A 55,961-nucleotide genomic window follows, 5' to 3' on the forward strand; every position below is an offset into this window, starting at 1 on the left:
GGCTTCGGCCTGGCGCTCTGGGGGGCCGAGCTCGCGTCGGGTGCGGCCGCGGTCGGCGACGCCGCCGGGCTGCCACGGCTGGCGGACGACGCCGACGTGGTGGTGACCGGGGAGGGCCGCTTCGACGACCAGACGGCCGCCGGGAAGGCGCCGTCCCACCTGCTCTCGCTGGCGCGGGAGCGGGACCTGCCGGTCCTGCTCGTGGCGGGCAGCGCGACGACCTCGACGGCCGCGTTCGCCGGCGCCGTCACCCTGGTCGGGCTGGCGGGCTCGGTCGAGGCGGCCCTGGCCGAGCCGGAGCGCTGGCTGCGCCGGGCCGGGGCCGAGCTGGCCCGCACGCTGGCGAGGTGAGCCGTCGGCCGGAGCGCCGGAACTGTCGTACCGCCGCGGCACCCTCGACTACATGGACGCACCCTTCTCCGGACACGTCTTCCTCGGCATGAGCGTCGACGGGTTCATCGCCCGGCTCGACGGCACCCTCTCCTTCCTGGACGCCGACGGCGGCGGCCCGCCCGACGACGGGAACGCACCCCTGCCCGACGACGGCGCGGGCGGCGACTTCGGCTTCGGCGAGTTCGTCTCCGGCGTCGACGCGCTCGTGATGGGCCGCAGCACGTACGAGTTCATCGCCCCGTTCGCCGAGTGGCCCTACCAGGGCAGGCCGGTGCACGTGCTGAGCACGACGCTCGAACCTGGCGCCGATCCGCGCACCACCGTGCACCGCTCGCTGGACGAGGCCGTGGCCGCGCTCGCCGCGGCCGGTGCCCGCCGGGTGTACGTCGACGGCGGCCGGACGGTGCACGCGTTCCTGCGGGCCGGGCTGATCACCGACCTCACCCTGTCGCGGGTACCGGTCCTCATCGGGACGGGGCTGACGCCGTTCGGGGAGCTGGCCGCCGACATCCCGCTCGAGCACGTGCGCACGCAGTCCTTCCCCGGCGGCATGGTCCAGTCGACCTACCGGGTGCGCCGCTGAGTCAGGCGGAGGGCCCGCCCACCGGGATCTCCTCGCCCAGCTTCGCGCCCTGGAGCAGCCCGAGGTCGTCGCCGGACCAGAACTTGCCCGGGTCGTACCAGTTCTGCGGGCGGGAGGCGGGTAGCAGCCCCATCGCGGTGTAGGTCGCCGCGACCAGCTCGGCGCAGTAGACCGCCTCCGCCGAGGTGCGCCGGCGCAGCCGCCCGTTGATCCACCCCGACGCCAGGCCACGGGTGGTCGGGAACGGCTTGCCGTCGAGCCGGGCCACGGTGCGCAGGACCGCGTCCTCCATCTCGTAGGTGACCCCGCCGTCGTCGGCGGGGCCGACGAGCTGCCGCAGGAAGGCCTGCTGCCCGTACTTCAGCCGCCAGGTGGTGACGGCGTCGCGCAGGTCGTGCAGTTGCACGCCCCGCTGGTGCTCGCCGGTCCAGACGTCGGGCAGCGAGCGCCCCAGCTCGGCGTGCCACAGCAGCGGCGGCAGGTCCTCGATCACGACCGCCATCCCGACGTGGTTGACCGGCGCGTTGGTGACCACGCGGATCGCGGTGTCGGCAACCGAGACCCCGCGGAAGATCCAGACGTCCCCGGTCCGGGTCAGGTCGACCGCCTCGTCGAGTGGAAGCGCAGGCACGGGGCGCTACGTTACGGACGTGCGCCCCTGGAAGCTGCTCGGACTGGCCGGCCTCGCCGGTGTCGCCGCCACCGGTGCGGTGCTCGCCCGCAACGAGCGCCAGCGCCGGGCCCTCACGCCCGACGACGTCCGCGCGCGTCTGCACGAGCGGCACGCCGCCCTCGCGGTCGTCCCCGACCCGGAGCCGACGCCGACGATCGCCGAGCTGCGCGCCGGCCGAGGCCACCGGGTCGCCCGGCTGCTGCGCAGGCGCTGAGCCGGGCGTTCCTCAGATGCTGCGCCAGGGCCCCTCGGTGGCGTTGCCCGCCGGCTGGGACTCCAGGACGTTGCCGGTGGTGGGTGGCACCTCGTCCTTGGAGACGGCCAGCTGCTGCAGCAGCGGTCCCACCAGGGCGTCGTAGACGCCGGGCAGCATGCGGAAGCCCGCCGTGATCAGCGGGTTGAACACGCCCGCCTGCACGACCCGCCGCGGCCGGTCCAGCGTCGACAGCACGCTACGGGCCACCCGGACCGGCGAGTAGACCGGCGGGGGCGGGCGGCCGGTGTTCCCGGTCCACGACGCGGCCTGGCTGTAGATGGGGGTGTTGACCCCACCGGGCTGGATGATCGAGATCGAGATCCCCGGCTCGTCCCGCGTCTCCTGCTGCAGAGTGCGCACGAGCCCGAGCTGCCCCCACTTGGCGGCCACGTAGCTGCCCATCAGCGGGGTGGCGACGTTGCCCAGCAGCGAGTTGACCACCGCGAGGTGCCCGGCGTGCTGCTCGCGGAAGACCGGGAGGACGACGCGGGCGACGTTGGCGGTGCCGTGCAGGGCGGTGTCGACCACGGTCTCGTAGACCTCCCGCGGCACCTCCTCGATGGTGCCGTAGGCCATCACCTGCGCGGAGTGCACGACCACGTCCAGCCGCCCGAAGCGCCCGGTGGCGGTGGCGACGGCGGCACGGACGGCGTCCTCGTCGGTCACGTCGCCGGCGCAGACGACGACGGCCCCCGCCCCCGCGGCGCGCGCCTCCTCGGCGGCCTCCTCGAGGGACTCCCGGCCGCGGGACATGAGCACCAGCTGCGCGCCGCGGCCGGCCAGCTCGACGGCGGTGGCGCGCCCGATGCCGCTGGACGCACCGGTGACCAGGGCGCTCAGCGGAGCACCGTCGGAAGGGATCGGCATCTGCCCGGCCTACCCTCGCCGGTCGCGGGTCATGCGGACGGCGCGATCTCGTCCAGCCGGGCCAGCAGCCAGCCGGGTCCGGTCACGGCCACCCCCGGGGGCAGCCGCGCGCGCAGCCCGCGGTCCGCGGTGACGGCGAGGACCGGCACTCCCCCGGCGGCCAGTTCGCCGGCCCGGGCCGCCACGGCGTCGTCCCCGCTGCCGGCGGCCCGCACCACCTCGATCCCCCTCGGGGGCCGGGGCCGACCGCGCCTGCCCCTCGACGACGGCGACGACGGCGACGCACTCGAGCCTGCCGCCGTCGGGGCCGGCCAGCGTCCGCCCCGGCAACGTCGCCAGCCGGACCAGCAGCCGAGTGGCCGCGCCGGCGCGGTCGCGCCACCAGCCGTCGGGGCGTGCGCCCACCACGTTGGCGGCGTCCACCAGCAGCACGGTCACGACGACTCCGCTCGTTCGCTCGTCCGGGGGAACCGGGTCCCCGATCCGTTTGCCTGCCCGGCGGGACGGCCACCCACTGCAGGTCCGGGGGGATCGCCGCACGATCCACGAAGGAGTCCGTCCATGGCCGGCACCGACGCCACCCTGCCCGACAGCGACCGCACCGCGGTACAGCCCGCGGTGGAGAACCCGCCGGCCGGCGGCGACGCCCGGGAGGCGGTGGCCGCCCAGCGCGCCAGCTTCGGCGGCGTCCAGTGGGGCGCGGCGTTCTTCGGCTGGCTCTCGGCCAACGGCCTGGCCGTGCTGCTCATCGCCCTGCTCGGCGCCGCCGGTGTCGCGTTCGGGCTGGCGCAGGGCGTGAACACCGCGGACGAGGCGGCCGAGCAGGCCGAGACGATCGGCCTCGGTGGCGCCATCGCCGTCCTCGTCGTCCTCTTCCTCGCCTACCTGGCCGGCGGCTACGTGGCCGGGCGGATGGCCCGGTTCGACGGCGTCCGTCAGGGCCTCGCCGTCTGGGCGATCGGTCTGGTCGTCGTCCTGGTCCTGGCCGCGGCCGGCGCGATCCTCGGCGCGCAGTACAACGTGCTGCAGGAGCTGGACCTGCCCCGCATCCCGATCGAGGAGGGAACGGCCACCACCGGCGGCGTCCTCACGCTGGTGGCGATCGTGCTGGCCACGCTGCTCGGGGCCGTGCTGGGCGGCAAGCTCGGCGACCGCTTCCACCGCAAGGTCGACCGCGTCGGATTTCGCTGATCGGCCCCGTCCAGGGCACCGCCCCGAGCCTGCGAGGGGTGGGGAGGACGGGGTCCTCTATCTACGCTCGGCGGCATGTGCCGGAACATCCGTCCGCTGTCGAACTTCGAGCCGCCCGCGACCGAGGACGAAGTCCGGGCCGCCGCGCTGCAGTACGTGCGCAAGATCAGCGGCACCACCAAGCCGTCCCGGGCGAACGCCGAGGCGTTCGATCGGGCGGTCGAGGAGGTCGCCGCGGTCTCGGCCCGCCTGCTCGACTCCCTCGTGACGACCGCGCCACCCAAGGACCGGGAGGTCGAGGCGGCCAAGGCGCGGGAGCGGGCCGCCCTCCGCTACGGAACCTGAGGCGCTATTTCGGTTGCGCACAACGGGAGTGGCGCTCCCGCCCCCGGGGTACGACCCGCGCATGACCGCGTCCCCCGCCACGTCCGCCGCCACTCCTCCCACGCGCAGCGGGTCGACTCGGTGCCCGGAGTGCTCCGACGGCCTGGGCCGGCCGCGCGAGGTGCGCCCGGGCTCCTTCCGCGCGCGGGTGCACGCCAATCGGCAGATCGCGCTGGCCTGGCGCATCGGCGTCTTCGTCGGCGGCCTGCTGTTCGTGCTGCTGGGGCTGGCCCTGAGCGTCCTCCCCGGGCCGCTCACGATCCCGCCGGTCCTGCTGGGCCTGTGGATCTGGTCCACCGAGTTCGACTGGGCCCGCCGCTTCTTCACCACGTTCAAGCGCAAGGCGTCGGACGCCTGGGCGCACGCCAGGCAGCACCCGGCCACCTCGCTCGCCGTCACCGTCGGTGGGCTGGCCGCCGCGGGCGTGGTCTTCTGGGCCGTCGGCCACTACCAGCTGGTGGACCAGGCGACGACCGCGCTCGGCCTCTGACCTCCTGCCCTCCCTAGGACGGTCCGAGCTCGCTCGGGTCGGGCGTGCGGAACGGCACGTCATCCGGAGGCACCGTCGGGGGGCCGGCATCGTCCGCCGCTGCCTCCTCGGGCCGGTCGGGTTCCTCCCCCGACACTCCGAAACCTTCCGCGGGCGGCGGCGCTCCGGCACCGGGATCGGCGGCCGGGATGCCCTCGTCAGGAGTTCCCAGGTTCGGTTCGAACGGCATCGACATCGACATGCGCGGTCCTTACCCACGCCGGGCGCACCCTGTGCCGTCCGCACCTGGACGCTCCGCCGGCGCCACCGACCCGTCATCCGCCGTCCCAGGCCGACACGGTTCCCGACCGCCGATGAGTTCCGCGACCGGCCGTCGTCCTACCTGCTGTGCGGCCTCCCCGGCCGCCGCGGGAGCTCGGGAGGCGCAGTGACGATCGCGGAGGACGTCCTGGTGCGGGGGTCCGCGGGCGCGGGGGACCCGCCGGCCATCGAGACGCACGGCCTGGTCAAGACGTTCGGGTCCACCCGCGCCGTCGACGGCGTGGACCTGCTCATCCCGCGCGGCGGGGTGCACGGCTTCCTCGGGCCCAACGGGGCGGGCAAGACGACCACCATCCGGATGCTCGCCACGCTGATCCGCCCCGACGCCGGGACGGCGCGGGTGTTCGGCCACGACGTGGTCTCCGAGGCCGACGCGGTGCGGGCCCGGGTCAGCCTCACCGGCCAGTTCGCCTCCCTGGACGAGGACCTCAGCGGGGACGAGAACCTGCGGCTGCTGGCCCGCCTGCTCGGCTACCCGCGTGCCGAGGGCAGGGCGCGGTCCGAGCAGCTGCTGGACGCCTTCGGCCTCACCGACGCCGCCGACAAGCAGGTGAAGAAGTACTCCGGCGGCATGCGTCGCCGCATCGACCTCGCGGCGAGCATCGTCGTCCGGCCGGACCTGATCTTCCTCGACGAGCCCACGACCGGGCTCGACCCGCGCAGCCGCAACCAGGTGTGGGACGTCATCCGGGCGCTGGTCCGCGGGGGGACGACGGTGCTGCTCACCACCCAGTACCTCGACGAGGCCGACCAGCTCGCCGACCGCATCTCGGTCATCGACACCGGCCGGGTGATCGCCGAGGGGAGCCCGGGCGAGCTCAAGGCGTCCGTGGGCACCGGCACGCTGCAGGTGCGGGTGCTCCGCCCCGGGCAGCGCGCCGCCGCCCGCGACCTGCTGCAGCGGGTGCTCGGCACCGAGGTCCGCGAGCAGGGCGACCCGGCCGGGTTGACCGCCACCGTCGCCGACGCCGGCCCCGTGGCCCGGGCGCTCGCCGCGCTCGCCGACGCCGACATCGGCCTGGCCCAGTACGCCCTCGGCCAGCCCAGCCTGGACGAGGTGTTCCTCGCCCTCACCGGCCACGTGGCCGAGACCGCACCGACGACCGACCCCACCGCCTCCGAGGAGGGCCCGGCATGACCGCCGTCGACACCCCGCGCCCGGCCGCGTCCACCTGGGCGCCCGACACGACGGCCGTGCACGAGGCCCTCGTCGCCGGCGCCCGCCCGCGCCCGCAGGGCCCGCTCGCCGCGTCGGCCACCTTCGGCTGGCGGACGCTGCTGCGCATCAAGCACGTGCCCGAGCAGTTGTTCGACGTCACCGCCTTCCCGGTGATGATGACGCTGATCTTCACGTTCCTGTTCGGCGGGGCGCTGGCCGGCTCGGTGGACGCCTACATCCAGTTCTTCCTGCCCGGGATCCTGGTGCAGAGCATCCTCATGATCACGATGTACACCGGCGTCGCGCTGAACACCGACATCGAGAAGGGCGTCTTCGACCGGATCCGCTCGCTGCCGGTGTGGCGCCCCTCGGCCCTGGTCGGCGCACTGCTCGGCGACGTCCTGCGCTTCATGCTGGCGTCGGCGGTCGTGATCGGCCTGGGGCTGCTGCTCGGCTTCCGCCCGGACGGTGGCCCGCTGGGCGTGCTGGCCGCCGTCGGCCTGCTGCTGGTGTTCGCCTTCGCCCTGGGCTGGATCTGGACGTTCCTGGCCCTGCGCCTGCAGACGCCGAACGCGGTGATGGGCTGGAGCATGCTGGTCATCACGCCGCTGACCTTCGGCAGCAACATCTTCGTCGACCCCGCGACCATGCCCGGCTGGCTGCAGGGCTTCGTCGACGTCAACCCGGTGTCGCACCTGGTGACGGCGATCCGCGGGCTCATGCACGGCGACCCGGTGGGCAACGAGGTGCTCATGGTCTTCGGCTGGGCGATCCTGCTCGTGGCGGTGCTCGGCCCGCTGACCATGCGCCGGTACGGCAACCGCTCGTGAGCGCGCGCCGTGGCTCCGATCGGGCCTCGGCTACAAAGGACGCATGACAGCCGGCCAGCTCCTCCTCCGCCGGGCGCGGTTCGCCGATCTCGGCCCGTACGAGGTCTACCGGCTGTGCCGGCTGCGGGTCGACGTCTTCGTGGTGGAGCAGCAGTGCCCCTATCCGGAGCTGGACGGCCGCGACCTCGAGCCTGCGACCGAGCACCTGTGGTTCGAGGCCGACGGCGAGGTCGCAGCCACCATCCGGGTGCTCGACGACGGGCCGACCCGGGCGATCGGGCGTGTCGCCACCGCTCCGGCGTTCCGCGGGCGCGGGCTGGCCGCCCGGCTCATCGAGCAGGGCATCGCCGACCACGGCGACCGGCCGCTCACCCTCGGCGCCCAGGCGCACCTCGAGGGCTGGTACGAGCGGTTCGGCTTCCGGCGCAGCGGTCCCGGCTACGTCGAGGACGGCATTCCGCACGTGCCGATGCGCCGGGAACCGGCATGAGCGGGGACGTGCTGCGCGACGTCGCCGACCGGCTGGAGCTGCTGGCGGCGCGGGCGACACCCGGGGAGTGGCGGCTGGGCGGCCTGCTCGCCTCGCGGCCCGAGGTGATCGCGCACGGCCCCGACGGCGGCACCGAGCACGTCGCGGAGGCGCGGGCGGCGTCGGGCGTCTGGATCGCCGCCCTCTCCCCCGCGCTCGCCGGCCCGCTGGCGGCCTGGCTGCGGAGCGCGGCGGACCATGAACCCGTCAGCGCGGACGCGCTGGCCGTCGCCGCGATCCTCGCCGCCCGGCTGCCCTGAGCGGTCCTCCTCCGGTGCACGGCCGGTCATCGCCTAGCCTCGGGGCGTGACGGCGACCCGGGCGGACCCCGCCCCCGAGAACGTCGCACCGGCGGTCCGGAGCGGTCCGCGCTGGTCGCCGGTCGAGCTGCTCCCGCCGGCCCTGCTGCTCGCGCTCGCGACGCTCCTGCTGCTCCCCGGCCACGGCCTCTGGTTCGACGAGCTGTTCACCGCGGAGGTCGGCCGCCGACCGCTGGGCGAGATCGTGTCGGCGATCGTGCAGGGCGAGGGGGTGACCAGCTACCTCGACGGCGTCCCGCCGTCCTACAACGCGCCGTACTACGTGGTGGTGCACGCCTGGATGTCCGTACCGGGCCTGGGCGGCGACACCGCGCTGCGCGTCCTCTCCGTCCTCGCCACGGCCGGCGGCCTCGCGCTGGTCACGCGGGCCGTCGCCCGGCTGGCCGGCACGGCGACCGGGGTCCTCGCCGGCCTGGTGCTCGCCGCGAGCCCGCTGCTGCTCCAGCAGTCGGTGGAGGCGCGCAGCTACGGACTGGTCGTCCTGGCCACCGGCGCGGCCGCGCTCGGCCTCGTGCGATGGGTGCAGGAGCCGCCCCGCGGACTGCTGCTGTTCGGGCTGGCCGGCGCTGGGATGGGGCTGGCGCACTGGTACGCGGTCACCGTCCTGGCGGCGTTCGTCGTCGCCGCCGTCGTGCTCCGGGGCCGCCGCGCCCTGCCGGTGGTCCTGGTGGGGGCAGCCGCCGCCCTGCCCACCTGCCTGCTGGTCGGGCTCAACCTGCTCAACGGCACCGGATCGCGCAACGCCGAGCACCTGCGCGACACCGACGGCCGCCTGCTCGGCTACGCCCTGGAGGCGTGGGCCGGCGGACGCACGCCGCTGCTCTGGCTCGCCGTCGGGTTCGCGGTCATCGGCGCGCTGCGCGGCGGCGGCCGTGGGGGCCGCGAGCTGCGGGTCCTCGGGACGGCGTGGCTGTGCGTGCCCCTGCTGCTGCTGGTCGCCGCCGAGCTGGTCCGGCCGGTCTACCACCCGCGCTACGTGCTCGCCGCCGTGCTGGGCCTGGGCGTTCTCGCCGCCGCCGGCGCCCTGGCCGTCCCGCGCGCGGCCCGCGCCCCGATGGCCGGGCTGCTGCTCGTCTGCGCCCTGCTCGGCAGCGTCTCGCTGGCCGGCCGCGAGCCGCGGGAACGCGCGGACGACCTCGTGCGCACGCTGGCCGACCTCCAGGTGGCGGGCGAACCGGTGGTGGCCGCCGACCAGCGCTCCGCGATCGGGCTCGACCACTACGTGCGCGTCCTCGAGCCCCGGCTGCGGCCCGACGTGATCCTGCCGCCGGACGACGCCCCGGCCGACGCCGACCGCGTCTGGCTGGTCCGCCGGCTCATCGACGGGGTCCCGGAGCCCACCGACGACGACGAGATCCTGGAGGAGGCCGGTCTGGAGCTCACCGAGGAGCAGGAGTTCCGCGGCACCCAGACCCGCCTGGTCCTGCAGCTCTGGACGCGGTGACCCGGGGCGCTCAGCGCGCGGAGCGCAGCGCCCAGGCCAGCGACCGCAGCGACTGACGCAGCCGGGCCCGGCCGGTCCACGCCGATCGGCCCTCGGGACGCCGGTCCCGCTCGACCGGGAGGCTGCAGACCGGCGCGCGGGCCAGCGCCACCGCCAGGACGACGCTGGGCGCGCGACCGTCGAGCACCGCGGGGACGACGACGTCGCGGACCGCCGGCCCCATGGCGAGGAAGGCGCCGGCGTCGGGGGGCAGGCCGGTGAGCCGGGCCGCCACCCGCCGGTGCAGGGTGCCGGTGAGCCGCCGCAGCGCGGACTCGTAGTGCCCGCGCCGGCCGGCGAAGACCGCGGCGACGTCGCCCACGGCCAGCCGGTCCAGCAGCAGGGGCACGGCCTCGGGCGGGTCCTGGAGGTCGGCGTCGAGGCAGACCCACGCGTCGGCCGACGGTTCGGCGGCCAGGCCGCGCGCGATCGCCGCGTGCTGGCCGCCGTTGACCGGCAGCACGGTGACGCCGATCCGGCGGTCCTCCGCCGCGAGGCCGCCGGCGACGGCGGCGCTGTCGTCCGGCGAGGCGTCGATCACCAGCCGCAGCCGCCAGTCCCGGCCGTCGAGCGCCGCGGCGAGCCGCTCGGCGAGCGGCCGCAGGGTGGCCTCGTTGCCGTGGACCGGCACGACGACCGCGATCCTCACGCCCCGGCCGCCCACGTCCGGGCCAGCCCCTCGGCCAGGTCGACCGTCGGCGCCCAGCCCAGCAGGCGGCGGGCCGCGGTGGGGTCGCAGACCCAGTCGGCGGTGTCCCAGTGCCGACCCGGATGGGCGCCCGGGGCGGTGGCGATCGGCCGGCCGGTGACGCGGGCGGCGGTCGCCACGAGCTCCTCGGTGCTGGTCTGCGTGCCGGTGCCGATGTTCAGCACCACGCCCGGCGGCAGGCAGTCGTCGGCGGCCGCGCGCACGCACGCGTCCACCACGTCACCGACCCACACCCAGTCCCGGCGGCTGATCCGCGAGGGCAGCGGCACGGTGCCGCCGGAGCGCGCCGCCTCGAGGACGACGGGGACCAGCCGGGTCGGGTGGTCACCGGGGCCGTAGACCTGGAACGCCCGGAGGACCGCGGCGCGGACCCCGCGCTCCGCGGCCGCCGCCTGGAGCAGCAGCGAGCCGGCGGCCTTGGTGGCGCCGAAGAAGCCCCGCGGCTCCAGCGCGGCCTGCTCGGTGAGCGGTTCCGGAGAGGCCGCGTACTCGGTCGAGGAGCCCAGTCGCACCACGGTGCGGCACCGGTCGGGCAGCGCGTCCACGAGCCACGGGCTGGTGTTGACCGCCACCGTCGCGGCCCGCTCGGCGGCCGTCGCCTTCGCGCGGCCGGCCGCGAGCGAGAACACGACGTCCGGATCGGCCGAGCGCACCGCCGCCGCCGCGGCGACGGCGTCGGTGAGGTCGACGTGGTCGCGCACCAGCGGGACGACGTCCCAGCCGTCGGCGCGCAGCCGCCGGACCAGGTGCCGGCCGACGAAGCCACCGGCACCGGTGACCAGCGCTCTCACGCGGGCCGACCCAGCACGGCGGGCGCCGGGGCCGGGGCCGCCGCACCGGTCGCCGCCAGCAGCCGCTGCCGGTCCGCGGCCACCTCCCCCGGATCCGCCTGCGCCAGCGCGTCGAGGAAGCCCAGCAGCCGGGGGACCTCGACCCACGGGTCGCGGCCCTGCATGTCGGCGGTGAAGGAGCGCCGCAGGAAGGTGAAGTCGGTGCGCAGACGCACGAGCTCGGCGGCCAGCACCTCGCTGGGCACGGGGAAACCGCCCCCGGGCAGCGTCATCCCGCCGACGCCGAAGGGCTGCGACACCGCGGCGCGGACCGACTCCACGGTGCCGTCCACGAGTGGCCGGAAGAGCTGGTCGGACCCGCGGTCGATGCGCAGGTCGTTGAGCCCCACGTAGATCCGGGACAGCGGGCGCCGGGCGAGGGCGGCGGCCCGGTCGACGCCGTCCTGGGTCTCGACCAGGATGCCGAGCCCGCAGCGGCCCGCGACCAGGTCCAGCGTCCGGTCGACGTCGTCGGTCGTGCGGACCATGGGCAGCAGGAGCTCGTCGGCCCCGCGGTCGACGGCGTCCTCGACCTCGTCCCGCGTCCAGGCGCCGTAGCCGTTGATGCGGCAGATGACCCGGCCGTCGGTCGCGGCCCGCATCCGCGACAGGTCCTCGGGGGTGTCGGTGCTGATCTGGGTGCCCTCGCCGAGCTGCCGCCGTTCCTTCCCCCGCCGCTCCCAGTCGACGACGATCCCGGCCGCACCGGCGGAGACGACGTCGGAACCCCAGGAGGGGTCGACGCTGAAGAGGAAGAGGTCCACGGGAGGAGCTTAGGCTGCCCTAAACGCCGACGGGCGCCAGCGGGTCCTGACGTGGCCGGTGGCCGCCCGCGGGCGGAAAGGCCAGAGCCGACCCGCGCACGGTCACGGCGACGTCCTCCCCGGCCGTGGGCAGCTCCGCGCCGTCCAGCCGGGCGCTGACGGTTCCCCCGCCGGGCAGGGTCAGCCACACGCGGGCGTCGTGCCCGTAGAAGTCGACGCCGCCGACCCGGGCCACCACCGCCGCCGCCGGCGCCGCGGTCGGAGGCGCGAGCCGCAGCTGCTCCGGCCGCAGCAGCAGCCGCGCCGGGCCGTCGGGGTGGCCGCCCTCGACCGGGACCGGGCCCAGGACGCAGTGCGCCGTCCCGCCGCGCACGTCGGCGTCGAGGACGACGGCCTCGCCCACGAACGTGGCCACGTCGAGGTCCTGCGGGCTGCGATAGAGCGTGCGGGGGTCGGTCAGCTGGACCAGCCGGCCGTCGCGCAGCACCGCCACCTGGTCGGCCATCGACAGCGCCTCGGCCTGGTCGTGGGTGACCAGCACCGCGGTGGCACCGGTCGCGTCCAGCGCGGCGGAGACGGCCAGCCGGGTCTCCTCGCGCAGGGTGGAGTCCAGCGAGGAGAAGGGCTCGTCGAGCAGCACCAGGGACGGCTCGGGCGCCAGGGCGCGGGCGAGCGCCACGCGCTGCTGCTGGCCGCCGGAGAGCTGGTGCGGCCAGCGGTCGGCCAGGACGGCGTCCAGCCCGACCAGCGCGAGCAGTTCGCGCACCCGGCCGCCGTCGCGCCGGAGCCGGCGGGGCAGCCCGAAGCTGATGTTCCCGGCCACGGTGAGGTGCGGGAAGAGCCCGCCCTCCTGCGGCACGAACCCGATGCCGCGCCGGCGGGCGGGGACGCTGCGACCGGGTCCCCCGGCGACCACCCGGTCGCCGACCGACACGGTGCCGCTGTCGGGCTCCTCGAAGCCGGCGACGAGCCGGAGCAGGGTGGTCTTGCCGCAGCCCGAGGGCCCGAGCAGCGCGGTGAAGCTGCCGCTCGGGACGTGCAGGTCCACCCCGGTGAGCACGGGGGTCGCGGCGAAGGACTTCGCCAGGTCCGTCACGGTCAGGGAGCTCATGTCGTCAGACCTCGTCGGGCGTCGCGGGACAACAGGACGGTGGCGGGCGCCGAGAGCAGCACCATGATCACCGCGTAGGGGGCGGCCGCCGCGTAGTCGAGGGCGCTGCTGGCCGACCAGAAGGCCGTCGCCAGCGTGCGCGTCCCGGTCGGGGCGAGCAGGAGGGTGGCGGTCAGCTCGGTGACGACCGCCAGGAAGACCAGCGCGGCGCCGGCGCCGATGCCGGGCGCGAGCAGCGGCAGCGTGACGCGGCGCAGCCGGTCGGGCGCCGAGGCGCCGAGGGACGCCGCGACGTCGTCGTACAGGGGCGGCGCCTGCTCCACCGCCGCACGCACCGTCACGATGGCCCGCGGCAGGAAGAGGATCGCGTAGGCAGCCAGCAGGACGGGGACCGTCTGGTACAGCCACGGGGTGACCCGGATGCTCAGGGTCACCAGCGCGAGGGCGACCACGATCCCGGGCACGGAGCTGCCCAGGTAGGTGCTGCGCTCGAGCAGCGTGGCGAGCCGGCCGCGTGCCCGAACCGCCAGCCAGCTGGTGGGCAGCGCCAGCGCCGTCGTCACCACGGCGGCGACCGCGGCCAGGCCGAGGGTGGTCCCCGTGGTGGTGGCGACGACGTCCCAGTCCAGGGCGGCGGACGCGCCCCGCGACATCCAGTAGCCGAGGCTGCCCAGCGGGACGGCCAGCGACAGCCCCACGAGCGCGGTGAGCGCCAGCAGGGCCGGTGCGGTGAGGCCGCGCAGCGCGATCGGCCGGCCGGGGCGCACGGCCCCTCGTCCGGTGCGGGCGTACCCCCGCCGGCCGCGCAGCCGGATCTCGGCCAGCAGCAGGACCAGGCACAGCATCACCAGGACGCCGGCCAGCATGGTCGCGCCCGGGCCGTTGAAGGTGGCGCGGTACTGGTCGTAGATCGCGGTGGTGAAGGTCGGGTACCGCAGCATCTGCAGCGCGCCGAACTCGGCGAGCAGGTGCAGCGCGACGAGCAGGCTGCCGCCGAGCAGCGCCACCCGCAGCTGCGGCAGCTGCACCCGCAGGAAGACCGCCCAGGTGGACAGGCCCAGGCCGCGGGCCGTCTCCTCGAGCGCCGGGTCCAGTCCGCGGAAGGCCGCGGCCACCGGCAGGTAGACGAACGGGAAGTAGGCCAGCGTCACCACCAGCAGCGCGCCGGCATAGGTGTCCAGACCCGGCAGCAGCGAGATCCACGCGTAGCTGTGCACGAACGCCGGCACGGCCAGCGGCGCCACCAGGAGGACGTGCCAGACCCGGCGCGCGGGAACCGACGAGCGCTCGACCAGCCAGGCCGCGCCGACGCCGAGGACCGCGCAGCACAGGACCGTTCCGGCCACGAGGCGGGAGGTGTTCCAGAGCAGCTCGCCGACCCGGGGCCGGAACACCAGCTCCCGGACGCCGGACCAGCCGAGGTCGGCGGAGTACCAGACGATGTAGCCGAGCGGGAGCAGGGCGAGGGCCGCGACACCGACCGCCAGCGCCAGGGTCACCGGCGAGCGGGTCGGAGCGCGCCCGGACGCGCGGGGACCCCGGTCCGCCGGGAGCGGCGCACCGGGGTCCGGGACCCGCAGCGTCGGAGTGGTCAGAGCAGCCCCACGTCCTGCATCAGCTCGGTGACCCGGGCGGCGTCGAGCGACCCCGGGTCGACGACCGGTGCGTCCAGGCCGTCCAGCGGAGGCAGCGCCTCGGCGGAGGCGACCCCGTTGCCGACGGCGTACTCGAGGGCGCTGCTGTCCGCGAGGCGCTCCTGCGCGGCCCGGGCCGTCAGGTACTCGACCAGGCGCTGCGCCTCCTCCGGCTGGTCGGAGGACGCGAGCACCCCCGCACCGGAGACGCTGAGGAAGGCACCCGGGTCCTGGTTGCCGAAGTAGTGCAGCCGGGCGTCGTCGCCGATGAGGCCGTCCTGGGCCTGGTCGCGGAACCAGTAGTAGTGGTAGGTGATGCCGACCGGGACCTCGCCCTCGTCGACGGCCTTCATGATCGCGGTGTTGCTGGCGTAGATCTCGGCGTTGCGCTCGAGGCCCTCCAGCCAGGCGCGGGTGGCCTCCTCGCCCTCGATCGCGAGCACCGCGCTGACGATCGCCTGGAAGTCCGCGCCGCCCGCGGCGATGGCGACCTTCCCCTCCCAGGCCGGGTCGGCGAGGTCGAGCATGGAGGCGGGCAGGTCGCCCTCCGCGATCTCGTCGGGGTTGTAGATCAGCGCGGTCGAGCGCGCGGCGAAGCCGACCCAGTTGCCCGACGAGGGCCGGTACTGCTCCCCCACCTGCTCCAGGGTTGCCTCGTCCAGCGGCGCGAGGAGCCCGGCCTTGTCGACGACGTCGATGGAGGGGCTGTTCTCGGTGAGGAAGACGTCGGCCGGCGAGGCCTCGCCCTCCTGGACGATCTGGTTGGCCAGCTCGGAGTCGTTGGCGTCGCGGAACTCGAGCTCGATGCCGGTCTCGTCGGTGAAACCCTCGAGCATCGTGCGGACGAGGCTCTCGTGCTGGGCGCTGTACACGGTGAGCGTCGGGGCGTCCGACGCCTCGGAGTCCCCGCAGGCGGCCAGGGCGCCGACGACGGCGGTCGAGGTCAGCAGAGCGGTGAGCACCCGGCGCGGGCTGGTCACGTGGAGGTCCTCCTGCTTCGGGGCCGGTGGATGCCCGGCCGATAGGCAAGGCACACCTAAGCATGACTCGTCCCCGCAACCACCGGACAGCCCCCCGGCATCACCCTTAGACGTCTCACTGTTAGCCGTCTAATGTCGACGGGTGCAGTCCGCGGACGACTTCCTCCACCTCCTGATCGCCCGCACCGCGCGGGAGTTGAGCCGGGCCTTCGACCGCTCCCTGGCCGCGGCGGGCGGCTCGCTGCCCACGTGGCGCGTCCTGCTCGCGCTGGACGGGGCGGAGCACCGTACGCAGGCCGAGCTGGCCACGGCGGTCGGGATCCGGCAGCCGACGCTCACCCACCACCTGGACGGGCTGGAGCGCGACGGGCTGGTCGTCCGCGAGCGCGATCCGTCGAACCGTCGTGCCGTCCAGGTGTCCGTGACGGAATCCGGGCGGCAGCTGTTCCTGCGGCTGCGGCGCATCGCGGCCGCCTTCGACGGGCGGTTGCGCGCCGGCCTGGCCGACGACGAGGTCGCGAGACTGCGCGGCGTCCTGGCCCAGCTCGAGGAGAACGCCGGCCCGGACTGACACCGGATCCTCTTGACCACGGGAGCGATCGGCTACACCCTCTAGCCGTGGCTACGGACTCAAGCCTCGGTCGGGTGGAACGGCGGCGGGCGGGCGTGATGGCCGAGGCGCTGGACCACGCCGAGGAGCTCATGACGGCCGAGGGCGTCGGCGCCCTCAGCGTCTCCGAGGTCGCCCGCCGCATGGGGATCCGCGGCCCGTCGCTCTACAAGTACTTCCCCTCCCGGCACGCGTTCTACGACGCGCTGTTCGCCCGGGGGCTGGCCGCGCAGGAGGCCGCCATGCGCGCCGCGGCGTCGGGCGCGGCCCCCGGCGTGCCGACGCTGCGCGCCGGGGGGCGTGCGATCGTCCGTTGGGCCGTCGAGAACCCCGCACTGGCGCAGCTCCTGCACTGGCGCCCGGTACCGGGGTTCGAGCCCTCGCCCGCCGTGTTCGAGGGGTCCGTCCGCTCGATGGACGACCTGCGGACCCACCTCGCCGAGGCGGTGCGGCGCGGCGAGCTCGCTACCACCGCCACCAGCGACGACGCCGTCCGCATGTGGACGATCGTGCTCAGCGGCGTGATCTCCCAGCAGCTGGCCAACCAGCCCGGCGCACCGTTCGCCGAGGGCGGCTTCAGCCGGCTCACCGACGCAGCGATCGACCTGTTCCTCTCCGCCCACACCCCCTGAGGAGTCGCCATGCAGACGCTGGACCGCGACGAGCTGAGCACCGTCGTCGCCGCTGCCCCGGACGAGGTCTACGCCCTCGTCGCCGACGTGACCCGGACGCCGGAGTTCAGCCCCGACATCGTCAGCTGCCGATGGCTCGACGGCGCCGAGGGCCCTGCCCTCGGGGCGCGGTTCGAGGCGGTGAACCGGAACGAGCACGGGAAGACCTGGCGGAACCGGCCGGTCGTCGTCGCCGCGGAGCCGGGCCGCGAGTTCGCCTTCGCTCGCACCGAGCCGTTCGCCGGCACGATCGCGTGGCGCTACCGGTTCGAGCCGGTCGACGGCGGAACGCGGGTCACCGAGAGCTACGAGGTGGTGCGGCCGCTCACGCGGATCGGCTGGTTCGTCATCGAGAAGGTGTTCCGCGGCGGCGACCGGCGGACCCTGCTGCGCGAGGGGATGCAGACGACGCTGGAGCGGCTGCGGTCCACCGCCGAGGCCGCATCGACGCCTGGTCCGGGCCCCGGCTGACCGCGGCGCTCAGCCGTGCAGCGGCGGGGCGCAGGCGACCGCACGGTCGAGCAGCAGCGTCCGTTCCCGCTCGTTGCGGGTCAGGGACGCGGCCCGCTCGAACTCCGCCCGCGCCTCGTCGCGGCGACCGAGCTGCTCCAGCAGGTCGCCGCGCACGGTGGGCAGCAGGTGGTAGCCGCGCAGCGCCGGCACGTCGGTGAGCGCATCGACCAGCTCCAGTGCCGTGCCGGGGCCGTACGCCCGCGAGACGGCCACCGCCCGGTTGAGCTCGACGACCGGCGAACCGGTGAGCTCGGCCAGCGCCTCGTAGAGGGCGGCGATGCGCACCCAGTCGGTCTCCTCGACGCTCCGGGCCCGCGCGTGACAGGCGCCGATCGCGGCCTGGAGCGCGTAGGGCCCGAGCGCGCGGCCGGACGCCTCGGCGCGCTCGAGCGCGGCCAGCCCGCGGGTGACGAGGACCCGGTCCCAGCGGCTGCGGTCCTGGTCGGCCAGGAGCACCGGCTCGCCGTCGGCGCCCACCCGCGCGGCGAGCCGGGAGGCCTGGATCTCCATGAGGGAGGCCAGTCCGTGCACCTCGGGCTCGCCCGGCACCAGCCCGGCCAGGACGCGGCCGAGCCGCAGCGCCTCCTGGCACAGGGCGGGGCGCACGAGGTCCTCGCCGGCGGTGGCCGAGTAGCCCTCGTTGAAGATCAGGTAGATCACCTCGAGCACCGAGGAGAGGCGGGCGGTGAAGTCCTCCCCCGCCGGCATCTCGAACGGCACCCGCGCGGCGCTCAGAGTCCGCTTGGCCCGCACGATGCGCTGCGCCAGCGTCTTCTCCGGCACGAGGAAGGCCCGCGCGATCTCGTCGGTGGTCAGGCCGCCGACCAGTCGCAGGGTCAGGGCCACGCGGGCCTCGCGCGAGAGCACCGGGTGGCAGGAGATGAAGACCAGCCGCAGGACGTCGTCCTCGACGACCTCGTCGAGCTCGGCGGCCCAGTCGGGCTCCTCGGCCTCCTGGAGCTCCCGGCCGAGCAGGGCGGTCTTGCGCTGCAGGTTCTCCGAGCGCCGGAAGGTGTCGATCGCCCGGTGCTTCGCCGTCGCCATCAGCCAGGCGCCCGGCTTGGCCGGCACGCCGGTGTCCCGCCACTGCTCCAGCGCGGCGAGCAGCGCGTCCTGGGCGAGGTCCTCGGCCAGGGCGACGTCGCCGGTGACCCGGCTCAGCGCACCGACGATCCGGGCGGACTCCATGCGCCAGACGGCGTCGACGACCTTGTGCAGGTTCGTCGACGCCGCGGGCGACGGGGGCGTGCTCACGCGCCGCGTTGCTGCGCCGTCGCCTCGCGCAGCCGGTCCTCCTTCTCCTGCAGCTCGGGCGTGAAGGCGTCGCCGAAGTCCTCCGGCACGGAGAAGGGGCGGATCTCCAGCTCACCGCCGCGGAACGGCGCCTTCCGCGCCCACTCGACGGCCTCCTCCTTGGAGGACACCTCCCAGACCCAGTAGCCGGAGACCAGCTCCTTGGTCTCGGTGAACGGGCCGTCGACGACCGTGGCCCCGCCCTGCTCGTCGAACCGCACGCGGGCCCCGTGCGAGCTGGGGCGCAGACCGTCGCCGTCCAGCATGATCCCGGCCTTGACCAGCTCCTCGTTGTAGGCGCCCATCGCCTCGAGCATCCCCGTGCTCGGCATCTCGCCCCGCTCGCTGGCCTCGGTCGCCTTGACGATCACCATGACGCGCATCGGACTCCTCCTGTCGATCCGAACGGGAGCCGGTCCTCGTGACCGGCGCGGGTTCCGCTCTACCTTTCCGTCGATCGGGCCCCGCCGGAATCGACACGACCGTGGAAGAAACTTCCGGGAGCGCCCTCACGGGGTAGGCGCACCCCATGGAGAGACAGGAGACGGTCCACGACGAGACCCCCGAGGCCGAAGGCCTGGCCCGGCGGCTCGACAAGCCGATGGGGATCCTGGGGCTGGTCTTCGTGCTGGTGGTGCTGGGGCAGTCGCTGGCCGAGGAGCCCTGGCTCGTGACCGCCCTGACCGTGTTCGGCTGGGTGGCCTGGGTCGTCTTCGTGGCCGAATTCGTCTACCGGGCGGGGTCCGCGCAGGACAAGCGCCGGTTCTGGGCCCGCAACTGGTGACAGCTGATCTTCCTGGCGATCCCGTTCCTCCGGTTCTTCCGCGCACTCACGTTCCTGCGTTTCGCGCGGGTGGCGAGGACGGCCCGCGTCGGAGGCGTGCTCTCGGCAGCGGTCCGGGGCTCGCGATCGGCGGGCCGCCTGCTCTCCGGACGGATCGGCTGGCTGGGTGCCGTCACCGGCGTCGTCATCCTCGCCGCGAGCCAGCTGCTGTACGTCCTGGGCGACTACGGCGACTACGCGGTGGCCCTGTACGACGCCGCCCTCGCCACGGTCAGTGCCAGACCGCTCTCCGCGGACAGCGGGCTGGCGCGCTTCCTCGACGTCGTCCTCGCCGTCTACTCGGTGGCCGTCTTCGCCACCGTGGCCGGAGCCCTCGGGGCGTACTTCCTGGAGCGGAACCGGCCGGCGACCGCTGATCCGGCCGCCTGACCGGCCCGCATGATCGGCCGGGCAACCGGGAAGGGCGGTGCGATGACCACCGACGTACTGCTGCTGACCGGCGGCCTGCTCGCCATCGGGGTGGCTGCGCTGTCGACCCGGCTGCGCCGGCTCCCCGTGTCGGAACCGCTCGTCGGGCTGCTGGTGGGGATCGCGATCGGCCCCGCCGTGCTCGACCTGCTCCCCGTGGCGCCGATGACCGAGGACCAGACCTGGCTGCACACGGCGACCCGGCTGTTGCTGGCCATCTCGGTCATGTCGGTGGCGCTGAGGTACCCGTTCGGCGACGCCCGGTCGCGGCTTCGTCCGGTCCTGCTGCTGGTCGCCGTCGCGATGCCGGCCATGGCGGTCGTCACCGCCGGGCTCTCCGCGGCTTTCCTCGGGTTGGGACTGGGCGCGGCCGCACTGCTGGGCGCCGCGCTGTGCCCGACCGATCCGGTGCTCGCCTCCAACGTCGTGACCGGCGGGCCCGCGGAGGAGGACCTGCCGGCCCGGGACCGGCAGCTCCTGTCGCTGGAGTCCGGTGCCAACGACGGCCTGGCGCTGCCGCTGGTCCTGCTCGCCGTGGCGCTCGCCGGGCCCCTGTCCGGCGGGGAGGCACTCCTGGAGTCGCTGTGGCAGGTGGCGGGCGCCGTGGTCGTGGGGGCAGCGCTCGGCTGGCTGGGTGGCCGGGCCCTGCGCGCCGGCGAGGAGCACGGGTCCACCGACCACGGTCCGCTGGCGTTGTTCACCGTCGTCCTCGCTTTCGCGGTCCTCGGCCTCTCCGGGATCATCAAGGTCGACGGCGTGCTCGCGGTGTTCGTCTGCGGCCTGGCGTTCAACCTGGTGGCCTCGGGCCCGGAGCGGACCACCGACGCCCCGATCGACGAGGCGATCAACCGCTTCCTGGTGATCCCCCTGTTCATCGCCGTGGGGGCGGCCCTCCCCTGGTCGGCGTGGGCCGACCTCGGCTGGCAGGGTCCGGCGCTGGCCGTCGCCGTCCTGCTGTTCCGCCGCCTACCGGTCCTGCTGCTGGTGCGCCGCCCGCTGCGGCTGGGGCTGCCCGACGCCGTCCACCTGGGCTGGTTCGGCCCGATCGGGGTCTCCGCGCTGTTCTACCTGTCGATGGAGGCCGAGCGACTGGGCGCCGACCCGACCGTCCTGGCCGCCGGCACCCTGGTCGTCGCGGCGAGCACGGTGGTGCACGGCGTCACCGCGGCGCCCGGGCGGGTCCTGTACCGCCGGGCCGCCGACCGGCAGGAGGCCGGCGCTCAGTCCTGACCGGCGTAGTCGTGGGCGCGGGCGTAGGCGGCCAGCACCTCGTCGGTCGACCCGCCGACGTGCAGGAACTGCTCGTCCAGGACGTGGGCGAAGTCGTCGATGGCCGCCTGCAGGAGTCCGGCCGCGATCCGGACGTCCCGCCGAGGAGCGGAATGACCGGCGTGCGCGAGGCCGGCGGCGACGCCGAGCATCGCCGGCAACGCGGCCTCCTCGTCGCCGTCCCGGAAGTAGAACGTCTCGGTGTACTGCGTGACGTCGACACGCACCTGCGCCAGCGTTCCCGCCAGGCTCTCCAGCAGCGGCGCGGCCACGCTGGAGTCGGGGTCGTGCAGCAGCTCCTCGGCCGGGACCGCGCGCAGCTGCGCCAGCCGCACGGCGAACGCGCGCCGCCGGATCAGCGCCGGGTAGACCTGCAGCACCCAGGTCACCGACGCCGTCAGCAGGGCGAACCCGATCAGCGCCTGCACCGGCACCGCGATCCGCAGCCAGCCGCTCACCGGCACGACGTCCCCGAAGCCGAGCGTGGCGAGGGTGACGGTCGAGAGGTAGACCGCGTCCAGCACCTCGCTGCGCTCGCTGACGTCCAGCCCGCTCTGGAAGACGAACCCCTCGGGCAGGTGCGGCCCGTAGACCAGGGCGCCGCCGGTCACCAGCAACACGATCCAGGCGAGGATCACGGCGCCGAGGGCGACCGGGCCGGTCTGCACCCCGGCACCACCACGCTTCCGCAGGTGTCGACCCACCCACCACACGGCACGCATGACCCGCGAGCTGATGCTGCCGCGGCCGCTGGGGTGCCACAGCGTGTGGAAGATGTCCCGCAGCGCGACCAGGACGACGAGGACCCCCGCCGCGGTGATCGACCAGTCGAGCCATGCCACCCCGGTCACCCTGCCAAAGGACGGGTCATCCGGCCGGACGGGGTAGGGCTCCTCTCATGTGGTTCGACTCCTGGTCCGACATCGTCCGCGTCCTCGCCGTGGGCGCCGCCGCCTACGTGACCGTGATCGTGGTGCTCCGGGCGACCGGCAAGCGCACGCTCAGCAAGCTCAACGCCTTCGACTGGGTGGTGAGCGTGGCGCTCGGCTCCACGCTGGCGACCATCCTGCTGAGCAGCGACGTGTCCTGGGCCGAAGGCGCGACGGCGCTGGCCCTGCTCGCGTTCCTGCAGTTCGCGGTGGCCTGGACGACCACCCACCTGCCGGGCGGCCGGTCGGTGGTCACGGCGCGGCCCACCCTGCTGCTGGACGACGGCCGGCTGCTGCCGCACGCGCTGAAGGAGCAGCGGGTGACCGAGGACGAGATCCGGCAGGCCGTCCGGGCGACCGGCAGCGGGGACCTGGGCAGCGTCGCGGCGGTGGTGCTGGAGTCCGACGGCTCGTTCAGCGTCATCTCCGCCTCCCAGGCCGGCGACCGTTCGGCCCTCGACGGGGTGCGGCGGGCGGCGTAGCCGCCGGCGGGCGTGTGCCGGCCGCCGCTCCGGGTAGCCGCGCTCCATGGCTGACGACGGGGGCGGGTTCGCGGGACGACTGGGCGCGACGGTCGAGGCCGCCGACGACGGATCGGCCCGGGTCGCCTTCGAGGTGACCGAGGAGCACCTCAACCCCGCGGGCACGTTGCACGGCGGCGTGCTCGCCACGCTGGTGGACACGGCGATGGGGACGGCGGTGCGCACGGCCACCGGGGACGACGACGTCCCGGCGACCAGTCAGCTCACGGTGACTTACCTGCGGCCGGGCAAGCCGGGCGCGCTGCAGGTGACCGCGCGGGTGCGCACGAAGGGCGAGCACCTGACCGTCTGCGAGGCCGACGTCGAGCAGGACGGCCGGGCCATCGGGCACGCCGTCGCCACGTTCGCCCTGCTGCACCGCTGAGCGGCGCTCCGGCTCACTGGTTGAGCTGGCTCACCAGCAGGATGAACAGGAAGATCAGCACGATCCCCGCGATGAAGACGGCGGGGATCAGCAACCGGCCGCGCCTGCGACCGGCCTCGGTCGACTCCCCGTGCGCCAGGTCGGGGTCGTCGTCGCGTGGGGGCTGCGGGGCGGTGGACATGGCGGCTCCTCCGGAGGTCGTGCGCGACCGTCCCGGCGACGGCTGGGGCGGGGGGGCCCGGCGGGGCGGCAGGGCACCCGATCGGGTCATGCCCACCAGATCGGTCGTCACGCACGGGCGCCAGGGGCTGGTGCCGCCCGGTAGCGTGAGGCGTGTCCGCACGGTTCCCGCTGCGGCGTCTCCAGGAGGCACCCCGTTCACGCCGATCACGGACGCTGCGCTGAAGCCCACCTCGGCTGCCCCTGCCGTGGGGACCGGGCCCTCCACGAGGAGCGGTCCACCGAGATCGCCGAGGCCCGCGCCCGCGCTCAGGAGCCGGTGGAGTGCCCCGAGTGCGGGGGCACCGCCACGCCCCTGCAGATCGTGACGTGGGGGCACTGCCGCCCCTGCCACACCGCGAACTCGCGCTCGATCCAGCCGCTGCGCTGGTAGCCGGGCGGAGGGTCCTCAGCGAGCGGGACGGGAGCCGGCCAGCTCGCGGGCGGACGCGGCCGCGTCGTCGTCCAGCGACTGCTCGACCGACGCCAGGAAGGTGTCCCACGCCTGCTGCGGGGTGACCCCCAGTGCCCGGGCGATCTGCTCCCAGCCGGCCCCGCCGCGCAGTGCGGCCCGGATGCCGATGAGCTGGCTGTCGTGCGCCTTGCGGGAGACGACCTCGCCGAGAGCCAGCAGTTCCAGGGCCTCGGCGGTGTCGAGCGAGGTGTCGTGGGCCTTGAGCGAACTCCAGTCGTCCTCGTCGTCGTCGCGCACCGTGTTCAGGGCGGTGCTGCCGTTGTCACGCCGGCTGAGGAAATCCAGCCGGGTGGCGGCCGTGGTCAGCGACTCGGCCGCCAGGTCCTCGGGAGTGATGCTCATGCACGAGGTGTCCCCCACCTCCTCGGCGTGGCAAACCGGCGGGGGACGCATCTCACCCGACCGGTGCGCTGATTCACCGTCCGCACACGCGACAGGGCCCGCACCCCGGGTGGGGGTGCGGGCCCTGTCAGGCGGTTCATGGCCCCGTCCCGAGGCTCACCCCGAGCGTGCGAGGGGTGAGGAGGACGGGGTCCTCTTTCAGCTGTTGACGCCGACCGCTTCCTTGGCCAGCGAGGCGAGCTGGGTCTGCAGGGCGCTCACGACGCCGGCCCGGTTCTTGTGGGCCTCCTCGTAGGCGATGACCACGCGGATGTCGCGGGGCTCCTTGAGACCCTTGGCGGCCTTGACCGCCTCGTTCACCGACAGCGAGTCGTAGTTCTTCACCGGCAGCTCGTCGGAGCTCACGTCGCCGAGCTCCTCGCGGGCGGACCGGGCAGCCTTGGCGGCGTCCTGGTTGCCCTCGCGTCCGGCGACCTGCTCCGCGCGGCGCAGCGTGGCGCTGCGGCCGGCGGTGAGGGTCTCGCGCACGGCGTCGCCGAGCGCGGCGGCGCGGTCGGTCACCGCGGAGAACCGGTCGGAGGTCTCCTCACCGGCGTGCTTGACGGTGTCGACGGCGTTGTTCACCGTGTTGGCCCAGAAGCGGACGGGGGCGTTGACCGCGCGGGCCACGCCACCGGCGACCTTCTGCACCGGGGTGGGCACGAGGGCGACGGGGCCGCCCATGGCCTCCTCGGCGAGGACGACGGTGAGCCACTCGACGGTCGCCTTGTGCGCCTCGATCAGCTTCTCGGCGAGCTTGCGGACGTCGGCCTTGCCGGCCTGGTCGGCGAGCACCTTCACGTAGGTGGCGCGGTCGAGCAGCTGGTGCTCGAGCTGCAGGTCGGTGAACAGCGCCTCCTCGAACGGCGCGGCCTGCTCGAAGGTCGCCTTCAGCGTGGCCGACAGGCGACCGACGGCCGGGGTGACGACGTCGGGCACGCCACCGAGCGCACGCAGCTGGTCGGTGATCTCCAGCGTCCGCGCGGCGGCGTTGTCGGCGTTCTGGGTCAGCTCGCGGCGCACGGCGTCGGTGCGGGCCTGCGAGATGCGGGTGCGTGCGACCTGCTCCTCGGTCTGCGTGAGCAGGACCAGCGCACGCAGCTGGTTGATGAGCTTGGCGTTGGTGTCGCTCATTGCGGGTAACTCCAGACTTGTCGTCGGCCCCGGTGCAGGGACCCGGCCGAGCTTGCGGGCCGGGGGCAGCGGGGTCTTTCTGCTGACGTCCTCGTGCATGCCCCGATCGGGGTAAGTGCTAACTCCTGCAAGCAGATTGCTAGCAGTGAGACGGGTCACGCGGCCACTTCCGGACCCACGCGGTGCGGAATTCCGCGGATTCCGCCTCCCCTCTAGCGTGTCGACGCGCAAGCGCTCTGGATGCCCCGGCAGGTCGGGGAGCATCCCCGCGACCGGTCACCCCCTGCGACGGGAGCTCCCATGTTCGAGGCCCTCGGGCGGCTGATGTACCGCCGCCGCCGCTGGGTCGTCGCGGTGTCGCTCGTCTTCGTCGTGTTCGCCGGGGTCTGGGGCAGCGGGGTCTGGGGCAGCGGGGTCTTCGGCGCGATGACCGGCGGCGGCTTCGAGGACCCGGACAGCGAGAGCTCGCGGGCCGCCGAGATCGCCACCCGCGACCTGGGCCGCGGCGGGACCGACGTCGTCGTCCTCTACTCCAGCGACGACCTGACGGTGGACGACCCGGCCTACGCCGGGGCCGTGCAGCAGAGCCTGGCCGGGCTCCCCGACGACGTCGTCGAGGAGGTGGTCAGCTTCTTCGGCACGGGCGTCCCAGCCCTGGTCAGCGAGGACCGCAGCGCGACGTACGCCGTCCTCACGCTGGCCGGCGACGAGGACCGGCGCACCGAGGGGCTCGAGCGGGTCGAGGCGTCGCTGGCCGCACAGGACCTGGGCCCGGTCGAGACGCGGCTCGGCGGCGGCACGACGATCAACCGGGACATCAACGAGCAGGTCAGCTCCGACATCGCGCGTGCCGAGATGATCTCGCTGCCGATCCTCGCCGTGCTGCTGCTGATCATCTTCGGCAGCGTCGCGGCCGCCGGGCTGCCGCTGGCCATCGGTGTGGTGGCGATCCTCGGCTCGTTCGCCGCGCTGCGCGGGTTCGCAGAGGTCACCGACGTGTCGATCTTCGCGGTCAACGTCGTCACGATCACCGGGCTGGGTCTGGCCATCGACTACGGCCTGTTCATGGTCAGCCGGTTCCGCGAGGAGATCCGCCGCCAGCCCGACACCGAGGCGGCGCTGGCCCGCACCATGGCCACGGCGGGCCGGACGGTCGCCGTCTCCGGGGTCACCGTCGCGGTCTCGCTCGCCGGGCTGCTGATCTTCCCGCAGGTCTTCCTGCGCTCGATGGGCTTCGGCGGCACCAGCGCCGTCCTCATCGCGATGCTCGCGGCGCTCACCCTGCTGCCCGCCCTGCTGGCGATGCTCGGCCCGAAGGTCGACGCCCTGTCGGTGCGGCCGTGGCTGCGCCGGGTGTTCCGCCGTGCCCCGAGGGCCGACCTGGCCATGTCGGCCCCCGGGGAACGGGGCGCGTGGGCGCGGATCGCGCACAGCGTGATGCGCCGTCCGGTCGTCTACGCCGTGGCGGTCACGGCGCTGCTGGTGTTCCTGGCCCTGCCGTTCCTGCGCATCCAGTTCGGGGGCGTCGACGAGCGGGCGCTGCCCGAGGGCACCGAGAGTCGGGTGGTCACCGAGACCATCCGGGCGGACTTCCCACCGAACCCGGACGGCCCGATGGACGCCGTCGTCCTGCTCGGGGACCCGGTGGACTCCCCCGCGGGCAGTTCCGCGCTGCAGGCCTACGTCGACTCGGTCGCCGGGCTGCCCGGCGTCGAGGGGGCCACCGTCGTCGACGCAGCCGGCAGCACGGCGCGGGTGGACATCGCCTACGCGGGCGAGCCGCTGTCGACCGAGGCCCGCGACCTGGTCGGTGAGCTCCGCGGCCTCTCCCCGCCCGACGGCGGCCAGGTGCTGATCGGTGGGTTCACGGCCGAGCTGGAGGACCTGCTCGACAGCCTGGCGTCGCTGCTGCCGTGGATGGCGGCGTTCGTGATCGCGACGACGTTCGTGCTGCTCTTCCTGGCGTTCGGATCGATCGTGCTGCCGATCAAGGCGCTGCTGATGAACGTGCTCTCGCTCGGGGCGTCGTTCGGCGCCCTGGTGTGGATCTTCCAGGAGGGCAACCTGTCGGGGTTCCTCGACTTCACGCCGACGGGGTTCATCGAGGCGACGCAGCCGATCCTGGTGCTGGCGATCATCTTCGGGCTGTCGACGGACTACGAGGTCTTCCTCATGTCCCGGATCCGCGAGCAGTACGACCTCACCGGGGACAACACGGGAGCGGTCGCCGCGGGGCTGCAGCGCACCGGCGGGATCATCACCAGCGCGGCGCTGCTGCTGCTCGTGGTGATCGGCGCGTTCTCGTTCTCGGGGATCACCTTCATCAAGATGATCGGCGTCGCGATGTTCATCGCGATCGTGGTCGACGCGACCATCGTCCGCATCCTGCTCGTGCCGGCGACGATGCGGCTGCTCGGGCGGGCGAACTGGTACGCCCCCGGGCCGCTGCGCAGGCTCTACGCGCGGTACGGCATCCGGGAGTCCGACGGCGAGGCCCCGGACCCGGCCGGGCGCGAGCTCACCCCGGCCCGGTGATCCGCTCCGGGCGCCTCCTCTCGCGGAGGCGCCCGGAGCGGTCAGCCGACGCGGGTGGGCAGCAGCTCCTCGCGACGCGGCGCGCGCGGCGTCACGTCGAACCGGAGCACCGGCTGCGTGTCGTCGTCCAAGAGGTGCTGCGGGGCGAGCCGAACCCGGCGGGCGGGCAGCGGCGACGGCGGCATGAGCTTGCCGCAGCCCACGCAGTAGCGGCCCCGCTGCTCGACGGCGTTGCAGTGCGTGCAGGTCATGGCGCCTCCTCGGTCGACGGTGGTGCTCGGTCGGGTCGGACCCTGACAGGCCGGCCGCGGGGAACCGGCCGGTTCCGGCGCGATGGGACGACCTGTAACAGGACCGTCACCTGGACGGCGGGGCGCCGGAACGCTTCGCCGTCAGGCTTCGCCGAGGACGTCGAGCAGCCGGTCGAGGAGCGGCACCTGGCCGCGGACGAGCTTGGTCCGGGCCTCGTCGACCCCGAACCAGGCGGCGCGGTCGATCTCGGGGAACTGCTGGATGCGGCCCGAGCGCGGCGGCCACTCGAGGTCGAAGGTGTTGCTGACGCACGCGTCGGCGTCCAGGTCGCCCTCGGCCGCCCACACGGTGAGCACCTTCCCGGACGCGCGGAGCTGCCCGAGCGGCACGAGGTCGGGCGCGGGCACCGGGAAGCCAGTCTCCTCCTCGAACTCCCGGTGCGCGACGGCCAGCGGCTCCTCGTCCGGGCCGTGCTCGCCCTTGGGGATCGACCAGGCGCCGTCGTCCTTGCGCGCCCAGAACGGACCGCCCATGTGACCGATCAGCACCTCCCGGCCGGCGGGGCCGAGGCGGTGCAGCAGGATCCCGGCGCTGGTTCTCGGCACCGGGCGATCCTGCCCCGTCAGATCAGGCTGGTCTGGGTGACCCCTTGGCTCTCCCAGTAGCTGTTGAGCGCGTTGTTGGTCTTCACGAACCAGATGAAGGGGCCGACGAGGATGAAGATGCCGGGGAACACCCACAGCCCGGTGAGCGCGCTCACCGGCGGGGCCTGCCCACGGCGCTCGTAGAGCTTGCCGACCTCGTTGCTGAGCAGGAACGGGCTGACCAGCCCGAACACCACCGCGATGACCAGGGCGACGATCCCGCCGAGGCCCTCGCCGGTGTGCCGCTTCATCTCCTCGTGCGTCTGGAAGTAGTAGATGAGGCCCCAGATCCCGAAGGTGATGAGGAACAGGAGGATCGTCATCCCGGTGGGGCGCCGCTTGCCCAGCGCGCCGCTGGGCGCCGCGTACTGCGACCACGCCGGCGGGGCGGGCATGGCCTGCCCGTAACCGGGCGGCGGGGGCGGGGGCGCGCCGTACGGCTGCGGCTGCTCGGCTCCCTGTCCTGCATCCGGGGACGGCGGCGGCGGGGCCGGGGCCGGGAACTGCGTGGTCGGCGTCGGCGTCGTGGACTCGTGCTCGGGCGTGGACATTCCGGCTCCTCGCGGCGGGATCACAGAGCCGCATCGTGGCACCGGCCGGAGTCCCGTGGGGCCTTCCGGAGCGCGGCCCGGGACGCGGACCGGAACGCGGACCGGAACGCGGACCGGCCGCGCCGTCGCGGTGCGACGACGCGGCCGGTCGAGGGTCTCGCTGGAGAGCGGCTCAGCCCTGAGCGCCCTGGCTCCGCCAGTAGGCGTTGAGCGCGCCGTTGGTCTTCACGAACCAGACGATGGGTCCGACGATGATCAGGATGCCCGGGATGTACCAGAGGCCGGTCATCGCGCTGACCGGCTTCTCCTGGCCGCGGCGCTCGTAGAGGCCACCGACCTCGTGGCTGAGCAGGAAGGGCGAGGCGAAGCCGACGAAGATGGCCAGCACCAGCGCGAGGACGCCCCCGATGCCCTCGCCGCTGTGCTTCTTCATCTCCTCGTGGGTCGCGTAGTAGTAGTACAGCGAGTAGAAGCCCAGGGTGACGATCAGCAGCAGGATGGCGACGCCGGTCGAGCGCACCTTGCCGACGGGGCCCTGCGGCTGGGCGTACTGCGCGTGCGCGGGGGGCGCTCGGCATGGGCGGCGGGGCCGGGTAGCCGAAGTCCGGCGTCTGCGCGGTGGTCTCGGACTGCCCGTAGTCGGGGGTCGGGTGACTGGCTGGCGTGGTCATGCGCCCGCTTCCTCTGGTCGATGGCCGGCGGTTCCGGCTCCGCGCGGAACCTAGGGGACGCGCACCTGCTGCACCAGCACCCGGCGCCCGGCACGGGCGCGCCGCGGTCAGCGCCCGCGCCACTCCGGGCGGCGCTTCTCCAGGTAGGCCGCGATGCCCTCGGCCCGGTCCTCGCTGAGGTAGGGGTTCGGCCCGACGTCCAGGCGCAACGCCTGCCACAGCGGGAGCTCCACACCCTTGACCGCGGTCTCCTTCATGCGGCGCACGCTGATCGGGGCGTTCCCGGCGATCCGCTCCGCGAGCTCGAGCGCCGTGGGCAGCACCGCCTCCTGCTCGACGATCCGGTTCAGCAGCCCCCAGCGGGCGGCCTCCTCGGCGCTCACGTAGTCGCCGGTCAGCAGCATCTCCATCGCGATGCCCATGGGGATGCGCTTGGGCAGGACGACGGAGCCGAAGTTGGCGCCCATGCCGATCGTGGCCTCGGGCAGGCCGAGCTTGATGCCGGGTGCGCCGATGCGGATGTCGCAGGCGAGGGCCAGCTCGAAACCACCGGCGACCGCGTGCCCCTGCAGGGCGGCGACGATGGGCACCGGCGTCTCGGTGACCACCTCGAACACCGAGCGGCCAGGGCGGTTCATCGGCGGCCGGAAGCGCTCGCCGCGCTCGTCCTTCTCGCGGATCTCCTTGAGGTCGAAGCCGGCGCAGAAGGCGGGTCCGTTGCCGGTGAGCACGATGGCGCGCACCGTGCCGCCCTCCCCCGCGTCGAGCAGTTGGTCGACCAGGTCGGCCTGCAGTTCGGAGGAGAGCGCGTTGCGCCGCTCGGGACGGTCGAGGGTGAGCACGCGCAGGTGCCCGCGGTTCTCGACGATGAGTCCGGACTCGTACCGCTGCGGTTCGCTCACGGCACGTTCGTACCGTGCCCGGTCGCTGTCAGCACGACCGGCCTCTCCATCCGACGAGATCTGCACACTCGCCGCCATCAGCTCCCTGATGAGGGCCACTGTGCAGATCTCGTCGGGGGGCGGGGCGACCCGCGACCGGTCAACTCGCGTTGTTGCGGACGTGCATGGTGATCGTCGTCCCGATGCCCAGCAGCACGCCCGGGACGGCCAGCCACATCGGCCAGAAGTGGACCGGGTCGGACACCCCGAGACTGACCAGCAGCCACACCGTGACGTTGACCGCCACCACGCTCGCCCAGACCGTCCAGAGGATCTTCAGCGCCAGCGGGAAGCCGGCCGGACGCCGGGCCACCGAGCGACCTGCCGCACGGGCCGCGACCGCCGCCGTCGACACCGAGTAGGCCGGTACGGACGACGTCGGCGGCAGGTCGGTGAACAACCGGTCCAGGTCCCCGTAGGTGACCGCCGCGTACGCGTCGGCCAGCCGCCGGTCGTACTCGAGCAGATCGAGACGACCCTCGTCGTGGGCCGCTCGCAGCCGGTCCGCGGCCGCGGCGCGGTCACGGTCGGCGACGCGGAGCTCGGGCGAGTGGGTCATGCCACCTCCGGCCGTCAGGAGTCACCAGCTTCCCACCCGCCCCGGCGATCCGGAACCGACCGGCGTCGCGCGAGTCGGCAGAAAGGGCGTCGTCCCTGACCGTCCAGCGGCACCCGACCTGTGATCCCTGGCGGCATCCCGGCGCAGGTGTCACATCCGCCCCACCCGTCGGGGAGCATGAGGGAACCGCTCCGGCCCAACGGGTAGACAGGTGGCATGGAGAGCTCCGTCGATGTCGACCTCCGCGACGCCGTGGCGCCGCGGACGGCGGCGGTCTCCGTCGAGATCACGTCCACCCCGGTGCTCAGCTACGCCCTGGCCCACAACGGCATCCCCGTCGTCCCCCGGCTCGCGCTCACGTCCGACCGGACGCTGCGCGGCGCGACGGTCCGACTGTCGGTGCGCGACGCCGAGGGCCCGATCGCGCGACCCGTCGAGCTGCTGGCCGACGTCGAGGCCGGGCGCAGCACCGTGCTCACCGATGTCGGCCTGGTCATGGACCCGGCCGCGATGCTGCAGGTCGAGGAGCAGCGGCCGGGCGTCATCGACGTCGAGGTGCTGACCGACGACGGGGACGGGGCGGGCGGGGGCGAGCCGACAGTCGTCGGCGAGGCGAGCCGGCCGGTGCAGGTGCTGGCGGCCAACCAGTGGCTGGCCTCTCCCCTGCCGCTGGCGCTGGAGATGCTCGCCGCGCACGTCATGCCCAACCACCCGGCCGTCACCGCACTGGTGTCCGAGGCCGCCGACCACCTGGAGCGGACCACCGGCAGCGGCGCGCTGGTCGGCTACGCCGCCACCGCCGAGCGGGTCGACGAGGTGGTCGCCGCGATCGCCGCGACCCTGCGCGGCCGCGGCATCCGGTACAGCGAGCCCCCGGCCAGTTGGTCGGACCTCGGCCAGCAGGTGCGGACGCCGGGCGACGTCCTGACCTGGCGGGTCGGCACGCCGCTGGACACCGTGGTCCTGCTCGCCGCCGCCCTGGAGCAGGCCGGCATCCGGCCGCTGCTGTGGCTGGCCGGCGGCGACGCCATACCGGGACGTGGCGGCGACGCAGTCGGCGGGAGGGTGGGGGATGCACACGCCTTCCTCGGCTACTGGCGCGAGGAGCGCAGCGCGGAGTCCGCGGCCACCACCGACGCCGCCGGCCTGGTCAACCTGGTCGACCTGGGGCTGATCCGGCTGGTCGAGACGACGCTGCTCACGAGCATGGGCGAGGACGGCGCCGACCTGCACTCCCCCGCCTACGCCGGCTGGCTCTCCGGCGAGCTCGACCGCATCGTCGGCGTCACCGACGTGCACCGCGCCCGGCGCGACGGCATCGTCCCGCTGCCCGCGCGCGCCCGCGACGAGCAGGGCGTCCTGCAGGTGGTCGAGTACCGGGCGGCGGTGCACAGCGCCCCGGCTCCGATCGAGGGGACGACGACGGCGTCGCCCCGCCCCGAGGCGCCGGCGCGGGTGCAGCAGTGGAAGAACGCCCTGCTCGACCTCAGCCTGCGCAACCGGCTGATCAACTACACCGACCGGACCGGGCTGGCGCTGCACGTGCCCGATTCCTCGCTGCCGGTCCTGGAGCGGTTCGTCCACGACGGCACGCCGATCACCCTGCTGCCCGGCGACAAGCTGGCCGCGGTCCAGACCGAGCGCGGTATCGACAGCGCCCGCGAGCTGCCCGACGCACAGCTGGCCGACCTCCTGACCGAGCGCCGGGAGGTGCACGCCGACGTCACCACCGGCGGCTACCTGCCCCGGCTGCGCAACCTCGCCTACCGGGCCAAGACGGTGCTCGAGGAGACCGGCGCCAACAACCTCTACCTGGCGCTGGGCTCGCTGGTCTGGGAGCTCGACGGCCGGCCGCTGCGCTCGCCGCTGGTGCTCATCCCGGTCACCCTCACCCCGCTGAGCCGCACCGGCTCCTACCGGCTCGCGCTCGACGAGTCGGGCAGCAGCACGCCGAACTACTGCCTGCTGGAGAAGCTGCGCCAGCTGCACGGCCTCGTCGTCCCGACGCTGACCGAGACCGCCGACGGCACCCTCGACGTCGAGGCGGCGTTCGAGGCGATGCGCGTCGCGCTGGTCGGCCACGGCCTGCCCTACCGGATCGAGGCGACCGCCGACCTCGCCCTCCTGCAGTTCGCCAAGTACCGGCTGTGGAAGGACCTCGACGAGCACTGGGGCGACTTCGCGGAGAACCCGCTGGTCTCCCACCTGGTGCACCAGCCGACCGAGCCGTTCACCGACCCCGCCATCGCCTCCGGCGAGTGGGTCGACCTCGACGACCTGGCCGGTCAGCTGCCCGTGGCGGCCGACGCCTCGCAGCTGCGCGCGATCGCCGAGGCCAGCGCCGGGCGCACCTTCGTGCTGGAGGGGCCACCCGGCACCGGCAAGTCGCAGACCATCACCAACCTGCTCACCCGGGCGGTCGCCGAGGGCAAGCGGGTGCTGTTCGTCGCCGAGAAGCGGGCGGCGCTCGACGTCGTCGCCCGCCGCCTCGACGCCGTCGGCATGGGCATGTTCGCCCTCGACCTGCACGACAAGGGCAGCCGCGCCTCGATGGTGCGGGCGCAGATCCGGCTGGCGCTGGAGCACGCCGTCGCCGTCGACGAGCAGGGCCTGGCCGCGGACTCGGAGAACCTCCGCTCGGCCCGCCGGCTGCTGGCCCACTACGCCGACCGGCTGCACACCGAGAACGCGGCCGGGCTGTCGCTGTACTCGGCGCGCACGGCGGAGCTGACCGCCGGCACCGACGTCGACCCGCTGCCGATCCCGCTGCCGTTCGTGGCCAACGCGCCCACCGAGGTGCTCACCCAGGTGCGGCGGGCGCTGGCGCTGCTGCCCGAGATCGCCGACCTGACCCGGCCCTCGCTGCGTCACCCGTGGGCGTTCGTCGACTCCCCCGCCATCGACCTGCCCGCCGCCCAGTCCGCGGCCACCGAGGTCGACGCCGCCGTCCGCGCGCTCGCCGGCCTCCCGGAGCTGACCGGCGTGCTGCGGCACGCCCGCACACCGGAGGACTTCGCGGCACTGGTCCACCTGCTCAGCGGCCCGCCGGTGGGTCTCGACGTGCTCGACGAGACCTTCTCCGGCCGGTGGACCGCCGCGACGGGCGCCGCCCTCGGTGAGGTGGCGGCCTTCATCGCCTTCCGGCACCCGGGGATGGACCTGGTGGCGCCCGAGGTGCTCGGCCTGCCGCTGGCCGAGATCTACGTGGCCGCGCAGACCGCCGCCGCGTCGTCGTGGTGGGGCCGGCGGCGCCGGCTCGTCGCCGTCCGCGACCGGCTCGCCCCGCACCTGCGCGCGGCCGCCAAGGTCAAGCCCAAGGACGTCCCCGCTCTCGTGGAGAGCCTGTGGCGGGTGCAGACGGCGGTGCAGCAGATCGCCGGCCGGATCAACGCCCTTCCCGGGATGGTCGCGCCCGAGGGCTGGAACCCGTTCGTCGACCCGCAGCTGCTGGAGCGCCAGGTCACCTGGCTGCGCCGGGCCGGGCAGGCGGTCGACGGGTCGTCGCCGTTCCACGTCGCACTGCGCAAGCTCATCGTGGCCGGCATCCCGACGGACCCGGCCGCGGTCTCGGCGGTGGCACGGCTGCGCGACTCGGTGAGCGCGCTGCTGACCGTGTGCGGCAGCAGCGCCGAGGAGCTGGGCGCCTGGGCCGGGGACGACGGCTTCACGCTGCGCTGGTCGATGACCCGGCCCGAGCGCGGCACCGACGGCTCGGTGCTCATGTCGCTGCGCCGCTGGGTCACCTTCCTCGACACCCTCGAGCCGCTGCGCTACGCGGGGCTGTTCGACGCCCGCCGGCTGCTGGTCACCGGCGCGATCCCGGCGGACGACGCCACGCGGGCGCTCGAGCGCGGCCTCGCCACGGCCTCGGTGGCCGAGCGGCTGGACGCCACCGGGCTCGACCTGTTCGACGAGGGCGCGCACGCCAAGGCCATCGACCGGTTCACCGCAGTGTCGCGGGCCGTGCGCGAGCACCTGACCGCGGCGCTGCCGGCGTCGGTGCTGTCCGCCCGGCCCTTCGACGCCGCCTCGGGCGCCGGCCAGGTCGGCGCGCTGCAGCGCGAGCTGGCCAAGCAGCGCCGCGGGCTCGGCGTGCGCCAGCTGCTGGCGCAGTACGGCGAGCTGGTCACCTCGGTGATGCCGTGCGTGCTGGTCTCGCCGGACTCCGTGGCCCGCTTCTTCCCGGCCGCGGCCGCCCAGTTCGACCTGGTGGTGTTCGACGAGGCGTCGCAGATCCGGGTGGCCGACGCGGTCGGTGCGCTGGGCCGCGCGAAGGCCGCCGTCGTCGTCGGTGACTCCAAGCAGATGCCGCCGACGTCCTTCCTCGAGCCGACCGCCTCGCCGTCGGACGACGTCGTCGAGGTGGAGACCGCCGTCGAGGACGAGGAGTCGATCCTCAGCGAGTGCGTGCAGGCGCGGGTGCCCCGGCACTGGCTGTCGTGGCACTACCGCAGCCAGGACGAGTCGCTCATCGCGTTCTCCAACAACCAGTACTACGAGAACCGGCTGTCCTCCTTCCCGGCGCCGACGCACGGCCGCCCCTCCGCCGAGCCGGACGGCCGCGGCGTCTCGCTGGTGCGGGTGCAGGGCACCTTCCACCGGTCGGGTGCCGGGCGACTGCTGCGCACCAACCCGATCGAGGCCAAGGCGATCGTCGCCGAGATCCGCCGGCGCTTCGACGCGGTGCCCAAGTGGGACGGCGTGGACGCGGTGCCCTCGATCGGCGTCGTCACGTTCAACGCCCAGCAGCGCGCCTACATCGAGTCGCTGCTGCGCGACGCCGACGACGAGCGGCTGGCCGCGGCACTGGACCGCACCGACGGCGAGGGCCTGTTCGTCAAGAACCTGGAGAACGTGCAGGGCGACGAGCGCGACGTCGTCTTCTTCTCCACCGGCTTCTCACCCACCGCCGACGGCACGCTGCCGCTGAACTTCGGCCCGCTCAACCGCAGCGGCGGCGAGCGGCGGCTCAACGTGGCGATCACCCGGGCCCGGCGCCAGGTCGTCGTCTTCTCCTCCTTCGACCCGGAGCAGCTGCGCGCGGAGGAGACGTCGTCGATCGGCATCAAGCACCTGCGGGCCTACCTCGACATGGCCGAGCGGGGCACCGACGTGCTGCCGCGGGCGCCGCGGTCGGTCGCCGTCGTCGACCGGCACCGCGAGGAGATCGCCGCGGCCCTGCGGGAGCGCGGCCTCGTCGTGCGTACGGACGTCGGCCTCTCGGAGTTCCGGATCGACCTGTCGATCTCTCGACATGTCGACCCGGAGACACCGGTGGCGGCGGTGCTGCTCGACGGCCCGTCGTGGGCGCGCCGCGGCACGGTCGGCGACCGCGACGGACTGCCGGTCGAGGTGCTCGGCGACCTGCTGCGCTGGCCCGTGGTCGAGCGGGTCTGGCTGCCGGCGTGGCTGCTCGAGCCCGCGACCGTGGTCGACCGGCTGGTGGAGGCGGTCGACGCCGCACCGGTGTCGGAGCCCGCACCCGAACCCATCCCCCTGCCGACGGCGGCGCTCGAGTCGTTCAAGGGCGTGGCGGCGCTGCGCTCGTCGGTGACCGCGTCGGTGGCCGTGCCCGCACCCGCGAAGCCGGCACCGAAGCCGAACCGGCGTGCCTCCGGGCCGGTGCCGATGGACGGCGAGTCGCCGTTCGTGCCGTGGATCCCGAAGTCCGCCGGCGAGAAGTCGGTGCTCGACGACCTGCCGGCCTCGAAGGCGGCGCGGGTGGTCCGCCGGGTGATGACGGCGGGGATCAAGGCTGAGGGCCCGATCCACGTCGACCGACTGGCCAAGCTCACCGTCGCGGCGTTCGGGCTCAACCGGGCCACTGAGTCGCGCAAGCAGATGCTGCTGTCGCTGCTGCCGCCGTCAGCCGTGCAGGACGACTTCCTGTGGCCCGAGGGCGTGCAGCCGGAGGCCTACGAGGGCTTCCGCCGGCAGGTGTCGAGCACCGACCGGGCCATCGACCACGTGGCGGCCGAGGAGATCGGCAACGCGATGGTGGCGCTGTGCCGGGCGTCGGCCGGGATGCGGCGCGACGAGCTGCTCACCCAGACCGCGGCGGTGTTCGGCCACAAGCGCCGCTCCGCGACGGTCACCGCCGTCCTGGAGAAGGCACTGGTCACCGCCGTCGACCGCGGCAGGCTCAGCGAGCAGCCGAACGGCCTCCTCACCATCTGATTCGTGTCATCCGCGCAGACTCGTGGATCGCTGAATCTGGCGATTCACAGGGCTGCGCGGGCGTCGCGCGTGGAAAATTGGACAGGCGAAGACGCGAGCCGTCTCGCGCATTTTTGTCGGATGTCGCGGATACGTTCTTCGCGTGCCGCACATCGAACTTCTGCGCCCGGAGCACGCCTACTTCTTCGGCTTCGCGCAGACTGACGGGAGCCTCTACGCCGGGACCGGTCAGCGGGGTCGTTTCACGATCGAGCTGTCCGACAGAGACGACGACATCCTGCACTCTTTCGCAGCGTTGTTCGACGTCTCTTCGCGCGTGTCCTATCGTCAGCGCGTCACCAACTTCGCTGCTCACCGCTCCGCAACCTGGTCGGTGTGCGACCTGGTATTTCGTCGTGAGCTCGTTCAGCTCGGGCTGCCTGCCGGACGAAAGTCGGCAACGATCGCGCCACCCGTCGTCCCATTCAGCACCCGCGATTACCTGCGCGGCCTGATCGATGGAGACGGGAGCGTCGGCTTCACTCGAACGGGACGGCCATTCATCAGCTTCGTCACCGCTAGTCAACCGCTTGCCGAATTCTTCTGCGCTCAGACTCTCGCCGTCACCGGAACTCACCGACAATTCGCCGGAATGCACGCGACGGGGTGTACAACCCGATGGTGGCGGCAGAGCCAGCTGCCGCGTTGGCCGCCTGGCTCTATCCCGCTGACTGTCTCGCGCTGGGCCGCAAGCGTGACGCCGGCACGCGCGTGGCTGCCTGGACAAGGCCACCGGGCATGCGAGCCCGCCCGACAGCAGGGTCCCGACGATGGACGGCCGCGGAAGATGCCGACCTCTTCAGGGGGCCCGTCCACGAGGTTGCAGCTCGACTGGGACGCAGCGACCAGTCGGTGCGACTCCGCCGATGGCGTCTGCGGCAGGACCGCATCGAGCACGATCCGGGAACCCGCCCCGGCGGATGATCACCGAGCGTCGCGGGAGCTCCGGGCCGGCGCCGCCGCGGCGCTGCCAGGATGCGTGCATGCCATCGACGGTCGCCGAGGTGTTCCGGGAGCACGCCGACCACCCAGCCGAGCGCGGCTCTCCGCTCATGCAGGCCCTCCTCCTCGGTGCCGCCGAGGACTGGGACGCCGATGGCATAACCCGCGCGGTGCTGGATCCTTACGCCGACGACCCGCCGGGGTCCGCACTGCCACTCCGGTTCGCCGCGGCGCTGCACCGCCTGGTGCTCACCGGGCAGGCGGCGGAACTGGCCGCGCACTACCCGACCGTGGGCGGCACCGAGGCCCCGGAGCTGGCGTGGCACCCGGCCCGCCGGGTCCTGGAACGGGAGACCGACCAGGTCCGCGAACTGACCGGGTTGCCCTGCCAGACCAACGAGGTCGGCCGCACCGTCCCGCTGCTCGTCGGCCTTGCCGAGGTGGCCCACCGCACCGGCGGGCGCCCGCTGCGGCTGCTGGAGATCGGCGCCTCCGCCGGGCTCAACCTCCTCGTCGACCGGTTCCGCTTCGGCGACGTCCGGGGACCGCCCGACTCACCGTGCCGGCTGCCCGCTCCGGGTTTGGACCTCGACACCACCGGCCTGCGGATCGCCGAGCGGGCCGGCTGCGACCGCGCACCGCTCGACCCGGGCGACGAGGAGGCGCGACTGCGCCTGACCGCCAGCGTCTGGGGCGACCAGGTGGACCGGTTCCGGCGCCTGCGCGGCGCACTCGCCGTCGCCGAGTCATACCGGGTGCCCGTCGAGCCGGCCGGCGCCGCCGAGTGGCTCACCCACCGGCTCGCCGCCACTCACACCCAGGACACCGCCGTTCCGGTGGTGTGGCACAGCATCGTCCGGTCCTACGTCGACCCCGGCGAGTGGCAGCAGGTGGAGGAGCTCACCGCCGGCGTCTGGCGGCTCTCCTACGAACCCGACCCCGGCCCGAACCCGCGCGGGGTACCGCTGCGGCTGTTCTGCCCCGGCACCGACCCCGGCGGCGAGGTCCTCGTGCACGGCACCGGCCACGGACCTCCGCTGTCCCCGGCGGCCCGCCCCTGACGAGATCTGCACACTCGCCCTCTTCAGGCGGCTGATGGGGGCGAGTGTGCAGATCTCGCCCCCGGGCAGGGTCAGCCCAGGGTGACCGAGCCGGTGGCCCTCGGGACGAGCTCCACCCACGTGTTGCCCGGTGCGAGCTGCACCGGCAGGCCGTCCGGTCCGGTGAGGACGACCGGCGCCGTCTCCGACGCCTTGGTCCAGGTCGCGGCGATCGTGCTGCCGGCGCTCGCGACCAGCGCCTCGCCGCTGCCGACCATGCGGGTCTCGGGCACCGGGTTACCAGCCGGGTCGCGGTACGGGGTGTTGACGACGTCGACCCGCAGGACCACGACGTTGTTGGTGCGTACCCGGGCCCCGTCGGCCTCCGTCGCAGGAGTGGTGCCCTCGGAGCGGAGCCACGCCGCCTCGGCCGGACCCCAGGTCCAGGTGGGGCGGCCGGTCCCGGAGAGCTTGAGCTGCAGCGAGGCGGTGGGCGCACCCTGGACGAAGGCGGTGGGCGGCGAGCCGACGGGGACGAACTGGAACTGCGCGGGCGGCGCGGCGAGGTGCGCGGCGTCGGCCTGGGCGAGCAGCGCCGCGGGGTCCGCGTACACGTTGTGCGGCGCCGAGCGGTTGCTCGACCGGAAGAACCCGGCAGCGCCGGCGTCCTGGCTGAGCACCTGCATCCCGGTATCGGCGATCGCCCGGACGAAGTCGGGACCGCCGCCGGAGAAGGCGAACAGCCCGCGCAGCGGGCCGGCGATGGCGGCGTCCATGGGCCGCACCGAGCGGATCGGGCCGATCTCCGGGGGCGGGCTGGAGTGGAAGACCGCGACGAAGCGGGTGATGCCGCCCTCCACGACCTGCTCCCACACCATGTCGGCGGAGTTCAGGCCGGTCTGCGGGCGGGCGGCCGTGGAGTTCTCGATCTTCACGGCCAGCGCGGGGCGCTCCGGCGGCGCCTCCGCCGGCACGCCGGTCAGCGGCCACGGGACCAGCACGGGCGGGGGCCGGCGTCGTCGGCGCGGCGGCAGCGGGCGAGGTCTCCGGGGCCGGCCTGGTGGCCTCCGCGCCGCAGGCCGCAGCGGACACCAGCGCGCCGACCATGCCGATCGTGGCCGCGGCGCGCCCGAGCCGGCGGCGTCCGCTCATACGGGAAAGCATGGGCTGCTCCTGCGTCGGCGATCGGTGTGATCCGCCCGCCGAGCGGGCTCGGCGTCACAGTAAGACCGCCAGTCCTCACACCCCGTGACCGCCACGCAGCAGGCAGTCCCGACGACAGCCTCAGGTCCGGGCGACCGCCAGCAGGGTGACGTCGTCGGAATCGGGCGGGGTGAGCGCGGTGAGAACCGCGTCGAGCAGCGCCTCGGCGTCGGCCGGCCCGGCGCCGACCGTCTCGCGCAGCGCGTCCAGGCCCTCCCCCAGCCCGCCGCGCACCCGCTCGACCAGGCCGTCGCTGAACAGCAGCAGCCGGTCCTCACCGCCCAGGGTCAGCCGCGTCTCGTCGTAGGAGGGCGTGTCGAGCACGCCCAGCGCGGGACCGCGACCGCCCAGGACGTACTCGGCTCCGCCGGCGTGCGCGTGCAGCACGGGCAGGTGCCCGGCGCTGGCGACGACGACGTCGCCGGTGTCCGGGTCGAGCTCCGCGACGACGACGGTGGCCATCTCCCCCGGCAGCAGCGCGCCGGTGACCTCGTTGAGCATCTCCAGCGCCGCAGCCGGGCCCGCGGCACGCAGCAGGTGCGCCCGCAGCGCGTGCCGCAACTGCGCGGTGACCGACGCCGCCGCCAGGCCGTGTCCGGCGACGTCGCCGAGCACGACGGCCAGCTTCCCGCCGGGCAGCGGCACCAGGTCGTACCAGTCACCGCCGACGACGTCCTCGGCGCTGGGCAGGTACCGGGCGGCCAGCGCCACACCGGGCACCTTGGGCAGCTCCTCCAGCAGCAGCGTGCGCTGGAGCGCGCCGGCCAGCCGGTTGTCCTCCTCGGACCGGTTGAACGTGGCCGCGGCGAGGTGGCCGGCCAGCGAGCGGGCGGCGGCGATCTCGTGCGCCCGCCAGGGGCTGGACGTACCGCGCACCGTCTCGCTCCAGGCGGCGAACGACCGGCGGGGGCTCAGCCGCGGGCCGTCGTGGGTCTGCGCGACCTTGGACGAGTACGGGTTGCCGCCCCAGGTGACCTCCCGCAGCGTCTCGGGCCGGAACCAGGCGAGGAAGTCCTCGCCGCCGACCGGGACGGCGAGCACGCCGCTCGCGGTCTCGAGGAGGTCGGCCGCACCCGGCACCACCCGGCCGGCGGAGTCGGTGGCGGTCACGTCGGCGGCCAGCAGCGCGTCGACGAGCTCGGTCACGCGTGCGGCGGGCGGCGTCGTCCCGAGGAGCCGGAGCTGCCCGCCCAGCCGCAGCGCGGCCCCGGACGCGGGCACGAGGTCCAGGACGGTCACCTCCTGCTCGGTGAGCGCCGTGCCGAGGGCCCGGGGCGTCCGGCCGACGGCGGCGGCCAGCTCGGCGACGCGCTCGGCGACGTCGACGACGCCCTCCTGCTCGTCGGCGGCCCCGGTGGTGCGCAGCAGCAGCGACGCCGTGCGGCCGAGAAACTCCGCGGCGGTGCGGTCGGCGTAGGAGGGGCGGTGCGGCCCGGCGTAGTGGTGGCAGGAGATGAGACCCCACAACCGGCCACGGTCGATCAGCGAGACCGACATCGAGGAGACGACGCCCATGTTCGCGAGGTACTCGAGGTGCACCGGCGAGACGCTGCGCAGCATGGCGCCGGACAGGTCGAGCGGGCGGCCGGCGAGCGGGTTGACGGCCGGCTCCAGCGGCACCCGCCGGTAGCCGGCGTCGGGGATCAGGCGCATCCAGTTGGTGGTGTACAGCGCGCGGGCCTGGGCGGGGATGTCGCTGGCCGGGTAGCGCAGGCCGAGGAACGGCTCGAGGTCCTCGCGGCGGTCCTCGGCGATCACCTCGCCGTTCCACTCGGCGTCGAAGCGGTAGACCATCACGCGGTCGAAGCCGGTCAGGCCGCGGACGTCGCGGGCCAGGGTGGCACCGAGCTCCTCCAGCGTCGTGGAGGCCGACAACCGCTGGAGCACCGACGGAAGCCGCCGGTGCCAGGCGACACCGGCCTGCCCGGCTCCGGCGACCGGCTCCCACTCGGTGAGCAGCAGCCCGTCGGCGCGGTGCAGGACGACGTCGACCTCGGTGCCGGCGACGGTCATCCGGAGCGGGCTGACCTCGGCCAGGTCGCCGTCGAGCCCCTGGCGCAGCCGGGCGAGTGCGTCGTCGTCCAGGACGTCGGCGAGGGTGCCCACCGGGCGACCGAACAGGTCCGCGGCGTTGGCGGAGGCGACGACGACGTCGAGCCCGGGCTCGGTCACCGCGAGCAGCACGCCGTGCGGCTGGACGGCGCCGGGGACGGCGATCGGCTCGTCGGCGCAGCGCTGCAGGGCCTCGTCGTCCACCGGGCTGGTCACCGCGGGGAGATTACGTGCCGGAGTCGCCCCGGACGATCCCGGCCGGGATCTCGGCGACCGAGTTCACCAGCGGCACGTAGGCGCCGAGGTCGAGCAGGTCGACGGTCAGCCGCACCGGCTTGTTGGTGCGCGGGCAGAGCACGTAGAGCGACACCCCGGCGGCGGCCGCCTTGCGGGAGACCGTGAGCAGCGTGCGCGCGCCCGAGGAATCGAGGAAGGTGGTGGGCGTCAGATCGACCACCAGCTCGCTGCCGGGGTTGCTCAGCTCCTTGTCGGCGGCCTCGTCGAGCCGCGCCGCGGTCGACAGGTCCAGCTCACCCCGTACGGTGAGGGCGGGACGGCCGGCCACGGTCTGCCGTTCCACGTCGAACAACGCTGCACCGCCTCTCACCTCGTCGTTCCGTCGAGCGTAGGACATCGGTGCCGAGGAGGGTGAGCTGCCTTGGACATCTCGTTCAGCGTCCGTCTCCCGAGGGATGCCCGCAGCCTGCCCCTGATGCGGGGCCTGGTCCGCCAGGCCCTGGAGCACCTGGACGTCGCGGACCAGACGATCCAGGAGATCGTGCTGGCCCTCACCGAGGCGTGCGCGAACGTCGTCCAGCACGCCGGCCGGCACGAGGAGTACCAGGTCGACGTCGCCATCACCGACGACACCTGCCACATCAGCGTGCTCGACGACGGCCACGGCTTCGACCTCGAGCAGGCGACGGTGCCCGAGGGCTCCCCGCTGGAGGCAGGCCGCGGGCTGGTGCTGATGAAGGCGCTGGTGGACGACCTGCAGTTCGTGCGCGCGGAGGACGGCCGGCACCGCGTGGAGCTCGCGAAGCGGCTCCGCACCGAGCCCACGCTGCGCCTGCTGCCGAACTGACCGGCCTGCCCGCGGGCCCGCCGTCCGGGTGGACGACGATGGCGGCGTGAGCGCGCCGACCGACAGCCCCGATGCCTTCACCGCCGACGTGCGCGAGGCCGTCCGTCTGCTCGAGGGCGTGGCCGAGCGGACGCCGCTGCAGCGCAACGCGCGGTTGTCCGGGCTGACCGGCGCGGACGTGTGGCTCAAGCGCGAGGACCTGCAGGTCGGCCGCTCCTACAAGATCCGCGGGGCGTACACCGTCATCTCCCGGCTCCCGCCGGCCGACCGCGCCGCCGGGGTGGTGTGCGCGAGCGCCGGCAACCACGGGCAGGGCCTGGCCTACGCCTGCCGGGCGCTGCAGGTGCGCGGCCGGGTGTTCGTGCCGGGGACGACGCCGCGGCAGAAGCGCGAGCGGATCGCGGCCCTGGGCGGCGACATGGTCGAGCTGGTCATCACCGGTGACTCCTACGACGAGGCGGCGGCCGCGGCGGCGGTGTTCTCGGCGACGTCCGGTGCGACCCTGGTGCCGGCGTTCGACTCGCTGTCGACGGTGACCGGGCAGGCGACCGTGGCGGTGGAGATCCTCGAGCAGCTGCCGTCGCCGCCGGACGTCGTCGTCCTGCCCGTGGGCGGTGGCGGGCTGATGGCCGGCGCGGGCAACTACCTGCGGCTGCACTCCCCCGCGACCCGGCTGGTCGGGGTCGAGCCGGCGGGCGCGGCGAACATGGCCGCCGCGCTGGCCGCGGGCGAGCCGGTGGACCTGCCGGAGATGGACACGTTCGTCGACGGCGCCGCCGTGCGCCGGGCGGGCGCGGTGACCTTCCCCCTGGTGCGCGACTCCGGCGCGGAGCTGCTGGCCGTGCCCGAGGGGCAGATCTGCACCGAGATGCTGGAGCTGTACCAGGCCGACGGGGTGATCGCGGAACCCGCGGGGGCGCTGGCGCTGGCCGCGCTGAGCGGCGGGATCGTGACGGTGGAGCCCGGGCAGACGGTGGTCTGCGTGCTCTCCGGCGGGAACAACGACGTCAGCCGGTACGCCGAGGTGATCGAGCGCTCGCTCGTCCACCGCGGGCTCAAGCACTACTTCCTGGTCGAGTTCCCGCAGGAGCCCGGCGCGCTGCGGCGGTTCCTCGACGAGGTGCTGGGGCCCGACGACGACATCGTGCTGTTCGAGTACGTGAAGCGGGACAACCGGGAGACCGGCGCGGCGCTGACCGGGATCGAGCTGGGGCACGCGGACGGTCTGCCCGGGCTGCTCGCCCGCATCGAGGCGAGCCCGCTGCGCATCTCGCACGTCGAGCCCGGCAGCACCGCCTACCGCTTCCTGGTCTGACCTACGGCTGCAGCACCCGCACCGGCGCCCCGGCCACCCACGCGGCGACGTCCTCCACGACCTCGCGGTAGAAGACCTCGAAGGTGCCGCGGGTGACGTAGCCCAGGTGCGGGGTGAGGACCGTGCGCGGCGCCGAGCGCAGCGGGTGGTCGCGGGGCAGCGGCTCGGTGTCGTGGACGTCGAGCCCGGCGCCGGCGATGCGGCCCTCGTGCAGCGCGTCGAGCAGGGCCTGCTCCTGCACGATCGGGCCGCGGCTGGTGTTGACCAGCACAGCGGTCGGCTTCATGCGACCCAGGTCGTCGGCGCCGACGAGTCCGCGGGTCCGGCGCGACAGCAGCAGGTGGACGGTGACGACGTCGGACGTCGCGAAGAGCTCGTCGCGCTCCACGCGGCGGACCCCGACCTCGGCGGCGCGCTCGTCGGTGAGGTTCTGGCTCCACGCGACGACGTCCATGCCGAACGCCTGCCCGATGGTGGCCACCCGGCTGCCCAGCCGGCCGAGCCCGACGACGCCGAGCCGCGCGCCGGCCAGGTCGCCGCCGAGGGTCTGCTGCCAGCCGCCGGCCCGCATCGAGGCGTCCTCGCGCGGGATGTGCCGGAGGGTGGCCAGGATCAGCCCCCAGGTGAGCTCGACGGTGGCCTCCGCACTCGCCCCGGTGCCGCAGACGGTGATGCCGAGCTCGTGCGCCGCCGCGACGTCGAGAGCCGCGTTGCGCATGCCGGTGGTGACCAGCAGCCGGAGGTTCGGCAGCCGCTCGAGCAGGCCGCGGCGGAACTCGGTGCGCTCCCGCATGGCGACGACGACGTCGAAGGGCTCGAGCCGGGCGGCGAGCGCGTCCTCGCCGGCGACGGAGTCGTGGAACTCGACCACCTGCACCGGCCCGGGCACCGTCGACCAGTCGCAGAACTGCGCGGCCACGGACTGGTAGTCGTCGAGGACGGCGATGCGGTGCATGGCGTCGGTCTACTACAGCCCGGGCACGCAGCGTCCCCGGCCCAGCGCGGAGAGGCCGGTCAGGTCGCCGTCGGCGAGGTCGAGGACGTCGTCCGTCACCGGATGCATGAGCTGGGTCGGGTCGTCCACGTGGTCCAGTCCCACGAGGTGCGCCAGTTCGTGGATGACGACCGCGCGAGCGATGGCCTCCCCTCCACGGGATCCGAGGACGAGGTCGAACGTCGCCGCGTCCAGCGACACCCCACCCGTGACGTACACGTGCGGGCCCAGGCCGGCCGCCACCCACTGGCTGCCGGCCTCGGCGATCATGTCGGTGAGGAAATCGGGGTTCTCCTCGGTCGTCTCCCAGGCGATCACCACCGGCGCCCAGCGGTCTCCGTAGACGTCGGGCTGGTAGGGCTCCCGGCCGTCCACGGGTCGCTCGGCCGTGGCGCCCTCGTAGACGAACTGCAGGCCCGTCACCTCGGAGATGCGCCGGACCGCCGACTCGATGACGGCCTGGCCTCCGGCGGGGGCGTTGTCCGGCCGGACGACGTAGCGGATCGGGCGGCAGGGGTCGTAGGCGACCGGTTCGTCGCCCCATCCCTGGAACTCCAGGAAGGCGTGCGGGCCCCCGCCGGCGGGCGGGTCCTGCGGAACGCCGAGAGGCGTGTCCGAGACGTCCTCCGGGGGCGTGGGGAACCCGGGGATCCGCGCCGGCAGGAGCGATCCGGCGTCCTCGTCCTCATCGGTGTCGGTCTCGGGGGCGGCGACGACCGGCTCGGTCGGGTCGGCGGTGCCGCCGTAGCCCAGCCGGTCGACGAGCGTGGCGCCGCCCAGGCAGAGCACGACGACCAGGACGACGGACAGCGTCCAGCGCCAACTGGGAGGACGACGTGCGGGAGCCGCGGGGGGCCAGGACGGCGGCGGCGGCCAGGAGCGCCACTCGGTCGGCGCCGGCTGCGGTCGCGCCGCGGCGAGCTGCGCCTCCTCCAGTCGCGCCGCCTCGTCGACCACCCACTGCGGAACGTGTCCGCTCCCGGGCGGACGCGGCCCGTCCCCCGTGCCCGGAGACTGCTGGTCCACGGCACCCCTCTCGTCACCCAGGGGTCTACGGCCCGTGGCCCGCTCGCTCAAGAGGCGCCGGTGCGGTCCACTCCATCGGGTCGCGGGGCGCGACACCACAGGACACGCGGGAGCGAGTCAGAGCGCGGGCTCGCAGGCCCCGGCGCCGAGCGCCGCGAGGCCGGTCAGGTCGCCGGGCGCGAAGTCGAGGACGTCGCTCGCCGTCGGGTACATGAGCTGCGCCGGGTCGGCCACGTGGTCCAGGCCGACCAGGTGGGCGAGCTCGTGCAGGACGATGGCGCGCGCGAGCGCCTCGCCGCCGGGGGCCGCGAGGATCCGGTCGAACTCGGCCTCGTCCAGCGAGACCGCACCCGTCACCAGCACCCCGGGCCCGCCGGCGATCGACATCCACTGGCTGCCTGCCTCGCCCGCCACCGCCGTGAGGAACGTCGGGTTCTCCTCGGTGGTCTCCCAGGCGATCACCACCGGCGCCCAGCGGTCGCCGTAGCGGTCGGGCTGGTACGGCTCGCGGTCGCGGGTCGGCCGCTCGTCGGTGGGCCCGTCGTGGACGAACTGCAGGCCGGTCACCTCCGAGATCCGCTCGACGGCATCCTGGAGGACGGCCTCGCCGCCGACGGGGGCGTGGTCGGGCCGCACGACGTAGTGGATCGGCCGGCAGGGGTCGTAGGCGACGGGGTCCTCGCCGCCCGGCTGTCGCGCGGCGAAGGCGTGGGTGCCACCGCCGGCCGGAGCGGGCAGCGGCGCGCCCAGCGGCTCGTCCTCGGAGTCGTGACCGGGCGTGGGGAAGCCGGGGGCGGCCTCGGCGACGCCGGAGATGCCACCGGGGATCCGCAGGCCGAGCACCTCGGTGGCCACGAGCCCCAGGCCGAGGACGAGGGCGACGACGAGGACCGCACGCAGGGCGGAGCCGCGGCGTCCCGCCGCCGTGGGGGCCGGCGGTGACCAGGTGCGCCACTCGCTGGGCGGTGTCTCCCGGCGGGCCGCCTCGTCGAGGACCCACTGCGGGATGCGGCCGGTCGGGGACGTGCGGAGCCCGGGGCCCGACTGCGATGTCTGCTCGTCCACGTGCCTCCCCCGGTCCCCCCAGGGTCTACCCGCCGCGGCCCGGGCGCTCAAGGCACGCGCGAAGGCGGCACTCCATCGGGTCACGACCGCGACGGCCCCCGACCGCGGTGTGCGATCGGGGGCCGTCGTGGGCGTGCGGGCGGCTCAGCGGCGCTTGCCGCCGGCGTTCTTGTTCTGGAAGTCGGCGAGCATCTTCTTGAGCTTCGCCTGGTTCTGCGGCTTGCGCGCTTCCGAGATCACCTTCGCGGCGACCCCGGACATCACGAGCTTCCGGATCATTCCTGCCATGTTCGCCTCCTCGTTGTGCGTCTGGGTCTCCGGTGCCCCGAACGCGCGTCCACCAACCGCAGCCTTCGTGCCGTCAGCCGATCGGGGACCCGGGACGCCACGATGCTATCCACCGAGCCCCGCGTCCCGGGCCCTCGCCACCGCCTGCGCCCGATCGGAGACGTCGAGCTTGGTGAAGATGCTCGAGACGTGGTTGCGGACCGTCTTCTCCGAGAGGAACAGCCGGCGGGCGATGTCGGCGTTGCCCCGCCCCTCGGCGGCGAGCCGCAGCACCTCCCGCTCCCGCTCGGACAGCTGCGGGAAGGGGGCCACCACCGCCCCCGGCCGGGCAGCGAAGAAGCCCATGACCCGCTCGGCGACACCGGGCCCGTAGACGGCCTGACCACCGGCGACCGAGCGGACGGCGCGCTCGATCTCCTCCTGCCCCGCGCCCTTGAGCAGGTAGCCCCAGGCGCCGGCGCGGATCGCGGCGAGCACGGTCTCGTCGGCCTCCATCATGGTCAGCACGAGGACCCTCGTCCCCGGCGCGACCTCCTGCAACCGCCGGGTCACCTCCACCCCGGTCAGGTGCGGCATCTGCAGGTCCAGCAGCGCGACGTCGGGGCGGGTCTCGACGACGGCCTCGACGGCCGCCAGCCCGTCGGCCGCCTCCGCGACGACGTCGAGGCCGCTGTCCTGCAGCAGCAGCCGCAGCCCGGCCCGGAACGCGGGGTGGTCGTCGGCGATGAGGACGCGGATCACGGGGCTCCTCGCAGCGGTAGGACGGCGGACACGCGGGTTCCTCCGCCGGGCCCCGGCCGGACCTGGCAGCTGCCTCCGAGCTCGGCGGCGCGCTCGCGCATCGACTGCAGGCCGAGCCCGGGGAGCGCGTCGACCGGACAGCCGCGTCCGTCGTCGGCCACCTCGACGCACACCTCGTCCGGCCCGCCCTCCAGGCGCACGGTGATGCACCGGGCGCCGGCATGACGGATGGCGTTGGTCATCGCCTCCTGGGTGATGCGGAAGGCCGCGACCTCGACCGCGGCGGGCAGCCTCTCGAGCGTTCCGCTGCCCTCGATCCGGATCGTCGGTGCGCCGTCCTGCTCGGCCAGCAGCCCCGGGCCGGTCGCCTGGAGCGCGCCGAGCAGACCCAGGTCGTCCAGGGCCGGCGGGCGCAGGTCCTGGACGATGCGGCGCACGTCGCCGACGGCCTCCTGCAGCTGCCCGCGCGCGGTCGTCACCAGCGGCACCGCCCGGGCGGGCTCGGAGGCGAGCGCGCGGGTCGCGACGTCCAGCGCCATGACGGCGGAGGCCAGCTGCGGACCGAGGCCGTCGTGCAGGTCGCGGCGGATCCGCCGGCGCTCCTCCTCGCGCGCGCTCACCAACCGGTCGCGGGACCGCTCGAGGTCGGTGGCCAGCCGCAGCGCGAAGCCGACGGCGGCCAGCTGCGCGGCCACGTCGGAGAGCAGCGCGACGTCGAGCGGGTCGAGTGCCCCGGTGCCCGAGCGGTGCGCGACGTGCAGCGTGCCGACGACGTCGTCGTGCCACTGCAGCGGGAAGGAGTGGACGGCGAGCGCGGGGTCGCCCACCGCCTCGACCACCGGCGGTGCGTCGGGCCGCTCGACCTGCACGCGGACGGCGGGCAGCTTGAGGTCGGCGGCCAGCGTCGCGACCGCCTCGGCCAGCGCCTGCCGGGGCGACGCGGCGTCGCGCAGCACCTGGGTGACGCGGCCGACCACCCGGTACGGATCACCCCGGGAGCCGTGCAGCAGCCGGTCGACCGCCCGCTGGATGCGGACGTACAGGGGGTGGAAGACGGCGGCCACGGCCACGGCACCGGCGAAGCCGACGACGGTGTCCGTGGTCCCGGCGATGCCGCCCAGCCAGCCCACCACGGCCACGTAGACCAGGGCCGAGCAGGCCAGCAGCGCCGTCCCGACCAGGGTGCGGTTGAGGACGACGTCGATGCCGAACAGCCGGTAGCGGACGACGGCGATGCCGATCGCGACCGGCACCGCGAGGGTGACCGCCACGTTGACCGGCGCCGGGGCGAGGAACGCCGCGAGCACCGCCAGGGCGATCGCGTAGCCGACCCAGGTGATCTGCCAGCGTCCCTGCGGATCGGCGCGGCGGAACCGCAGCACCAGGCTCGTCAGGCCCAGGAGGGCCAGCACCGGGACCAACGGGTTGAGCGCGGTCTGGACGCCGGCGAGGACGGGCTCCGGGAGGCCGATCGCCACGGGGTTGGCCGGCTGGTCGCCCTCGGGCTGGATGTCGGTGAAGGCGGTGAGCAGCGACATCACGGCGATCAGGGCCAGTGCGGTGACCGCGACCGGGCGCCAGCGCCGGGACAGCAGCCGGCCGTCCGGGAAGAGCAGTGGGAGCAGGGTGGCGAAGGCGACGAACGACGGCACCCAGGTCCACAGGGTGAGCCAGGCGGCGGCGCGGAAGACGAGCGCCGGATCGTCGGTCCCGGCGAACCCGTGGACGGCGAGGCCGAGGGAGCCGGCGTACAGGCAGGCGAAGCAGCCGATGACGGTCATGAGCTGCAGCACCCGGTGGCCGGGCACGCGGCCGAGGAGGGCGGCCCCGACGATCGCCATCGCGGGACCGACCAGCGGCTCCGGCGAGCCGAGGAGGTCGGCCCGCTCGGCCGCCGGAGTGGTCAGGTGTGCGCCGAGTCCGACGGCCAGGTAGCCGACGGCGACCGCGGCCGAGGGCCGGGCCGCCGTGGTGGCGGCCCGGCCCTGCTGCTGCGTGCGCTCGTCGACCACCGGATCGTCCACCTCGCGGGCGACGCTACCGATCGGATGACTCCTGGTCAGCGGGTTGCCGCGTCGGGCGTGCGGCCGGTCCACCACTGCCGGTCGGTTCGCCGGGCGACGGTGACGGCCACCCCGAACGAGGCGGCGACGAACAGCCAGTGCGGGTCGACCGGGCCGGTGGAGAAGGCGCCGAAGTCGAGGACCAGGAACGCCAGCAGGACGACGGGGATCCAGACCGGCACCACCCGGGTGCGGAGGTAGCCGATCGAGGTCAGCAGCACGGAGCCGACCATGCCGAGCAGGAAGGGCGCCAGGATCAGGATCGCGAGCGCGCTGCTCTGGGCGTCCTCGATCAGCGCCACCATCGCCGCGCGGTCGGGCTGGTCGACGGCCGCGGCGTCGTAGATGGAGACGGCGTGGATGCCGAGGAAACCGAGCCCGCCGACGAAGGCGAGGATCATGGCGGTGGCGCCGAGCCGCGGCATCCGCGGCCGGAACAGCTGGGCCATGGCGACCAGGCCCAGCAGCAGGAACGGGACGCCGATGGTGCCGACGACCAGGCCGACGGCGGCCAGCGTCGGCCGGTCGGCCCAGGCGTCCAGGGTCTCGGCGACCGACGAGCTCTGGCCCCCGGCGCGGTTGAGCAGCGCCTCGCCGAGGTTCAGGACCGCACCCACGGTGAGGCACACGACGGCGGCTCGCCGGCCGAGCGGCGCCGGCCGCGGGGTCGGCTCGTCCTGCGTCGCGGACCGGGGCGCGTCCGGGGCCGGAGCCGGGGTCACGGGCTGAGCGGTCATGGGTCCACCTCCAACGCCCGGCGGGTCCCTCCCGCTGGGCGAGGACGACGATCGGGCGGGACGTGTCCCGGTGTCGTGAGGCACCGGTCCCGATCTCGCGGGGAGCCGCAGCCCGCGCCCGGACCCGCCGGAGTGGTCCTACGGCGGGGCGCACGGCGTGTCGGACGCGCAGGCCGTGGGCAGCCGCACACCCAGCGTCCCGACGGGCCGCCCCTGCGGAAGTAAGCGGCCGGATGCGTTCCGTTATAAGGCTCTCCGCCGGCCCCGAACCCCGGTCGGGATCCGTCGTGGTCGGGTGGCGAGTCGCGGTCGGCACGGCCGGGCCCGCCGCCGGCCGCCCGGGGCGCCGTGCGGCGCGATCGTCACTTTGTGACTGCGGGATGACCTACCTAGCGTCGTCGCCGTCCGACCGAGGCCTCTCCGTCACCGCGTCTGGTGACACCCGGCCGGACACCGCCGAACCGGCGACCGGATGTCCGGCGCCGGACCGGGGACCCACCGCAGTCTTGGGGTGAAGCGCCGACCGGCTCCACCGGTCGGGCCGGGCGATCTCCCCGCCCGAACCCGTCAGCTAACTCGGTAGGCGGTCGATGGAGAACAGGAGAACGCGTCGTCCATGACGACTACTCGCACGTCCACGATCACCCGTCGATCCCTCCGCGGGGCGGCGCTCGCCCTCCTCACCGGCGCGGGGATCGCGGTCACGCCGCTGACCGCGTCGGCCTCCGCGCCGGCCCCCGCTGACTCAGCTCCGGTCGCCTCCGCCCCGGCCTCCTTCACCGCCGCTCCCGCGTCGTACGGCCCGGCTCCGGTCGCGCCGAGCCACGCCGCCCAGGTGGCGGTGGACACCGCACTGGCCCAGCAGGGCAAGCCCTACCAGTGGGGCGGCACCGGCCCCGGCGGCTTCGACTGCTCCGGGCTCACCTACTCGTCCTACCGGGCCGCCGGCGTGAACCTGCCGCGCACCTCGAGCGCGCAGTCGACCGCCGGCCACCAGATCCCCTGGTACGCGATGCAGCCCGGTGACCTGATCTTCTTCTACTCCCCCGTGTCGCACGTCGGCATCGCCATCGGCAACGGGCTGATGGTGCACTCGTCGTCCTACGGCAACCCCGTGTCGGTCGTGCGGGTCGACTCGATGCCGGGCTACCACAGCACGCGGCGCGTGGCCTGAGCCGCGCAGCGCCCCGGCCGTCCGCGGGCGGCCGGGGCGGCTGGGTGATCCCCGGGCCGGGGGCCCGGCGGGCGGCATCGCTGCCGGTCGGGTAGGGACGACGCCGTGTCCTCTCCCCCACCGGTCCTGCTGCTCGACGTCGACGGCGTGCTCAACGCCGTCCGCCCGGACCTGCCGGAGGGCTGGCAGCGCGGGCGCTTCAACGGCTACGTGCTCTCGTGGGACCCGTCGGTGATCGCCCGGCTGCGGGAGTGGCACGAGACGGGCCGGGTCGAGCTGCAGTGGCTGACGACGTGGACATCGATGGCCGACCGGCTGCTGGCCGAGCCGATGGGCCTCCCCCGCGGACTGCGCACGCACGACCGCGACGAGCTGCCCACCGGGTACAGAGGCGATCGGCGCGGCATCTCCGGGTGGTGGAAGCTGGCCGCGGCCCGGGCGGTGGCTGAGGCCGAGCCGGACCGGCGGATCGTCTGGATCGACGACGACCTCGCCGAGCAGGCGGCCGACACCAGCGAGTGGCTGGCCACGAACGGCCAGGTGCTGGTCGTGGCGCCCGCGTTCTCGACGGGGCTGACCCACGACGAGCTGGACCGGGTGGAGGCCTGGCTGGCCCAGGGGTGACCGGGCCCCGGCCCGGAGCTCGACCGGCACCACGCGATGTCGCCGTACGATGACTGTCCGACGTCGACCAGGGGAGCTCTCGCCTCATGGCCTCTGATCCGCCGGGCTCCAGGACCACCCGGTGGCTCCGTCGCCGGCCCGATGACCCACAGCGCCCGCCCGATGCCCGGCGACCGCGCTTCGACCTGCCGCCACCCGGCCGGCAGAACCGGTACGGCAACCCGGCGGAGGACGACCGGCGCCGCGAGCCGTACCCGTACGAGGAGCCGGAACGGTACGACGAGTACGGCCGGCCCGTCCGCGACCGGCGGTTCGACCGTCCGCCGCCGGCCGGCAACGACTGGTACGACGCCCCGCCGCCTGCCGCAGGTCCGCCGCCGAGGCAGGACCGGCACCGGCGTCGTCCGTACTGGGAGACCCCGGAGCGCCCCGCCCCGCCGGCGCCACCCGAGCCGCCTCCCGGCCGTCGCACCCGGACCGGCCGGCCCCGCCGCCGGCTGTTCCGCCGCGTCGTCCGGGTGCTGGCCGTGCTCGCCGTCGTCCAGGCGCTGGTCGTGCTGTCGCTGCGGTGGGTCGATCCGCCGACGACGGCGTTCATGCTGAGCAACCCGGACGGCGCCATCCAGCAGTCGGTGCCGGTCGAGCACGTGTCGCGTACCTTCCTCGCCGCGGTGATCGCGCACGAGGACTCCGCGCTCCCCTACCGCTCCGGCGCCTTCGAGTGGGACGCGCTGTGGGGCCGCGCGCAGGCCCACCTCGCCGGGGAGGACGACCCGTCGGGGTCCACGATCCCGCAGCAGGTGACCAAGAACCTCTTCCTCAACCAGGAGCTGAGCGCCGTCCGCAAGGGGGTCGAGGCGCTGCTGTCGGTGGAGGTGGCCGCCCTGATCGACGACCGCCGGATGCTCGAGCTCTACGTCAACTACGCGCAGTTCGGGCGCACGATCTACGGCGTCTGCGCGGCGTCCTGGTACTACTTCGACGTCGCCCCGCGGGACCTGTCGCGGGCGCAGGCGGTGAAGATCGTCGGCCTGCTGCCCTCGCCGGGGCACGTGCAGCGCGCGCCGGGCGGCGGCATGGATTTCGAGGTGGACGACGGTCTGGGCTGGCTGTCCCGCTCGCACATGCTCAACGCCGAGGCGCGGGTGCCCCGCCACCTCGACCGGCTCGGTACCCAGCCGGTCGAGGACGTCGGCATTACCGGATCGGCGTCGGACCAGGAACCCTCGGGCGACGACTGCTCGACCCGCCCGCAGGAGATCGCCGACCTGATCGCCTCGGAGGGCACGGGCTGATCCCGCCCGCCGGGGTTCAGCGGAGGCGCGGGGCCCAGCTGCCTTCCGCACGTGCCGGGGAGCCGTCGACGAAGAGCTCGGCACGGCCGCGGCCGAGGGTCTTGGCGTCGTAGAGGGCGCGGTCCGCGCTGCGCATGAGCTGCGAGGCGCTGTCCCCGGGCCGGTACTGGGCGATGCCACAGGAGAGCGAGATGGCCGGGTCGATCGCGCACACCCGGCGGACGAGGGCGAGGGCCGCGTTCCCGGTGACCCCGGGGAGCAGCAGCGAGAACTCGTCACCACCATGCCGGGCGAGGAACGCCCCGGCCGGCACCTCGCGTCGCCACACGTCGGCGACCCGGCGCAGCACCCGGTCGCCCTCCTCGTGGCCGTAGGTGTCGTTGACCGACTTGAAGTGGTCGACGTCGATGAGGACCGCGCTGAGTGCGTCGCCGGTCCGGGACGCCTCGGACATGAGCTCGTCGAGCGCGGAGTCGAAGCCCCGGCGGTTGCTCAGGCCGGTGAGCGGGTCGAGGCTCGCGCTCGAGGCGAGCGCCACCAGCTGGCGGATGACGATGCCGACGCTGGCGAGCATGAGGTCGAAGCCGAGGGTCGTCCCCGGCCCGACGCCGCTGAGCAGCAACGCCACGGTGATGGTGACGATCGCGACCACGAGATGCGCGAGCGCCAGGCGGGGTGAGAAGAAGAAGTGCGCGTCGACGACGATGAAGGTGACGAGGGTGGCGGCGGCCATCGAGGTGATCGGGTGCGGCGCGAGCAGCACGGCGCCGGCGATCAGGAACGTGGCCGC

General features: G+C 74.4%; 59 protein-coding genes, 1 pseudogene and 1 riboswitch (1 of these 61 only partly in view). Of the genes and pseudogenes, 28 read left to right on the forward strand and 32 right to left on the reverse strand.

Annotation, left to right across the window (positions count from 1 at the left end; all coding sequences use genetic code 11):
* Together BN344_RS20910 and BN344_RS17665 are read left to right on the forward strand one after the other, a co-directional pair.
* The coding region (locus tag BN344_RS20910; protein ID WP_040340125.1) for a glycerate kinase at positions 1-351 on the forward strand (351 nt) is incomplete at its 5' end.
* 52 nt (positions 352-403) lie between these two features.
* Complete coding sequence (locus BN344_RS17665) at positions 404-976, forward strand: dihydrofolate reductase family protein (protein WP_040339773.1); 573 nt, start codon at positions 404-406, stop codon at positions 974-976.
* A 1-nt stretch (position 977) separates the two neighbouring features.
* Here BN344_RS17665 and BN344_RS17670 read toward each other — a convergent pair whose 3' ends face one another.
* Entirely contained in the window at positions 978-1,607 is a 630-nt protein-coding gene (locus BN344_RS17670; RefSeq protein WP_040339774.1) for a hypothetical protein, read from the reverse strand.
* Positions 1,608-1,626: 19 nt separating this feature from the next.
* On the opposite strand from BN344_RS17670, the gene BN344_RS17675 reads away from it, so the two are divergent.
* A complete protein-coding gene (locus BN344_RS17675) occupies positions 1,627-1,863 on the forward strand; it encodes a hypothetical protein (protein ID WP_040339775.1) in 237 nt (78 codons plus the stop codon).
* Between the two features lie 12 nt (positions 1,864-1,875).
* Here the strand turns inward: BN344_RS17675 and BN344_RS17680 are convergent, their stop codons facing one another.
* On the reverse strand, positions 1,876-2,772 hold the full coding sequence (locus BN344_RS17680) for an SDR family NAD(P)-dependent oxidoreductase (protein WP_040339776.1): 897 nt from the start codon (positions 2,770-2,772) through the stop codon (positions 1,876-1,878).
* A gap of 29 nt (positions 2,773-2,801) precedes the next feature.
* Positions 2,802-2,990, reverse strand: coding sequence for a hypothetical protein (locus tag BN344_RS20915; RefSeq protein ID WP_231486992.1), 189 nt, complete (start codon positions 2,988-2,990; stop codon positions 2,802-2,804).
* 343 nt (positions 2,991-3,333) lie between these two features.
* Between BN344_RS20915 and BN344_RS17690 the strand changes: the two genes are divergently transcribed.
* From BN344_RS17690 to BN344_RS17730, 8 genes are all read left to right on the forward strand, one after another.
* A complete protein-coding gene (locus tag BN344_RS17690) occupies positions 3,334-3,963 on the forward strand; it encodes a hypothetical protein (protein ID WP_231486995.1) in 630 nt (209 codons plus the stop codon).
* Between the two features lie 75 nt (positions 3,964-4,038).
* Positions 4,039-4,308 (forward strand): DUF2277 domain-containing protein, encoded by a 270-nt coding sequence (locus BN344_RS17695; RefSeq protein WP_040339777.1) that lies wholly within the window; start codon positions 4,039-4,041, stop codon positions 4,306-4,308.
* A 61-nt stretch (positions 4,309-4,369) separates the two neighbouring features.
* Entirely contained in the window at positions 4,370-4,837 is a 468-nt protein-coding gene (locus BN344_RS19260) for a PGPGW domain-containing protein (RefSeq protein WP_155858936.1), read from the forward strand.
* Between the two features lie 427 nt (positions 4,838-5,264).
* Entirely contained in the window at positions 5,265-6,296 is a 1,032-nt protein-coding gene (locus tag BN344_RS17710; RefSeq protein WP_081788741.1) for an ATP-binding cassette domain-containing protein, read from the forward strand.
* Entirely contained in the window at positions 6,293-7,147 is an 855-nt protein-coding gene (locus BN344_RS17715; RefSeq protein WP_040339779.1) for an ABC transporter permease, read from the forward strand. The genes BN344_RS17710 and BN344_RS17715 overlap by 4 nt, the downstream gene beginning before the upstream one ends.
* 43 nt (positions 7,148-7,190) lie before the next feature.
* Entirely contained in the window at positions 7,191-7,637 is a 447-nt protein-coding gene (locus BN344_RS17720; protein ID WP_040339780.1) for a GNAT family N-acetyltransferase, read from the forward strand.
* Positions 7,634-7,936 (forward strand): hypothetical protein, encoded by a 303-nt coding sequence (locus BN344_RS17725; protein WP_040339781.1) that lies wholly within the window; start codon positions 7,634-7,636, stop codon positions 7,934-7,936. The genes BN344_RS17720 and BN344_RS17725 overlap by 4 nt, the downstream gene beginning before the upstream one ends.
* Positions 7,937-7,982: 46 nt before the next feature.
* Positions 7,983-9,440: a glycosyltransferase family 39 protein gene (locus BN344_RS17730; RefSeq protein WP_051516076.1), complete on the forward strand. Its 1,458-nt coding sequence runs from the start codon at positions 7,983-7,985 to the stop codon at positions 9,438-9,440.
* Positions 9,441-9,450: 10 nt separating this feature from the next.
* Here the strand turns inward: BN344_RS17730 and BN344_RS17735 are convergent, their stop codons facing one another.
* From BN344_RS17735 to BN344_RS17760, 6 genes are all read right to left on the reverse strand, one after another.
* Positions 9,451-10,128, reverse strand: coding sequence for a glycosyltransferase (locus tag BN344_RS17735; protein WP_231486998.1), 678 nt, complete (start codon positions 10,126-10,128; stop codon positions 9,451-9,453).
* The gene (locus BN344_RS17740) at positions 10,125-10,979 is read right to left on the reverse strand and encodes an NAD-dependent epimerase/dehydratase family protein (protein WP_040339783.1); all 855 of its coding nucleotides are present in this window, start codon (positions 10,977-10,979) and stop codon (positions 10,125-10,127) included. The genes BN344_RS17735 and BN344_RS17740 overlap by 4 nt, the downstream gene beginning before the upstream one ends.
* Positions 10,976-11,782, reverse strand: coding sequence for a beta/alpha barrel domain-containing protein (locus tag BN344_RS17745; protein WP_040339784.1), 807 nt, complete (start codon positions 11,780-11,782; stop codon positions 10,976-10,978). Before BN344_RS17745 ends, BN344_RS17740 begins: the two co-directional genes overlap by 4 nt.
* A gap of 19 nt (positions 11,783-11,801) precedes the next feature.
* Positions 11,802-12,893, reverse strand: coding sequence for an ABC transporter ATP-binding protein (locus tag BN344_RS17750; protein ID WP_040339785.1), 1,092 nt, complete (start codon positions 12,891-12,893; stop codon positions 11,802-11,804).
* Complete coding sequence (locus BN344_RS17755; RefSeq protein ID WP_040339786.1) at positions 12,890-14,392, reverse strand: ABC transporter permease; 1,503 nt, start codon at positions 14,390-14,392, stop codon at positions 12,890-12,892. The genes BN344_RS17750 and BN344_RS17755 overlap by 4 nt, the downstream gene beginning before the upstream one ends.
* A gap of 92 nt (positions 14,393-14,484) precedes the next feature.
* Positions 14,485-15,507 carry an iron ABC transporter substrate-binding protein gene (locus BN344_RS17760; RefSeq protein WP_040339787.1) on the reverse strand — a complete coding sequence of 341 codons (1,023 nt, stop codon included), beginning with the start codon at positions 15,505-15,507 and terminating at the stop codon, positions 14,485-14,487.
* A gap of 142 nt (positions 15,508-15,649) precedes the next feature.
* Here BN344_RS17760 and BN344_RS17765 point away from each other — a divergent pair, with 142 nt between their 5' ends.
* Genes BN344_RS17765 through BN344_RS17775 form a run of 3 tightly spaced genes read left to right on the forward strand, consistent with a single transcriptional unit; the run spans position 15,650 to position 17,259 of the window.
* The gene (locus BN344_RS17765) at positions 15,650-16,078 is read left to right on the forward strand and encodes a MarR family winged helix-turn-helix transcriptional regulator (protein WP_040339788.1); all 429 of its coding nucleotides are present in this window, start codon (positions 15,650-15,652) and stop codon (positions 16,076-16,078) included.
* Between the two features lie 47 nt (positions 16,079-16,125).
* Entirely contained in the window at positions 16,126-16,749 is a 624-nt protein-coding gene (locus BN344_RS17770; protein ID WP_155858937.1) for a TetR/AcrR family transcriptional regulator, read from the forward strand.
* Positions 16,750-16,758: 9 nt separating this feature from the next.
* Complete coding sequence (locus tag BN344_RS17775; protein ID WP_040339789.1) at positions 16,759-17,259, forward strand: SRPBCC family protein; 501 nt, start codon at positions 16,759-16,761, stop codon at positions 17,257-17,259.
* Positions 17,260-17,268: 9 nt separating this feature from the next.
* Here the strand turns inward: BN344_RS17775 and BN344_RS17780 are convergent, their stop codons facing one another.
* Both BN344_RS17780 and BN344_RS17785 read right to left on the reverse strand, forming a co-directional pair.
* Positions 17,269-18,555: an RNA polymerase sigma factor gene (locus BN344_RS17780; protein WP_231487000.1), complete on the reverse strand. Its 1,287-nt coding sequence runs from the start codon at positions 18,553-18,555 to the stop codon at positions 17,269-17,271.
* Entirely contained in the window at positions 18,552-18,977 is a 426-nt protein-coding gene (locus tag BN344_RS17785; RefSeq protein ID WP_040339790.1) for a YciI family protein, read from the reverse strand. The genes BN344_RS17780 and BN344_RS17785 overlap by 4 nt, the downstream gene beginning before the upstream one ends.
* Before the next feature lie 146 nt (positions 18,978-19,123).
* On the opposite strand from BN344_RS17785, the gene BN344_RS20920 reads away from it, so the two are divergent.
* The 3 genes from BN344_RS20920 to BN344_RS17795 all read left to right on the forward strand — a co-directional run bounded on the left by BN344_RS20920 (position 19,124) and on the right by BN344_RS17795 (position 21,076).
* On the forward strand, positions 19,124-19,378 hold the full coding sequence (locus tag BN344_RS20920; protein ID WP_231487002.1) for a hypothetical protein: 255 nt from the start codon (positions 19,124-19,126) through the stop codon (positions 19,376-19,378).
* Positions 19,379-19,474: 96 nt separating this feature from the next.
* The gene (locus BN344_RS20925) at positions 19,475-19,807 is read left to right on the forward strand and encodes a hypothetical protein (RefSeq protein WP_231487004.1); all 333 of its coding nucleotides are present in this window, start codon (positions 19,475-19,477) and stop codon (positions 19,805-19,807) included.
* Between the two features lie 42 nt (positions 19,808-19,849).
* Positions 19,850-21,076, forward strand: a complete 1,227-nt coding sequence (locus BN344_RS17795; protein WP_040340132.1) for a cation:proton antiporter domain-containing protein — start codon at positions 19,850-19,852, stop codon at positions 21,074-21,076.
* Here the strand turns inward: BN344_RS17795 and BN344_RS17800 are convergent.
* The gene (locus BN344_RS17800) at positions 21,067-21,957 is read right to left on the reverse strand and encodes a potassium channel family protein (protein ID WP_040340133.1); all 891 of its coding nucleotides are present in this window, start codon (positions 21,955-21,957) and stop codon (positions 21,067-21,069) included. The genes BN344_RS17795 and BN344_RS17800 overlap by 10 nt on opposite strands.
* 56 nt (positions 21,958-22,013) lie before the next feature.
* On the opposite strand from BN344_RS17800, the gene BN344_RS17805 reads away from it, so the two are divergent.
* The gene (locus BN344_RS17805; RefSeq protein ID WP_040339791.1) at positions 22,014-22,526 is read left to right on the forward strand and encodes a DUF421 domain-containing protein; all 513 of its coding nucleotides are present in this window, start codon (positions 22,014-22,016) and stop codon (positions 22,524-22,526) included.
* A gap of 46 nt (positions 22,527-22,572) precedes the next feature.
* Complete coding sequence (locus BN344_RS17810) at positions 22,573-22,950, forward strand: PaaI family thioesterase (protein ID WP_040339792.1); 378 nt, start codon at positions 22,573-22,575, stop codon at positions 22,948-22,950.
* A gap of 13 nt (positions 22,951-22,963) precedes the next feature.
* Here BN344_RS17810 and BN344_RS19995 read toward each other — a convergent pair whose 3' ends face one another.
* The 3 genes from BN344_RS19995 to BN344_RS17820 form a co-directional block, all read right to left on the reverse strand.
* Entirely contained in the window at positions 22,964-23,131 is a 168-nt protein-coding gene (locus BN344_RS19995; protein ID WP_155858938.1) for a hypothetical protein, read from the reverse strand.
* A gap of 447 nt (positions 23,132-23,578) precedes the next feature.
* Positions 23,579-23,986, reverse strand: a complete 408-nt coding sequence (locus BN344_RS17815) for a hypothetical protein (protein WP_040339793.1) — start codon at positions 23,984-23,986, stop codon at positions 23,579-23,581.
* A 198-nt stretch (positions 23,987-24,184) separates the two neighbouring features.
* Positions 24,185-25,159 (reverse strand): hypothetical protein, encoded by a 975-nt coding sequence (locus tag BN344_RS17820; RefSeq protein WP_040339794.1) that lies wholly within the window; start codon positions 25,157-25,159, stop codon positions 24,185-24,187.
* 300 nt (positions 25,160-25,459) lie between these two features.
* Here BN344_RS17820 and BN344_RS17825 point away from each other — a divergent pair, with 300 nt between their 5' ends.
* Positions 25,460-27,694, forward strand: a complete 2,235-nt coding sequence (locus tag BN344_RS17825; protein WP_040339795.1) for an MMPL family transporter — start codon at positions 25,460-25,462, stop codon at positions 27,692-27,694.
* Positions 27,695-27,735: 41 nt separating this feature from the next.
* On the opposite strand, the gene BN344_RS17830 is transcribed toward BN344_RS17825, so the two are convergent.
* The 6 genes from BN344_RS17830 to BN344_RS17855 all read right to left on the reverse strand — a co-directional run bounded on the left by BN344_RS17830 (position 27,736) and on the right by BN344_RS17855 (position 31,312).
* Positions 27,736-27,945 carry a hypothetical protein gene (locus BN344_RS17830; RefSeq protein ID WP_040339796.1) on the reverse strand — a complete coding sequence of 70 codons (210 nt, stop codon included), beginning with the start codon at positions 27,943-27,945 and terminating at the stop codon, positions 27,736-27,738.
* A 141-nt stretch (positions 27,946-28,086) separates the two neighbouring features.
* Positions 28,087-28,551, reverse strand: a complete 465-nt coding sequence (locus BN344_RS17835) for an NUDIX domain-containing protein (protein ID WP_040339797.1) — start codon at positions 28,549-28,551, stop codon at positions 28,087-28,089.
* Positions 28,552-28,568: 17 nt separating this feature from the next.
* Positions 28,569-29,141 carry a DUF4234 domain-containing protein gene (locus BN344_RS21100; RefSeq protein WP_081788743.1) on the reverse strand — a complete coding sequence of 191 codons (573 nt, stop codon included), beginning with the start codon at positions 29,139-29,141 and terminating at the stop codon, positions 28,569-28,571.
* A gap of 172 nt (positions 29,142-29,313) precedes the next feature.
* Complete coding sequence (locus BN344_RS17845; protein ID WP_040339798.1) at positions 29,314-29,661, reverse strand: DUF4234 domain-containing protein; 348 nt, start codon at positions 29,659-29,661, stop codon at positions 29,314-29,316.
* Between the two features lie 258 nt (positions 29,662-29,919).
* Complete coding sequence (locus tag BN344_RS17850) at positions 29,920-30,714, reverse strand: enoyl-CoA hydratase/isomerase family protein (protein WP_040340135.1); 795 nt, start codon at positions 30,712-30,714, stop codon at positions 29,920-29,922.
* A 139-nt stretch (positions 30,715-30,853) separates the two neighbouring features.
* Positions 30,854-31,312, reverse strand: coding sequence for a DUF1707 SHOCT-like domain-containing protein (locus tag BN344_RS17855; RefSeq protein ID WP_040339799.1), 459 nt, complete (start codon positions 31,310-31,312; stop codon positions 30,854-30,856).
* Between the two features lie 216 nt (positions 31,313-31,528).
* On the opposite strand from BN344_RS17855, the gene BN344_RS17860 reads away from it, so the two are divergent.
* The 3 genes and pseudogenes from BN344_RS17860 (at position 31,529) to BN344_RS17865 (ending at position 39,531) form a co-directional block, all read left to right on the forward strand.
* Entirely contained in the window at positions 31,529-37,489 is a 5,961-nt protein-coding gene (locus BN344_RS17860) for a DUF4011 domain-containing protein (RefSeq protein WP_040339800.1), read from the forward strand.
* A gap of 373 nt (positions 37,490-37,862) precedes the next feature.
* Positions 37,863-38,024 (forward strand): annotated as a pseudogene (locus BN344_RS21245) (hypothetical protein); the annotation flags it as partial.
* A gap of 487 nt (positions 38,025-38,511) precedes the next feature.
* Positions 38,512-39,531 carry a DUF2332 domain-containing protein gene (locus BN344_RS17865; protein WP_051516078.1) on the forward strand — a complete coding sequence of 340 codons (1,020 nt, stop codon included), beginning with the start codon at positions 38,512-38,514 and terminating at the stop codon, positions 39,529-39,531.
* A gap of 71 nt (positions 39,532-39,602) precedes the next feature.
* On the opposite strand, the gene BN344_RS17870 is transcribed toward BN344_RS17865, so the two are convergent.
* From BN344_RS17870 to BN344_RS19265, 3 genes are all read right to left on the reverse strand, one after another.
* Positions 39,603-40,511, reverse strand: a complete 909-nt coding sequence (locus BN344_RS17870; RefSeq protein WP_231487006.1) for a DUF3048 domain-containing protein — start codon at positions 40,509-40,511, stop codon at positions 39,603-39,605.
* 283 nt (positions 40,512-40,794) lie between these two features.
* Positions 40,795-42,981, reverse strand: coding sequence for a SpoIIE family protein phosphatase (locus BN344_RS17875; protein WP_081788745.1), 2,187 nt, complete (start codon positions 42,979-42,981; stop codon positions 40,795-40,797).
* A gap of 10 nt (positions 42,982-42,991) precedes the next feature.
* The gene (locus tag BN344_RS19265) at positions 42,992-43,345 is read right to left on the reverse strand and encodes an STAS domain-containing protein (protein ID WP_166518266.1); all 354 of its coding nucleotides are present in this window, start codon (positions 43,343-43,345) and stop codon (positions 42,992-42,994) included.
* 78 nt (positions 43,346-43,423) lie between these two features.
* Between BN344_RS19265 and BN344_RS17885 the strand changes: the two genes are divergently transcribed.
* Together BN344_RS17885 and ilvA are read left to right on the forward strand one after the other, a co-directional pair.
* Positions 43,424-43,849 carry an ATP-binding protein gene (locus tag BN344_RS17885; RefSeq protein WP_051516081.1) on the forward strand — a complete coding sequence of 142 codons (426 nt, stop codon included), beginning with the start codon at positions 43,424-43,426 and terminating at the stop codon, positions 43,847-43,849.
* 46 nt (positions 43,850-43,895) lie between these two features.
* Positions 43,896-45,164, forward strand: a complete 1,269-nt coding sequence (gene ilvA, locus BN344_RS17890; RefSeq protein WP_051516164.1) for a threonine ammonia-lyase IlvA — start codon at positions 43,896-43,898, stop codon at positions 45,162-45,164.
* A 1-nt stretch (position 45,165) separates the two neighbouring features.
* Here the strand turns inward: ilvA and BN344_RS17895 are convergent, their stop codons facing one another.
* From BN344_RS17895 to BN344_RS17920, 7 genes are all read right to left on the reverse strand, one after another.
* Positions 45,166-46,119: a D-2-hydroxyacid dehydrogenase family protein gene (locus BN344_RS17895; protein ID WP_040339801.1), complete on the reverse strand. Its 954-nt coding sequence runs from the start codon at positions 46,117-46,119 to the stop codon at positions 45,166-45,168.
* A 12-nt stretch (positions 46,120-46,131) separates the two neighbouring features.
* On the reverse strand, positions 46,132-47,184 hold the full coding sequence (locus BN344_RS17900; protein WP_040339802.1) for a matrixin family metalloprotease: 1,053 nt from the start codon (positions 47,182-47,184) through the stop codon (positions 46,132-46,134).
* Positions 47,185-47,301: 117 nt separating this feature from the next.
* On the reverse strand, positions 47,302-48,249 hold the full coding sequence (locus BN344_RS17905) for a matrixin family metalloprotease (RefSeq protein WP_040339803.1): 948 nt from the start codon (positions 48,247-48,249) through the stop codon (positions 47,302-47,304).
* Positions 48,250-48,393: 144 nt separating this feature from the next.
* Positions 48,394-48,537, reverse strand: coding sequence for a hypothetical protein (locus tag BN344_RS20425; protein WP_166518267.1), 144 nt, complete (start codon positions 48,535-48,537; stop codon positions 48,394-48,396).
* A 105-nt stretch (positions 48,538-48,642) separates the two neighbouring features.
* On the reverse strand, positions 48,643-49,278 hold the full coding sequence (locus BN344_RS17910) for a response regulator transcription factor (RefSeq protein WP_197022369.1): 636 nt from the start codon (positions 49,276-49,278) through the stop codon (positions 48,643-48,645).
* Positions 49,275-51,302 carry a sensor histidine kinase gene (locus BN344_RS17915; protein ID WP_155858942.1) on the reverse strand — a complete coding sequence of 676 codons (2,028 nt, stop codon included), beginning with the start codon at positions 51,300-51,302 and terminating at the stop codon, positions 49,275-49,277. The genes BN344_RS17910 and BN344_RS17915 overlap by 4 nt, the downstream gene beginning before the upstream one ends.
* 35 nt (positions 51,303-51,337) lie before the next feature.
* Positions 51,338-52,078 carry a DUF6796 family protein gene (locus BN344_RS17920; RefSeq protein ID WP_040339804.1) on the reverse strand — a complete coding sequence of 247 codons (741 nt, stop codon included), beginning with the start codon at positions 52,076-52,078 and terminating at the stop codon, positions 51,338-51,340.
* Between the two features lie 444 nt (positions 52,079-52,522).
* Positions 52,523-52,679, forward strand: a riboswitch (cyclic di-AMP (ydaO/yuaA leader).
* Between the two features lie 15 nt (positions 52,680-52,694).
* Here BN344_RS17920 and BN344_RS17925 point away from each other — a divergent pair.
* From BN344_RS17925 to BN344_RS17935, 3 genes are all read left to right on the forward strand, one after another.
* Entirely contained in the window at positions 52,695-53,252 is a 558-nt protein-coding gene (locus BN344_RS17925) for a C40 family peptidase (protein ID WP_051516082.1), read from the forward strand.
* A gap of 105 nt (positions 53,253-53,357) precedes the next feature.
* Positions 53,358-53,876 carry an HAD domain-containing protein gene (locus BN344_RS17930; protein ID WP_040339805.1) on the forward strand — a complete coding sequence of 173 codons (519 nt, stop codon included), beginning with the start codon at positions 53,358-53,360 and terminating at the stop codon, positions 53,874-53,876.
* An 86-nt stretch (positions 53,877-53,962) separates the two neighbouring features.
* Positions 53,963-55,171, forward strand: a complete 1,209-nt coding sequence (locus BN344_RS17935; RefSeq protein WP_051516083.1) for a transglycosylase domain-containing protein — start codon at positions 53,963-53,965, stop codon at positions 55,169-55,171.
* Between the two features lie 16 nt (positions 55,172-55,187).
* Here BN344_RS17935 and BN344_RS19270 read toward each other — a convergent pair whose 3' ends face one another.
* Positions 55,188-55,961, reverse strand: partial view of a GGDEF domain-containing protein gene (locus tag BN344_RS19270; RefSeq protein WP_155858943.1) — the 3' portion only. Its footprint extends 207 nt past the window's final position; only the last 774 of its 981 coding nucleotides appear in the window; its start codon lies off the right edge, out of view — the gene reads right to left on this strand; it ends in the stop codon at positions 55,188-55,190.

This window comes from Candidatus Blastococcus massiliensis AP3, assembly GCF_000582785.1.
GTDB lineage: Bacteria > Actinomycetota > Actinomycetes > Mycobacteriales > Geodermatophilaceae > Blastococcus > Blastococcus massiliensis.

Bases quoted from the DNA above. Each gene is read 5' to 3' on its own strand.
- BN344_RS17665 (WP_040339773.1), top strand. From the start codon at position 404: ATGGACGCACCCTTCTCCGGACACGTCTTCCTCGGCATGAGCGTCGAC.
- BN344_RS17680 (WP_040339776.1), bottom strand. From the start codon at position 2,772: ATGCCGATCCCTTCCGACGGTGCTCCGCTGAGCGCCCTGGTCACCGGT.
- BN344_RS17690 (WP_231486995.1), top strand. From the start codon at position 3,334: ATGGCCGGCACCGACGCCACCCTGCCCGACAGCGACCGCACCGCGGTA.
- BN344_RS17695 (WP_040339777.1), top strand. From the start codon at position 4,039: ATGTGCCGGAACATCCGTCCGCTGTCGAACTTCGAGCCGCCCGCGACC.
- BN344_RS19260 (WP_155858936.1), top strand. From the start codon at position 4,370: ATGACCGCGTCCCCCGCCACGTCCGCCGCCACTCCTCCCACGCGCAGC.
- BN344_RS17715 (WP_040339779.1), top strand. From the start codon at position 6,293: ATGACCGCCGTCGACACCCCGCGCCCGGCCGCGTCCACCTGGGCGCCC.
- BN344_RS17720 (WP_040339780.1), top strand. From the start codon at position 7,191: ATGACAGCCGGCCAGCTCCTCCTCCGCCGGGCGCGGTTCGCCGATCTC.
- BN344_RS17725 (WP_040339781.1), top strand. From the start codon at position 7,634: ATGAGCGGGGACGTGCTGCGCGACGTCGCCGACCGGCTGGAGCTGCTG.
- BN344_RS17750 (WP_040339785.1), bottom strand. From the start codon at position 12,893: ATGAGCTCCCTGACCGTGACGGACCTGGCGAAGTCCTTCGCCGCGACC.
- BN344_RS17775 (WP_040339789.1), top strand. From the start codon at position 16,759: ATGCAGACGCTGGACCGCGACGAGCTGAGCACCGTCGTCGCCGCTGCC.
- BN344_RS17785 (WP_040339790.1), bottom strand. From the start codon at position 18,977: ATGCGCGTCATGGTGATCGTCAAGGCGACCGAGGCCAGCGAGCGGGGC.
- BN344_RS20920 (WP_231487002.1), top strand. From the start codon at position 19,124: ATGGAGAGACAGGAGACGGTCCACGACGAGACCCCCGAGGCCGAAGGC.
- BN344_RS17795 (WP_040340132.1), top strand. From the start codon at position 19,850: ATGACCACCGACGTACTGCTGCTGACCGGCGGCCTGCTCGCCATCGGG.
- BN344_RS17805 (WP_040339791.1), top strand. From the start codon at position 22,014: ATGTGGTTCGACTCCTGGTCCGACATCGTCCGCGTCCTCGCCGTGGGC.
- BN344_RS17810 (WP_040339792.1), top strand. From the start codon at position 22,573: ATGGCTGACGACGGGGGCGGGTTCGCGGGACGACTGGGCGCGACGGTC.
- BN344_RS19995 (WP_155858938.1), bottom strand. From the start codon at position 23,131: ATGTCCACCGCCCCGCAGCCCCCACGCGACGACGACCCCGACCTGGCG.
- BN344_RS17815 (WP_040339793.1), bottom strand. From the start codon at position 23,986: ATGAGCATCACTCCCGAGGACCTGGCGGCCGAGTCGCTGACCACGGCC.
- BN344_RS17820 (WP_040339794.1), bottom strand. From the start codon at position 25,159: ATGAGCGACACCAACGCCAAGCTCATCAACCAGCTGCGTGCGCTGGTC.
- BN344_RS17825 (WP_040339795.1), top strand. From the start codon at position 25,460: ATGTTCGAGGCCCTCGGGCGGCTGATGTACCGCCGCCGCCGCTGGGTC.
- BN344_RS17830 (WP_040339796.1), bottom strand. From the start codon at position 27,945: ATGACCTGCACGCACTGCAACGCCGTCGAGCAGCGGGGCCGCTACTGC.
- BN344_RS21100 (WP_081788743.1), bottom strand. From the start codon at position 29,141: ATGTCCACGCCCGAGCACGAGTCCACGACGCCGACGCCGACCACGCAG.
- BN344_RS17855 (WP_040339799.1), bottom strand. From the start codon at position 31,312: ATGACCCACTCGCCCGAGCTCCGCGTCGCCGACCGTGACCGCGCCGCG.
- BN344_RS17860 (WP_040339800.1), top strand. From the start codon at position 31,529: ATGGAGAGCTCCGTCGATGTCGACCTCCGCGACGCCGTGGCGCCGCGG.
- BN344_RS17865 (WP_051516078.1), top strand. From the start codon at position 38,512: ATGCCATCGACGGTCGCCGAGGTGTTCCGGGAGCACGCCGACCACCCA.
- BN344_RS17895 (WP_040339801.1), bottom strand. From the start codon at position 46,119: ATGCACCGCATCGCCGTCCTCGACGACTACCAGTCCGTGGCCGCGCAG.
- BN344_RS20425 (WP_166518267.1), bottom strand. From the start codon at position 48,537: ATGGCAGGAATGATCCGGAAGCTCGTGATGTCCGGGGTCGCCGCGAAG.
- BN344_RS17920 (WP_040339804.1), bottom strand. From the start codon at position 52,078: ATGACCGCTCAGCCCGTGACCCCGGCTCCGGCCCCGGACGCGCCCCGG.
- BN344_RS17925 (WP_051516082.1), top strand. From the start codon at position 52,695: ATGACGACTACTCGCACGTCCACGATCACCCGTCGATCCCTCCGCGGG.
- BN344_RS17935 (WP_051516083.1), top strand. From the start codon at position 53,963: ATGGCCTCTGATCCGCCGGGCTCCAGGACCACCCGGTGGCTCCGTCGC.